The organism is Falsiroseomonas sp., assembly GCF_030695085.1.
In the GTDB taxonomy this organism is placed as follows: Bacteria; Pseudomonadota; Alphaproteobacteria; order Acetobacterales; family Acetobacteraceae; genus Falsiroseomonas.
In genome coordinates this window covers 1-50,060 of sequence record NZ_JAUYTS010000196.1, presented here as the reverse complement: position 1 = coordinate 50,060, position 50,060 = coordinate 1, and the positions used below count along the sequence as shown (strand labels likewise).

The 50,060-nt window shown below is 70.2% G+C and carries 57 protein-coding genes, 1 tRNA gene and 1 pseudogene; 32 read left to right on the top strand and 27 right to left on the bottom strand.

Features of this window, described 5'->3' with window-relative positions:
• On the top strand, positions 1-287 hold a 287-nt coding region (locus Q8S40_RS21150; protein WP_371136870.1), incomplete at its 5' end, for a transposase.
• Between the two features lie 34 nt (positions 288-321).
• Here Q8S40_RS21150 and Q8S40_RS21145 read toward each other — a convergent pair.
• Positions 322-483: pseudogene (locus tag Q8S40_RS21145) on the bottom strand (IS630 family transposase); the annotation flags it as partial.
• 580 nt (positions 484-1,063) lie between these two features.
• On the opposite strand from Q8S40_RS21145, the gene Q8S40_RS21140 reads away from it, so the two are divergent.
• Together Q8S40_RS21140 and Q8S40_RS21135 are read left to right on the top strand one after the other, a co-directional pair.
• Positions 1,064-1,954, top strand: coding sequence for a hypothetical protein (locus Q8S40_RS21140; RefSeq protein ID WP_305671985.1), 891 nt, complete (start codon positions 1,064-1,066; stop codon positions 1,952-1,954).
• Positions 1,955-1,967: 13 nt separating this feature from the next.
• Positions 1,968-2,426, top strand: a complete 459-nt coding sequence (locus tag Q8S40_RS21135; protein ID WP_305671984.1) for a hypothetical protein — start codon at positions 1,968-1,970, stop codon at positions 2,424-2,426.
• Between the two features lie 72 nt (positions 2,427-2,498).
• Here the strand turns inward: Q8S40_RS21135 and Q8S40_RS21130 are convergent, their stop codons facing one another.
• Entirely contained in the window at positions 2,499-4,160 is a 1,662-nt protein-coding gene (locus Q8S40_RS21130; protein WP_305671983.1) for a M10 family metallopeptidase, read from the bottom strand.
• Between the two features lie 331 nt (positions 4,161-4,491).
• Here Q8S40_RS21130 and Q8S40_RS21125 point away from each other — a divergent pair.
• Positions 4,492-4,566, top strand: a tRNA-Gln gene (locus tag Q8S40_RS21125).
• 35 nt (positions 4,567-4,601) lie between these two features.
• Here Q8S40_RS21125 and Q8S40_RS21120 read toward each other — a convergent pair.
• Positions 4,602-4,850, bottom strand: a complete 249-nt coding sequence (locus Q8S40_RS21120; RefSeq protein ID WP_305671982.1) for a hypothetical protein — start codon at positions 4,848-4,850, stop codon at positions 4,602-4,604.
• 75 nt (positions 4,851-4,925) lie between these two features.
• Between Q8S40_RS21120 and Q8S40_RS21115 the strand changes: the two genes are divergently transcribed.
• The gene (locus Q8S40_RS21115) at positions 4,926-6,554 is read left to right on the top strand and encodes an NAD(P)/FAD-dependent oxidoreductase (protein WP_305671981.1); all 1,629 of its coding nucleotides are present in this window, start codon (positions 4,926-4,928) and stop codon (positions 6,552-6,554) included.
• A gap of 43 nt (positions 6,555-6,597) precedes the next feature.
• Here the strand turns inward: Q8S40_RS21115 and Q8S40_RS21110 are convergent, their stop codons facing one another.
• Genes Q8S40_RS21110 through Q8S40_RS21085 form a run of 6 tightly spaced genes read right to left on the bottom strand, consistent with a single transcriptional unit; the run spans position 6,598 to position 11,975 of the window.
• A complete protein-coding gene (locus Q8S40_RS21110; RefSeq protein WP_305671980.1) occupies positions 6,598-7,302 on the bottom strand; it encodes an ABC transporter ATP-binding protein in 705 nt (234 codons plus the stop codon).
• Complete coding sequence (locus tag Q8S40_RS21105; RefSeq protein WP_304814270.1) at positions 7,302-8,069, bottom strand: ABC transporter ATP-binding protein; 768 nt, start codon at positions 8,067-8,069, stop codon at positions 7,302-7,304. Before Q8S40_RS21105 ends, Q8S40_RS21110 begins: the two co-directional genes overlap by 1 nt.
• A complete protein-coding gene (locus tag Q8S40_RS21100) occupies positions 8,066-8,854 on the bottom strand; it encodes an SDR family NAD(P)-dependent oxidoreductase (RefSeq protein WP_305671979.1) in 789 nt (262 codons plus the stop codon). Before Q8S40_RS21100 ends, Q8S40_RS21105 begins: the two co-directional genes overlap by 4 nt.
• The gene (locus tag Q8S40_RS21095; protein WP_305671978.1) at positions 8,851-9,813 is read right to left on the bottom strand and encodes a branched-chain amino acid ABC transporter permease; all 963 of its coding nucleotides are present in this window, start codon (positions 9,811-9,813) and stop codon (positions 8,851-8,853) included. Before Q8S40_RS21095 ends, Q8S40_RS21100 begins: the two co-directional genes overlap by 4 nt.
• Positions 9,810-10,712, bottom strand: coding sequence for a branched-chain amino acid ABC transporter permease (locus tag Q8S40_RS21090; protein ID WP_304814273.1), 903 nt, complete (start codon positions 10,710-10,712; stop codon positions 9,810-9,812). Before Q8S40_RS21090 ends, Q8S40_RS21095 begins: the two co-directional genes overlap by 4 nt.
• 9 nt (positions 10,713-10,721) lie before the next feature.
• Entirely contained in the window at positions 10,722-11,975 is a 1,254-nt protein-coding gene (locus Q8S40_RS21085) for an ABC transporter substrate-binding protein (RefSeq protein ID WP_305671977.1), read from the bottom strand.
• Positions 11,976-12,083: 108 nt separating this feature from the next.
• On the opposite strand from Q8S40_RS21085, the gene Q8S40_RS21080 reads away from it, so the two are divergent.
• The 3 genes from Q8S40_RS21080 to Q8S40_RS21070 all read left to right on the top strand — a co-directional run bounded on the left by Q8S40_RS21080 (position 12,084) and on the right by Q8S40_RS21070 (position 14,838).
• The gene (locus Q8S40_RS21080) at positions 12,084-13,022 is read left to right on the top strand and encodes an alpha/beta hydrolase (RefSeq protein WP_305671976.1); all 939 of its coding nucleotides are present in this window, start codon (positions 12,084-12,086) and stop codon (positions 13,020-13,022) included.
• 189 nt (positions 13,023-13,211) lie between these two features.
• Positions 13,212-13,718 (top strand): DUF302 domain-containing protein, encoded by a 507-nt coding sequence (locus tag Q8S40_RS21075; protein ID WP_305671975.1) that lies wholly within the window; start codon positions 13,212-13,214, stop codon positions 13,716-13,718.
• A gap of 1 nt (position 13,719) precedes the next feature.
• A complete protein-coding gene (locus tag Q8S40_RS21070; protein WP_305671974.1) occupies positions 13,720-14,838 on the top strand; it encodes a YeeE/YedE thiosulfate transporter family protein in 1,119 nt (372 codons plus the stop codon).
• Here the strand turns inward: Q8S40_RS21070 and Q8S40_RS21065 are convergent.
• Both Q8S40_RS21065 and Q8S40_RS21060 read right to left on the bottom strand, forming a co-directional pair.
• Positions 14,826-15,152: a DUF6525 family protein gene (locus Q8S40_RS21065; RefSeq protein WP_305671987.1), complete on the bottom strand. Its 327-nt coding sequence runs from the start codon at positions 15,150-15,152 to the stop codon at positions 14,826-14,828. The two genes, Q8S40_RS21070 and Q8S40_RS21065, sit on opposite strands and share 13 nt — an antisense overlap.
• Positions 15,153-15,170: 18 nt before the next feature.
• Positions 15,171-16,328, bottom strand: coding sequence for a hypothetical protein (locus tag Q8S40_RS21060; RefSeq protein WP_305671973.1), 1,158 nt, complete (start codon positions 16,326-16,328; stop codon positions 15,171-15,173).
• Positions 16,329-16,502: 174 nt separating this feature from the next.
• Between Q8S40_RS21060 and pqqA the strand changes: the two genes are divergently transcribed.
• The 6 genes from pqqA to Q8S40_RS21030 are packed head-to-tail and all read left to right on the top strand — an operon-like array spanning position 16,503 to position 20,827.
• Positions 16,503-16,631, top strand: coding sequence for a pyrroloquinoline quinone precursor peptide PqqA (pqqA, locus tag Q8S40_RS21055; protein WP_305671972.1), 129 nt, complete (start codon positions 16,503-16,505; stop codon positions 16,629-16,631).
• A gap of 30 nt (positions 16,632-16,661) precedes the next feature.
• Positions 16,662-17,564 carry a pyrroloquinoline quinone biosynthesis protein PqqB gene (pqqB, locus tag Q8S40_RS21050; RefSeq protein WP_305671971.1) on the top strand — a complete coding sequence of 301 codons (903 nt, stop codon included), beginning with the start codon at positions 16,662-16,664 and terminating at the stop codon, positions 17,562-17,564.
• Positions 17,561-18,295 carry a pyrroloquinoline-quinone synthase PqqC gene (gene pqqC, locus Q8S40_RS21045; protein WP_305671970.1) on the top strand — a complete coding sequence of 245 codons (735 nt, stop codon included), beginning with the start codon at positions 17,561-17,563 and terminating at the stop codon, positions 18,293-18,295. The genes pqqB and pqqC overlap by 4 nt, the downstream gene beginning before the upstream one ends.
• Positions 18,292-18,549 carry a pyrroloquinoline quinone biosynthesis peptide chaperone PqqD gene (pqqD, locus tag Q8S40_RS21040; RefSeq protein ID WP_305671969.1) on the top strand — a complete coding sequence of 86 codons (258 nt, stop codon included), beginning with the start codon at positions 18,292-18,294 and terminating at the stop codon, positions 18,547-18,549. Before pqqC ends, pqqD begins: the two co-directional genes overlap by 4 nt.
• A complete protein-coding gene (pqqE, locus tag Q8S40_RS21035; RefSeq protein WP_305671968.1) occupies positions 18,546-19,613 on the top strand; it encodes a pyrroloquinoline quinone biosynthesis protein PqqE in 1,068 nt (355 codons plus the stop codon). The genes pqqD and pqqE overlap by 4 nt, the downstream gene beginning before the upstream one ends.
• Positions 19,614-19,657: 44 nt before the next feature.
• A complete protein-coding gene (locus tag Q8S40_RS21030; RefSeq protein ID WP_305671967.1) occupies positions 19,658-20,827 on the top strand; it encodes an MFS transporter in 1,170 nt (389 codons plus the stop codon).
• Position 20,828: 1 nt separating this feature from the next.
• Here the strand turns inward: Q8S40_RS21030 and hisC are convergent, their stop codons facing one another.
• Together hisC and Q8S40_RS21020 are read right to left on the bottom strand one after the other, a co-directional pair.
• Positions 20,829-21,941 (bottom strand): histidinol-phosphate transaminase, encoded by a 1,113-nt coding sequence (hisC, locus tag Q8S40_RS21025; RefSeq protein WP_305671966.1) that lies wholly within the window; start codon positions 21,939-21,941, stop codon positions 20,829-20,831.
• Complete coding sequence (locus tag Q8S40_RS21020; protein WP_305671965.1) at positions 21,938-23,203, bottom strand: hypothetical protein; 1,266 nt, start codon at positions 23,201-23,203, stop codon at positions 21,938-21,940. The genes hisC and Q8S40_RS21020 overlap by 4 nt, the downstream gene beginning before the upstream one ends.
• Before the next feature lie 269 nt (positions 23,204-23,472).
• Here Q8S40_RS21020 and Q8S40_RS21015 point away from each other — a divergent pair, with 269 nt between their 5' ends.
• From Q8S40_RS21015 to Q8S40_RS21005, 3 genes are all read left to right on the top strand, one after another.
• A complete protein-coding gene (locus Q8S40_RS21015; protein WP_304810808.1) occupies positions 23,473-23,679 on the top strand; it encodes a cold-shock protein in 207 nt (68 codons plus the stop codon).
• A gap of 199 nt (positions 23,680-23,878) precedes the next feature.
• Positions 23,879-24,031 carry a hypothetical protein gene (locus tag Q8S40_RS21010; RefSeq protein WP_304810810.1) on the top strand — a complete coding sequence of 51 codons (153 nt, stop codon included), beginning with the start codon at positions 23,879-23,881 and terminating at the stop codon, positions 24,029-24,031.
• Between the two features lie 89 nt (positions 24,032-24,120).
• Entirely contained in the window at positions 24,121-24,327 is a 207-nt protein-coding gene (locus Q8S40_RS21005) for a hypothetical protein (RefSeq protein WP_304810812.1), read from the top strand.
• Between the two features lie 58 nt (positions 24,328-24,385).
• On the opposite strand, the gene ilvD is transcribed toward Q8S40_RS21005, so the two are convergent.
• Positions 24,386-26,242: a dihydroxy-acid dehydratase gene (gene ilvD / locus Q8S40_RS21000; protein WP_305671964.1), complete on the bottom strand. Its 1,857-nt coding sequence runs from the start codon at positions 26,240-26,242 to the stop codon at positions 24,386-24,388.
• An 81-nt stretch (positions 26,243-26,323) separates the two neighbouring features.
• Entirely contained in the window at positions 26,324-26,773 is a 450-nt protein-coding gene (locus tag Q8S40_RS20995) for a hypothetical protein (RefSeq protein WP_305671963.1), read from the bottom strand.
• 118 nt (positions 26,774-26,891) lie between these two features.
• Between Q8S40_RS20995 and Q8S40_RS20990 the strand changes: the two genes are divergently transcribed.
• Genes Q8S40_RS20990 through Q8S40_RS20975 form a run of 4 tightly spaced genes read left to right on the top strand, consistent with a single transcriptional unit; the run spans position 26,892 to position 29,724 of the window.
• Positions 26,892-27,362, top strand: a complete 471-nt coding sequence (locus Q8S40_RS20990) for a Tat pathway signal protein (protein ID WP_305671962.1) — start codon at positions 26,892-26,894, stop codon at positions 27,360-27,362.
• A gap of 11 nt (positions 27,363-27,373) precedes the next feature.
• The gene (locus Q8S40_RS20985) at positions 27,374-28,048 is read left to right on the top strand and encodes a MotA/TolQ/ExbB proton channel family protein (RefSeq protein WP_305671961.1); all 675 of its coding nucleotides are present in this window, start codon (positions 27,374-27,376) and stop codon (positions 28,046-28,048) included.
• Positions 28,048-28,470, top strand: coding sequence for an ExbD/TolR family protein (locus Q8S40_RS20980; RefSeq protein ID WP_305671960.1), 423 nt, complete (start codon positions 28,048-28,050; stop codon positions 28,468-28,470). The genes Q8S40_RS20985 and Q8S40_RS20980 overlap by 1 nt, the downstream gene beginning before the upstream one ends.
• Before the next feature lie 6 nt (positions 28,471-28,476).
• A complete protein-coding gene (locus tag Q8S40_RS20975; protein ID WP_305671959.1) occupies positions 28,477-29,724 on the top strand; it encodes an energy transducer TonB in 1,248 nt (415 codons plus the stop codon).
• Between the two features lie 15 nt (positions 29,725-29,739).
• Here Q8S40_RS20975 and Q8S40_RS20970 read toward each other — a convergent pair whose 3' ends face one another.
• Positions 29,740-30,549, bottom strand: coding sequence for an aldolase/citrate lyase family protein (locus Q8S40_RS20970; RefSeq protein ID WP_305671958.1), 810 nt, complete (start codon positions 30,547-30,549; stop codon positions 29,740-29,742).
• A gap of 92 nt (positions 30,550-30,641) precedes the next feature.
• On the opposite strand from Q8S40_RS20970, the gene Q8S40_RS20965 reads away from it, so the two are divergent.
• From Q8S40_RS20965 to Q8S40_RS20935, 7 genes are all read left to right on the top strand, one after another.
• A complete protein-coding gene (locus Q8S40_RS20965; protein ID WP_304813520.1) occupies positions 30,642-30,983 on the top strand; it encodes a helix-turn-helix transcriptional regulator in 342 nt (113 codons plus the stop codon).
• On the top strand, positions 30,980-31,432 hold the full coding sequence (locus Q8S40_RS20960; RefSeq protein ID WP_305671957.1) for an SRPBCC domain-containing protein: 453 nt from the start codon (positions 30,980-30,982) through the stop codon (positions 31,430-31,432). The genes Q8S40_RS20965 and Q8S40_RS20960 overlap by 4 nt, the downstream gene beginning before the upstream one ends.
• Positions 31,429-31,914 (top strand): DUF1579 domain-containing protein, encoded by a 486-nt coding sequence (locus Q8S40_RS20955; RefSeq protein WP_305671956.1) that lies wholly within the window; start codon positions 31,429-31,431, stop codon positions 31,912-31,914. The genes Q8S40_RS20960 and Q8S40_RS20955 overlap by 4 nt, the downstream gene beginning before the upstream one ends.
• A gap of 3 nt (positions 31,915-31,917) precedes the next feature.
• Positions 31,918-33,000 carry an exo-alpha-sialidase gene (locus Q8S40_RS20950; RefSeq protein WP_305671955.1) on the top strand — a complete coding sequence of 361 codons (1,083 nt, stop codon included), beginning with the start codon at positions 31,918-31,920 and terminating at the stop codon, positions 32,998-33,000.
• A 3-nt stretch (positions 33,001-33,003) separates the two neighbouring features.
• Positions 33,004-33,267, top strand: coding sequence for a MoaD/ThiS family protein (locus tag Q8S40_RS20945; protein ID WP_305671954.1), 264 nt, complete (start codon positions 33,004-33,006; stop codon positions 33,265-33,267).
• 87 nt (positions 33,268-33,354) lie between these two features.
• A complete protein-coding gene (locus tag Q8S40_RS20940; RefSeq protein ID WP_305671953.1) occupies positions 33,355-34,662 on the top strand; it encodes a DUF1800 family protein in 1,308 nt (435 codons plus the stop codon).
• A complete protein-coding gene (locus tag Q8S40_RS20935) occupies positions 34,659-35,879 on the top strand; it encodes a DUF1501 domain-containing protein (protein WP_305671952.1) in 1,221 nt (406 codons plus the stop codon). Before Q8S40_RS20940 ends, Q8S40_RS20935 begins: the two co-directional genes overlap by 4 nt.
• A gap of 142 nt (positions 35,880-36,021) precedes the next feature.
• Here the strand turns inward: Q8S40_RS20935 and Q8S40_RS20930 are convergent, their stop codons facing one another.
• The 5 genes from Q8S40_RS20930 to Q8S40_RS20910 all read right to left on the bottom strand — a co-directional run bounded on the left by Q8S40_RS20930 (position 36,022) and on the right by Q8S40_RS20910 (position 39,679).
• Positions 36,022-36,387, bottom strand: a complete 366-nt coding sequence (locus Q8S40_RS20930) for a hypothetical protein (RefSeq protein WP_305671951.1) — start codon at positions 36,385-36,387, stop codon at positions 36,022-36,024.
• Positions 36,388-36,462: 75 nt separating this feature from the next.
• The gene (locus Q8S40_RS20925; RefSeq protein WP_305671950.1) at positions 36,463-37,179 is read right to left on the bottom strand and encodes a PRC-barrel domain-containing protein; all 717 of its coding nucleotides are present in this window, start codon (positions 37,177-37,179) and stop codon (positions 36,463-36,465) included.
• Between the two features lie 337 nt (positions 37,180-37,516).
• A complete protein-coding gene (locus Q8S40_RS20920; protein WP_305671949.1) occupies positions 37,517-37,696 on the bottom strand; it encodes a CsbD family protein in 180 nt (59 codons plus the stop codon).
• 112 nt (positions 37,697-37,808) lie between these two features.
• Positions 37,809-38,369 carry a hypothetical protein gene (locus tag Q8S40_RS20915; protein ID WP_305671948.1) on the bottom strand — a complete coding sequence of 187 codons (561 nt, stop codon included), beginning with the start codon at positions 38,367-38,369 and terminating at the stop codon, positions 37,809-37,811.
• Between the two features lie 173 nt (positions 38,370-38,542).
• On the bottom strand, positions 38,543-39,679 hold the full coding sequence (locus Q8S40_RS20910) for an AI-2E family transporter (protein ID WP_305671947.1): 1,137 nt from the start codon (positions 39,677-39,679) through the stop codon (positions 38,543-38,545).
• Positions 39,680-39,806: 127 nt separating this feature from the next.
• On the opposite strand from Q8S40_RS20910, the gene phnD reads away from it, so the two are divergent.
• The 4 genes from phnD to phnE (Q8S40_RS20890) are packed head-to-tail and all read left to right on the top strand — an operon-like array spanning position 39,807 to position 43,249.
• Positions 39,807-40,802: a phosphate/phosphite/phosphonate ABC transporter substrate-binding protein gene (gene phnD / locus Q8S40_RS20905; RefSeq protein ID WP_305671946.1), complete on the top strand. Its 996-nt coding sequence runs from the start codon at positions 39,807-39,809 to the stop codon at positions 40,800-40,802.
• A gap of 13 nt (positions 40,803-40,815) precedes the next feature.
• Entirely contained in the window at positions 40,816-41,616 is an 801-nt protein-coding gene (gene phnC, locus Q8S40_RS20900) for a phosphonate ABC transporter ATP-binding protein (RefSeq protein WP_371136869.1), read from the top strand.
• A complete protein-coding gene (phnE, locus tag Q8S40_RS20895) occupies positions 41,613-42,431 on the top strand; it encodes a phosphonate ABC transporter, permease protein PhnE (protein ID WP_305671945.1) in 819 nt (272 codons plus the stop codon). Before phnC ends, phnE (Q8S40_RS20895) begins: the two co-directional genes overlap by 4 nt.
• Positions 42,431-43,249 carry a phosphonate ABC transporter, permease protein PhnE gene (gene phnE, locus Q8S40_RS20890; RefSeq protein ID WP_304813502.1) on the top strand — a complete coding sequence of 273 codons (819 nt, stop codon included), beginning with the start codon at positions 42,431-42,433 and terminating at the stop codon, positions 43,247-43,249. The genes phnE (Q8S40_RS20895) and phnE (Q8S40_RS20890) overlap by 1 nt, the downstream gene beginning before the upstream one ends.
• Here the strand turns inward: phnE (Q8S40_RS20890) and Q8S40_RS20885 are convergent.
• The 6 genes from Q8S40_RS20885 to Q8S40_RS20860 form a co-directional block, all read right to left on the bottom strand.
• On the bottom strand, positions 43,246-44,313 hold the full coding sequence (locus Q8S40_RS20885; protein WP_305671944.1) for a mandelate racemase/muconate lactonizing enzyme family protein: 1,068 nt from the start codon (positions 44,311-44,313) through the stop codon (positions 43,246-43,248). The genes phnE (Q8S40_RS20890) and Q8S40_RS20885 overlap by 4 nt on opposite strands.
• Positions 44,310-45,101 carry a tellurite resistance TerB family protein gene (locus tag Q8S40_RS20880; RefSeq protein ID WP_305671943.1) on the bottom strand — a complete coding sequence of 264 codons (792 nt, stop codon included), beginning with the start codon at positions 45,099-45,101 and terminating at the stop codon, positions 44,310-44,312. The genes Q8S40_RS20885 and Q8S40_RS20880 overlap by 4 nt, the downstream gene beginning before the upstream one ends.
• A 49-nt stretch (positions 45,102-45,150) precedes the next feature.
• Positions 45,151-45,864 (bottom strand): phytanoyl-CoA dioxygenase family protein, encoded by a 714-nt coding sequence (locus tag Q8S40_RS20875; protein ID WP_305671942.1) that lies wholly within the window; start codon positions 45,862-45,864, stop codon positions 45,151-45,153.
• Positions 45,864-46,586 carry a hypothetical protein gene (locus Q8S40_RS20870; protein WP_305671941.1) on the bottom strand — a complete coding sequence of 241 codons (723 nt, stop codon included), beginning with the start codon at positions 46,584-46,586 and terminating at the stop codon, positions 45,864-45,866. The genes Q8S40_RS20875 and Q8S40_RS20870 overlap by 1 nt, the downstream gene beginning before the upstream one ends.
• Positions 46,583-49,093, bottom strand: coding sequence for an ATP-binding cassette domain-containing protein (locus Q8S40_RS20865; protein ID WP_305671940.1), 2,511 nt, complete (start codon positions 49,091-49,093; stop codon positions 46,583-46,585). The genes Q8S40_RS20870 and Q8S40_RS20865 overlap by 4 nt, the downstream gene beginning before the upstream one ends.
• Positions 49,077-50,060: ABC transporter permease subunit (locus Q8S40_RS20860; protein WP_305671939.1), on the bottom strand; the 984-nt coding region annotated here is incomplete at its 5' end. The genes Q8S40_RS20860 and Q8S40_RS20865, both read right to left, overlap by 17 nt.

Below are 50,060 nucleotides of genomic sequence, written 5' to 3'. Positions count from 1 at the left end.
CTGGATGTGGCGGAGGTCCCGCCATGTCCGCACTGCCCTTCCTGCTGACGCTCACCCAGATGCGTCGCCTGTCGCCCCACTTCCCGCGCTCGCACGGCGTGCCGCGGGTGGATGACCGCCGGGTGATCAGCGGCATCATCTACGTCATCCGCCACCGGCTAGAGTGGAGCGATGCGCCCGTTGCATACGGGCAGCACGAGACGCGCTACAACACGCTTCGCGCGCTGGAGCCTTGGCGTGTTCGACCGCATCTTCGCGGCGCCGGCTTCCGAGGCTGGACCGCCTGATCGGCTGATGATCGACAGAACGCAAATGAAGGCCCACCCCACCGCAGCCAGCCTGCTTAAAAAGGGGCTTTTCCCCGCTATACAGGATGATCCGGGCGCGCTGGACGTGCTTCTGCGGGCGGTTCCGGTCGGAGGCGATGGCAGCCAATCGCGCACGATCACCAGCATCAACAATGACGCATACTTCCTGGGCCATTCGCCCAGCCGGGCATGCCTCAGCAGGGACGTGAATCATCCGTCTGTGTCAGTGCACTGGCAACTTGATCACGATTGCTGGACAACCCGGAGCCGTTCAGGAAAAAGTTAGTGGCTCAGCCGAAGCTCCACACTAAGAACTTTCTTTATTTTAACCGCAGTAAGTTTTATATATGAAAAATGATATATTTCAGCAGACTCGTAACGAAGTAGAAATTTCTTAGGTGTTGCCTCATTCGCGGCGTTCATGGCACTCTCGATAACGTAGCGACATGACCGGTGAGGGAGGAAGATATGAGAAAACTTAATCCGAAGCTACTCGCGGCAGCTGCTGTAATGGTCCTTACTACTGGCGGACCTATTCTCGCGCAGTCGGCAAGTGACCGGGGTAACTCACCTCCTGGTGGTGGCTATGGCCGTGGAGGCCGAGCCGCGCCGGGCCCGCTCCTCGGGGCAGGACTACCCATCCTCCTCGTCGCTGGCGCGGTAGGTGCTTACAAACTCCGTCAGCGGCAGAAGAACACAAGCGGGCAACAGCACAACGAGGCGGAACAGCTCTAGAGAGGGCAGTCGTGGTCGCAGTGGCTGCCGTCTCGAAGTCCCTGGCTTTAAAAAAGGATCTTGAGACCGAGATCGGAGGTCTCGCGGTCGGCGTCTCTCGTGCCGGGCTGTTTGCAGGCCTCTCCGTCCTAGGCTTTGCAAACGGGATTGTCGGTCGTGTGCAAGAAGGAGTCGTGAATGAGGGGATAGCAACGGCACTCTTTGCGACCTTTAACATTAGTGCTGTCGTTTGGGTGGCCTTCGTCGCTTGTCCGCTGATGTTTCTTCGTGAGCAGCGGCAACCGCTCCTCCGCACCGACATGGTTGTCGCGGCATTCGTCATGATGGCATTTATTCTGCCTTTTTGGCCATTGAGCTGGGTCGCCCTCACCGGACTCGCGTTCTACATCCTGCGCGGCTCATTCACGCTTCGCGGCAGACAGCCTTATTCCCCGATGCGTAGCGGGGCTTGGATCCTTCTGGCCACAACCGGTACGATGTTCTGGGGCCGCGTGCTGCTGCACTCAGCAAGTGGTCCTGTCCTGGGCGCCGACGCCGTCCTGGTCGGGTGGCTCGCTGGAACCGAGACGATAGGCAATACCGTGCGCTTCGCGGACGGTGATGGTTATGTCTGGATTGCGCCAGCCTGCTCCTCGCTCGCAAACATCTCGCTCGCCATTTTATGCTGGGTGCTGTTCGCGCAGTTCCGCGGCGTCGAATGGTCTTTCCAGAATATTGGCTGGTGCCTACTTGCCTGCCTCTCCGTCGTGGTCATCAACGTCACCCGCATTAGCCTAATGGTCTTGCACCAGGAGCATTTTGATCTCATCCACGGCACGATTGGCGCCACCGTAGCAAGTTGGCTGAGCATTGCGGTGGTGCTCGGAATCTGCATGTGGGGGACTCGCCGTGCACGCCTCAGCCCCACTTAAGTTCATTTTCGTGGTGCTGCTCGCCCTGAGCGTCGGCGGCAAGGTGATTGCCGGCAACCAGTCACTCCGGGGCGTGGAGCAGGCGATGCAGAATACTGAGAAAGGGCAGGTTATCGCCTTTCTTTACCGCCAAGGCTTCCAGATGGACGCGACCGGCATCGAAATGGAGGATGTGTTCTTACCGGTCGTTGCCGGCGACTGTCACCTCGTGGCGGTACTCGCCGCACCTCAAGGCTGGCATCGTGACATCACACACCGGGTCGCCTTGCCAGAGGATCAGATCTTCTTCGTTGTCGGTGCCAAGGTGTACCAGGACCAGCCCGCATGGGGCCCTTGGATATACCACTACTGGCGCGTGCTAAATCTCTATGTCGGTCGTAAACTGCTGGCTCGACCGGTCCTGGGGATTGTCGCCACTCCGGAGTGCGACCTGCGGGACATGCCGTGGCAGGAAATTGCCGAATTGTCTTGATGCCCGGCCTGCCGATGCTGGGGAAGGTCTTGCACCAGGCCGCATCGTTGCACCACGGCTCGACGGGCTAGCTCAGGTGATGATGTCGGCGGCGGTGAACTGCATCCGGGTCAGCCCGGCCAGCAACACCCCGTCGCCACCGCCGAGGTCGATGCGCAGCCCTTCGGCCTCCGGCACCGCCAGCGCCAGGATGGCGGTGGCGCTGCGGCCGAAGCCGAGCAGGGCCAGCTGGTCCGTGCCGCTGGTGAACTGCTCGATCCGGTCCATGCCATCGCCCGGGCGCAGCACTAAGATATCGGCCCCGGCGCCACCCACCAGCGTGTCGTTGCCGCCACGACCCTCCAGGATGTTGCCGCCGCCACGGCCCTCCAGCCGGTTGGCCGCCGCATTGCCGACGATCAGGTTGCCCAGCATGTTGCCGATTCCGGTCACGGCGCCGGCGCCGAGCACCAGCGCCTCCACCGCATCGGGCAGGGTGACGGTGGCGGTAGCGCCATGGATGGTGTCCGTGCCCTCGCCCGCGCGTTCCACAACCACGTCACCCGGATGGTCCACATGGTACAGGTCATGCCCGGTGCCGCCGATCATGGTATCGGCCCCCGCCCCGCCATCCAGTATGTCGTCGCCGCCGAGCCCCAGCAGCAGATCCGCCCCGGCGCCGCCCTGCAGATGGTTGGTCGCGCTGTTGCCGGAGAGCGTGTCATTCCCCGCCCCGCCAATCGCATTCTCGATCAGGGAAGCTGGATTGTCGTTGAACAGCAGGGCGTTGAAGACATTGCCGCGCGCCAGCACCTCCTGCCCCACCCTTGTATCCAGCCGGGCAAGCTGGTTGGTGGCGGTGACGGATGAGCCACCTGGGGTGAGGTCGACCGAGACGCCATTGGCGTAGTTCGAGAGATCATAGGTATCGATGCCACCACCATCCCAGATGGTCAGGAAGACGCGGTTGGCGCCGGGCGCGCCCTGGCCGACGCCGTTGATCAGCGTCTCCCCGGTCAGGGGGTTCCAGCTATAGCGGGTATTGCCGGCATGGGCGCCGTAATCGGCACCGTACAGATGCTGCAGCGCCGCGATATCCAGCATCATCCAGCTCTGCGCGTAGTCATCCGCGCCATTGGTGTAGCCGCTGGTGGTGGTCGATCCGGTATGGGACCGGTAGGACATCACGGTGAATTCCAGCGAATCCCACTCCCGCGGCATGGCGCCGAAGCCGTTCGAGGTCTCATGCGGGTGCTTCAGCCCCAGCGCATGGCCGAGTTCGTGCACCGCCACCATGAAGCCGTAGCTGCCCAGCGTCGGCGTCAGGAAGGCGGCGCGGGTGCCGAACCAGACATCGCCGCCTTCCCGCCCATTCGGGTAATAGGCCCAGGCGGTGGAGGGGACGGAGGACCGGGCGATGCGGATATCCGCGGTCCAGTCCTCCGCCGCCTCATACATCGCCAGGTTGGTGAAGCCGGTGACGGAGACACCGGGGCTGCCCGGCCCGCCCGCAGCCTCACCCACCAGGATCTTGCGGATCGCGTGCTGCATCATGCCGCTGACCTGGGCGAAGCCGCGGGTCGGCTCGCTGGTGCCGTACCAGGCCTCGTAATCGCTGCCGCTGTCGGGGAAGGAGAAGGTCAGCGGGTCGCGCATGTCCCAGGCATAGCCGCTCAGCAGCCCGTCCACCCCGGCATGGCCGGATTTGGTGAACTGGAAGCGCGCCGAGGCTTCCTGCGGTTGGTCGGCCCACAAGGGTGCGGTCGCGGCCCCGAAGACGGGCGCCGCATCAGCAGACCGGCAGAGCCAGCACATGGTCAGGAAATCCGGAACGTTCGGCGCCTGGGCCCGCGGCATCGCCCGGGGCCGCTTTTGCGGCCGAGGGGTTGCCCGGTGCCCGCCCTCCGCCTGTTGCGGGGCTGGTACAGGGGCCCGCGCCGGCAGACCCCGTGGCGGCATGGTGCCAGGGGCCGGTGAACCCGCGGTGAATCCCGTGATCGTTGTCGCGGTGATTGTTGCGGGAGGGGGCGGTTGCGGCCGGGCGCCGGCTGCGCTACCCGATGCGCCGCGGCGCGGCACGCAGCATTGGGGCGTAGCCAAGCGGTAAGGCAGCGGTTTTTGGTACCGCCATTCCCAGGTTCGAATCCTGGCGCCCCAACCAGCCGGCCCGCAAGCGGCCGTTTCAAAAGGGTTTTGTCAGTCGGATTCGCTCCGAAGGGACGAGGCCCAGATGGGACACATCAGCGGGACACACGCCAGCCGCTCCGGTCCCGCCGCCGCGGCCCAGCTATCAACGTCGTCCTTCGCGACGGGCGTGGTACTGGCGACGGCGCCGAAGAAGACGGGGATGCCGACACGGCCCAGGATCTCCGGCCGCGCGAAGCCACCGGTGAAGGCATTGCCGACGCGGATCAGCAGCATGGCGGCGAGCGAGGGCGCGCCCATCACCGCAGCCGGCCGGCTTGCGGCAGGTCCCGCTGGGGCGCAGAATTTCTCGCCGCATGAAGGGGCCCGCCAGACATGCCCGACCACCACGCCGCCAGCCTTCCGCCGCCGAGCGCGCTCGACGCGGTCATCATCGGCGCCGGCTTCTCTGGCCTGTACCAGTTGCACGCTCTGCGCGACCGGCTTGGGCTTGTGGTGCAGGTGCTGGAGGCCGGCGATGGCGTGGGCGGCACCTGGTACTGGAACCGCTATCCCGGTGCCCGCTGCGATTCGGAGAGCCATTCCTATTGCTACACGTTTTCCGACGAATTGATGGCGGAATGGGAGTGGTCGGAGCGCTACCCCGAGCAGCCGGAGATAATGCGCTACCTCAACCACGTCGCCGACCGTTTCGACCTGCGGCGCAGCATCCGGCTCGGCACCCGCGTGGTCTCGGCGCGTTACGATGTCGAAGCCAATCTATGGCGGCTGCGGACCGAGGCGGGGGAGGAGATTGCGGCGCGCTACCTGATTACCGCGGTTGGTTGCCTGTCCACCGCCAATGTCCCCCGCATCGAGGGCCTCGGCGAGTTCGGCGGGCGTTGGGTCCACACCGGTGAGTGGCCGCATGAGGGAGTGGAATTTACCGGCAAGCGCGTCGGTCTCGTCGGCACGGGCTCCACCGGCATCCAGGCCGCGCCGGTCATCGCGCAGACGGCGGGGCACCTGACGGTGTTCCAGCGCACTGCCAACTATAGCGTGCCAGCGCAGAATGCGCCGCTGACGCCGGAATTCCGGCAGTACCTCCGCGATAACCTCGACGAGATCAAGCGCACGATGCGCGAGACGACGAACGGGCATCCCTTCCGCATCTCGGAGCGTTCGGCGTTGGCCACCACGCCGGAGGAACGGTTAGCTCTGTACGAGGCGGCCTGGGCGAAGGGCGGGTTGCAGTTCCGCGCCACCTTCAAGGACCTGCTCAGCAACCTGGAGGCGAACGAGACGGCCGCCTCCTTCATCAAGGCGAAAATCCATCAGATCGTCCGCGATCCCGCCACCGCCGCGCTGCTGGCCGACATCGACCACCCCTATGCGGCGAAGCGCCCGCCGATCGACAGCGACTATTTCGAGACCTTCAATCGCGACAACGTAAAGCTGGTGGATGTGCGCCGCGCGCCGATCCAGCGCATCACCCGCACCGGAATCGAGACCAGCGAGGCGTACTACCCGCTCGACATCATCGTTTTCGCGACCGGCTTCGACGCCATGACCGGGCCTCTGCTGCGCATCGACATCAGGGGCCGCGACGGGCTTTCGCTGCGGGATGCCTGGTCGGAGGGGCCGCGCAGCCATCTCGGTCTTGGCGTGCCGGGCTTTCCGAACCTGTTCACCATCACCGGCCCCGGCAGCCCCTCCGTCCTGTGCAACATGCCCGTTGCCATTGAGCAGCATGTCGACTGGATCACCGACTGTATCGCGCGCCTGCGCGCCGATGGCCTTTCCCGCATCGAGGCGAAGCCGGAGGCAGCGGAGGATTGGGTGGCGCAGGTGAATGCGGCGGCGGAGGCGACGCTGCTGCCACAGGCCGCGTCGTCCTGGTATCTCGGCGCCAACGTCCCGGGCAAGCCCCGCGTCTTCATGCCTTATGCCGGCGGCATGGCGCATTACCGCCGCATTTGCGAGGAGGTGGCGGCGCGGGGATACGAGGGGTTCGCGCTGAGCTGAGGAACCCTCTCCCCTGCTTGGGGGAGAGGGCTTGCATGGAAGATCAGACCTGGAGGTAGCGCGCCTGCAGATCCGGCTGCGCGCGGAACTCGTCAGCGGTTCCCGACCAGACGATACTGCCTTTGTCGATTACCGCCACCTGCGTCGCAACGCCCAGGCAGAAGCGGCTGTTCTGTTCGGCCAGCACGATGGTGGTGCCCAGCTCGCGCAGGCTGCGGATCAGCCTTCCGATCTCCTGCACGATCAGCGGCGCCAGACCTTCCGAGGGTTCGTCGAGCAGCAGCACGGCCGGGTTGCCCATCAGGCAGCGCGCGATGGTCAGCATCTGCTGCTCGCCGCCCGAGAGGCGGCCGGCATAGCGGCGGCGCAGCGGCGCGAGCATGGGGAACATCTCGAAGGCCCGCGCGCGGTTCCAGTCGCGGCCGCCGGCGCCCTCGCGTTCCGCGATCTCCAGGTTTTCCTCCACCGTGTGTTCAGGAAACACTTGGCGGTCCTCCGGCACGAAGCCGATGCCGGCGCGGGCGATGCGGTAGGGCTTGCGGCCGGCCACATCCTGCCCGCGGACGACCACGCGGCCGGCGCGCGGCGGCAGCAGGCCGGCGATGGCCTTGAAGGTGGTGCTCTTGCCGGCGCCGTTGCGGCCCATCAGGGCCAGCGTTTCGCCACGCTCCACCGCGAAGCCCACGCCGAAAAGTACTTGGCTGTGGCCATAGGCGGCGTCCAGAGCTTCTACTTCGAGTTCGCTCATCACGCCGGGTCCAGCGCATGGTCGGCGCCGAGATAGGCCTCGACGACGGCGGGGTTGCGCCGCACCTCGTCCGGCGTGCCCTGGGCCAGCACGGCGCCGTAGCGCAGCACACGGACCGACTGCGCGATGCGGAAGACGATGTCCATGTCGTGCTCGATGAACACCAGCGTCAGGCCGCGCGCCTCCCACAGGCGATGCACGCGGTCGATCATTCGCCAGCGTTCATCCGGGCCCATGCCGGCGGTGGGTTCGTCCAGCAGCAGCACCTTGGGATCGAGCGCCAGGGCCAGCGCGATGTCGAGCAGCTTCTGGTCGCCATGCGACAGGTTGGCGGAAACGGTCCGCGCCAGAGGGGTCAGCCCGCACAGCTCCATCACCTCCCCGGCGCGCGCCGCGATGTCGGCGGGTGGGAAGGCGCCGAGCAGCCGCGCGGTGCGGCCCTCATGCGCCATCAGCGCCGCGGCCAGTGCCTGCTCCACCGTGAAGCTCGGGAACAGGTTCGCCACCTGGAAGGCGCGGCCGATGCCGCGGCGCACGATGTCGCGGCGGTCCAGCCCGGTGATGTCCGTGCCATCCAGCAGCACCTGGCCGGCGGTGGGCAATAGCTTGCCGGTGATCAGGTGGAACAGCGTGGTCTTGCCGGCGCCGTTCGGGCCGATGATGGCGGACAGCGTGCCCGGCTCGAAGACCAGGGAGACGTCGTCGGTCGCCACCACGCCGCCGAAGGCCTTGCTCAGGCCCCGCAGCTCCAGCCTTCCGCCGCTCACGGCGCGTTGCCGCGGGCAGGAGGCAGCCCACCATAGGCGCCCCAGGATGGGGCGACGAGCCAGCCGGCATCCACCGGCAGGTTCACCCCGGTGATGGAGCGGGCGGCGTCGGAGGCGAGGAAGGCCACGGCCTCCGCGATGTCCTCCGGCGTCACCATCCGGCCGAGCGCGCTGGAGTTTTCCAGCAGCGACGGGTCGCGCTCCCCGGCGGCGATGGCGGCGCCGAGCGCGGGGGTGAGCGTGTAGCCCGGCGAAACGGCGTTCACCCGCACGCCGGAGCGGCCCCATTCGGCGGCGAGGCAGCGCGTCATCTCGATGACCGCGGCCTTGGCTGGCGAATAGGCGTGCAGCGGCATGGACCGCATGCCGGCGATGGAGGCAATGGTGACGACGGCGCCATGGCCGCGCCGGGCCATGCGCGTGCCGAAGGCGACAGCGGAGTTCCAGGTGCCGATCTGGTCGACGTGGACCACCTGCTCGACCTCCGCCTCCGTCATCGCCTCCGCCCGCACCGGGCGCTGGATGATGCCGGCAGAGGTCACCAGCAAATCCACCGGGCCGAGATCGGCCTCGACCTGCGCCGCCGCCGCCTCGTTCGCGTCGCGGGAGGCGACGTCGAGCGTCAGCGCCATGCCGAGGAGTTCCGCCGCCAGCGCCTGCGCCCGCGCCGTGTCGAGATCCGCGACCACCACGCGCGCGCCACGCGCGGCCAGCAGCCGGCAGCAGGCGGCGCCGATGCCGCTGGCGCCGCCGGTGACCACTGCGATGCGGCCGGAGAAACTCATGGGCTCGCACCCCGGCGGGCGCGCCAGTGATCCACCACGAAATCGAGTAACCCCTTGCGCAGGCCAAGCACGATAACCAGCAGGATGATGCCGAGGAACAGGCCGTGATGCTCCGTCACGGCGGTGATGCGGTCGTTCAGGATCAGGAAGATCGCGACGCCGACCAGCGGGCCGAGGAACACGGTGACGCCGCCGAGCATGATCATGAAGATCGCCTCGCCCGAGGTGGTCCAGAATGCGAAGGTGGGGAAGGCGCCCGAAACATACAGGCTCATCAGCACCCCGCCGAGGCCCGCGAAGGTGCCGGCGATGACGAAGGCTGCCAGGCGATAGCGATAGACGGACAGACCGACGAAGGCGGCCCTATCCGGGTTGTCCCGCAGCATCCGCAGCGCGGCCCCGAAGGGCGAGCGCACCACCTGCCGCAGCGCTACGGTGGAGACCAGCAGGCAGGCCATGCCGAATCCCGCCAGGTGCAGCGGCCGCGACAGGTCGATGCCCAGGAAGGGTGGCTTTGGGATGCCGCCCATCAGCCCCTGGTCGCCGCCGGTCAGCGAGATCCAGGACAGGATCACGGAATGCAGCAGCATCTGGAAGGCGAGTGTCAGGAAGGCGAAGTAGATTTCCGACAGCCGCACGCAGAGCGCGCCCACCACCAGGGCCAGAAGCGCCGTGCAGCCCAGCGCCAGCAGGATGGCCAGGGGGATGGACAGGCCGGCGCGCTGCATCAGTAGCCCGAAGGCGTAGGCGCCCATGGCGAAATACGCGGCGTGGCCGAAGGAGACGAGGCCGGTGGTGCCGATCAGCAGATTCAGCGACAGCGCCAGCAGGCCGAAGGTGGCAAAGCGGATGGCGAAGTCCAGCAGCCCGGCGGAGCCGAAGCCGCCCAGCGTCACCGCCAGGAAGCCAGCCAGCACCAGCGTGGCAATCCCGGCATCGCGCAGCACGCCATCCCTCATGAGGGACGCTTCCCGCCGAGGCCGCTCGGGCGCAGCAGCAGCACCAGCGCCATCATGGCGAACATCGCGCCCTCGACGAACAGCGGGAAGCCGATGGAGCCGAAGGACCGCGTGAAGCCCAGGATCAGCGCCGCCGCGAGCGCGCCGCCGATCGAGCCCATGCCGCCGATGACGGTGACGATGAAGCTCTCGATCAGGATGGAGACGCCCGCGCCGGCGACGACGGAGCGGATCGGCGCGGACAGGGCCCCCGCCGCACCGGCCAGCCCGGCGCCGATGGCGAAGACGGCGGCGTAGATCACGGTGGTGTTGATGCCGAGCGCACCGACCATGCCGGGGTTGATGGCCGCCGCGCGCACGATGCGCCCGAAGCGCGTGCGCCCCATGCCCCAGGCAAGCAAGACCGCGATGGCGGCGGTAATGGCGAAGAGGATGGCGTAGAAGTACGGCACGATGCCGCCGCCGATGATGAAGGGTGGCCGGCGGAATTCCTCCGGCACGCCCATGCTGCGGAAATCCGCGCCCCAGATGATCTTCACCAGGTCATCGAGGATCAGGATGACCGCATAGCAGACCAGCAACTGCATCAGTACGTCGCGGCCATAGATGCGGCTGAGCAGGAAGCGCTCGAAGAACAGCCCGAACAGGGCCGTGCCCAGCGTGCCCGCCACCACCGCCAGAGCGAAGCTCTGCGTCGCGCCATGCACAGTCAGCGCCAGGTAGGCGCCGATCATGTAGAGCGAGCCATGCGCGAAGTTCACCAGCCCAAGCACACCGAAGATCAGCGTCAGGCCGGAGGCGACCAGGAACAGCAGCATCCCGATGGTCAGCCCCGCCGCGCTCTGCGTTACGATGCAGGAGACGGAGGAGAGGCATTCGCCGAGTTCGGCCAGTTCCATCCGGGTTGCTCAGGTCCAGCCCTTGCTGCGTTTCCACTCCGCCTCCAGCCGGTAGATCACGGCCCAGTCGGCGGGCGTCATGCGCTGGATGTAGGGGTCCTGCGCGATGGTGACCCCCCAGCCGATGGCATAGTCCACCAGAGTCTGGTCTTCCGCGCGCATCGTCAGCTTGCCGCCGACGCCAAAGGGACTGTCGATGGTCATGCCCTTCAGCTTGCCGGCGACCGCGCGCGGATCGGTGCCGCCAGCCTGGCGCAGCGCCGTGCCCAGCAGGCGCACCGATGTCGCGGCCTGCCAGGACCAGTTGGTTGGGAAGGTGTTGAAGCGGCGGTTGTATTCCGCGGCGAATTCCTGATTCTCCGGCACGTCCGGGAAGTTGCGCAGGTAGCGGTTGCCGGAGTGCACGCCCGCCGGCAGGTTACGCACCTGCTGCAGCGTCGTGTAGTCTGCCATGTTGACCGCGAAGAACTGCGACTGCTGGAACAGCCCAAAGATCGAGGCCTGTTCGACGAAGGTCACCAAATCGCCGGCCCAGAGGCAGGAATACACCGCCTGCGGCCGGCCCTGCGACAGCCGCGTGATGTTCTCGGTGTAGTCGGCCTGGAACAGCCGCGGCCAGGTCTCGCCGGTGATCTGGATCTCGGAGTGGAAGTTCTTCACGTATTCCACGAATTCCGCCGTGGTGTCGCGGCCATAGGCGTAGTCGGGCGAGACCGTCATCCAGCGCCGCAGGTTGCGCGCCTTGGCGATCTCCGCGGCATAGGCGCCGCCGGCAATGGAATCATGGATGCCCTGGCGCGCCACGCGGAAGGCGTTCCAGAAGCGCTGGCGCGGATCGGCGGTCAGCGACGAGGTCTCGGAGTTGACGTGCAGCGTCACCGTTCCCGTCTCGCGCACCACTTCATGAATGGCGAAGCCGCCGGAGGATGGCTCGGCATCCAGCAGGAATTCGCAGCCCTCGCCGCTGATCATCTCCCGCGCCAGACGGGCTGCTTCCGCCGGCACGCCACGGCTGTCGCGCACCACCAGCTCGATCGGCCGCCCGTCGAGCCCGCCGGAGGCGTTGAAGCGGTCGACCTCGATCTGCATGGCGTTGCGCGAGGACAGGCCGAGCTGCGCGACGCGGCCGGACAGGATGGTAGGCACGCCGACCTTGATGGGCTGGCGCGGCTGCGTGAAGCCGATGTTGGGGAATCCCGCGAGGGCGGCGGTGCCGCCGAGCAGCGCACGGCGCCCGACCGTGGTCGCATTGGTTTTGGACATCGGCGCTCCCCTTTCCCGGGCAGCCTTGATGGCTTCTTGCCCTTGGAAGAAAGGTGCGGCACCACCCATGCGGTGTCAATCAAGTCGTGCCCCGAGGGATGACCCGTCATGGCCGCGCCGCTGCATCCGGATTGCCTGACCCTGCTCGAGATGATCCGTGCCTCCGGGCGTCAGCCGCTGGAAGCGATGGAGACCGGGCCGGCGCGCGCGCAATACGCCGCCGGTCGGCTTGTGCTGCAGCCGCCCCCGCCGGATGTGGCGGAGACGCGCGACCTGCGCCTGCCCTCCGGCATCGCCATGCGGCTTTACCGGCCGCAGGGCTCGCGTGCGGAGGAGGTTCTACCCTGCCTGGTCTTCGCGCATGGCGGGGGCTGGGTGTTCGGCGACTTGGCGACGCATGACCATCTCGCCCGCAGCCTGTGCAACGCCTCCGGCTGCGCCGTGCTGGCCGTGGACTACCGGCTGGCGCCGGAGCATCCGTTTCCAGCGGCCATTGACGACTATGCGGAGGCGATCGCCCATGCCGCGGCGCATGCATCGGGCTTAGGCATCGATCCGACGCGGCTGGCGGTGGGGGGCGATAGCGCCGGCGGCAACCTGGCGGCCGTGGCGGCGCTGATGGCTCGGGATGGCAGGCTGCCGGCGCTGCGCCTTCAGCTGCTGCTGTATCCTGTCACGGACATGGCGCAGGGCCATGACAGTCATGCCCGCTTCACCTCCGGCCTACCGCTGACGGCCGCGGGCATGCGCTGGTTTCGTGACCGCTACGCGCCGGAGCCCGCAAGCTGGGCGGATTGGCGCGCCTCGCCGCTGCGCGCCGCCGAGCTGTCCGGCACTGCGCCAGCTTTCGTGCTGACGGTCGGCCACGACCCGCTGTGCGACGAGGGCTGCGACTATGCGCGACGCCTGGAGCGAGAGGGCGTGCCCGTCAGCCACCTCCACGTCGCGGGCCTGCTGCACGGCGCGCTGACCATGTGCGCCGTCATCCGGCCGGCGCTCGATCTCATCGCCATGGCCGGCCTCGCCCTCCGCCGCGGCCTGGCCTGACAGGAGCAGACCGGTCGTCGCGGCCGACTGGCTAGGGAAACACAGTGTCTACGGAGTTCGGCTTGGGGATCCTGGCGCCCCAACCAGCGCAACATGCCACGACGGCCCCGCCACGCGGCACAGCCAAATACCACCGTAACCGCAAGGCTGGCCCCGGCGAAGCTCCGTGCACAACACGGAGGCAATCCCATGACCGCAGCAGCCCACCCCGCCGGCCTCCGCCGCCGTCTTGCCCTGGCGGCACTGGCCACGCCGCTTGCGCTTCCGGCCCTGGCCCAACCCGCCGGCGCCGGCGACAACGGCCTGGTCACCCTGCCGAGCGCCCACGCGCTGCGCCCCACGCTGGACCGCTTCGGTGCGGCGGTCCGTGCCGCCGGCTGGAAGGTCTTCGCCGAGATCGACCATGCCGCCGCGGCGCGCGACGCCGGCCTGCCGTTGCGCGGCCGCACCGTGGTGCTGTTCGGCAACCCCGCCGCCGGCACGCCCGGCATGGCCGCCAACCCGACGCTCGCGCTCGACCTGCCGATGCGCGTGCTGGTGTGGGAGGACGACCAGGGCGGCGTGCACATCACCCGCAGCACCGGCGCGGACCTCGCCAGCCGCGTCTTCGCCCGTCACGGCGCCACCATCCCGCCGGAAGGACAGCGCGGGACGGAGGCGCTGCTCGACCGCCTGGCCCGCCAGGCCGCGCAATAGCATGTCACTGGCCGGCATCGCCCCGCCGGCCACCACGCGCCCGCATCTGCTGGCCTTTCTGGGTGGGCTGGCGGCCTGCCTGCTGGTGCTGCTGGCGATCCTGCCGCTTGCGGATGGCGCGCTGCCCGGCGTGTTCGCGGCCGCCCTGGTCCTCGGCATCGCCTTCGTACTGATGGATTTCGGCTTCGCCGGCAGCTTCCGCGCCCTGCTGGAGCGCGGCGACGGGCGCATGGCGGGTGCGAGCTTCGCCGCGCCCGCCGTGGCCGCCCTGGTGATCCTGCCGATGGCAGGGCTGGCAGAGGGCTACGGCCGCTTCGTCGCGCCGGTCGGGCTTTCCCTTGTGCTCGGCGCGGCGCTGTTCGGCATCGGGATGCAGATCGCCAGTGGCTGCGGTTCCGGCGTGCTGGTTGCCGCGGGTCAGGGCTCGCGGCGCATGGCGGTGGCGCTGCCGTTCTTCTGCGTGGGCGGTGTCGTCGGCAGCCTGCTGCTGCCCGCGGCGCTGCGGCTGCCGAGCCTCGGCGCGTTGGACCTGGTGCCCTGGTTCGGTCCCTGGGGCGGTCTGCTGGTGACCGAGGCGCTGCTCGCCCTGGCCGCGGCGGCCGTGCTGCGGGGCGCCTGGCCGGGCTGGTCCGCGCTGCGACGGGCGGCCATTATCGGCGCCCTGGCGGCGCTGCTGTTCCTCGCCTCGGGCATGCCCTGGGGCATCACCACCGAATTGACGCTTTGGGCCGCGCAGCCGGCACAGTGGCTCGGCGCTGACCTGATGGCGCATGAATTCTGGCAGGTGCCCTGGGCGCAGGCGGCACTGGCTGGGCCGCTGCTTGCCTCGCCTTCCTCGCTGGCCAATCTTGGACTGATGCTGGGCGCCTTCCTGGCCGCGGCGGCCAGGGGGCAGCTGCGCCATGGCGTCGCGCTGGGCTGGCGGGGTGCTGCCGGCGCGGCGCTGGGTGGGCTGCTGATGGGAATCGGGGCGCGGCTGTCCTTCGGCTGCAATATCGGCGCCTTCCTCGGCGGCGCCTCCTCCGCCAGCCTGCATGGGCTGGCGTGGTTCCTGGCGGTGCTGCCGGGCTGCTGGCTCGGCATCCGGCTGCGCCCGGCCTTCGGGCTTCAGCGCGTGTAGCGCTGTACCGTCGCCCGCGCGGCCCGATGCGGCGCATCCCGGCCCGTGCGCTGCCGATGCGCTTCCGCAAAAGCGGAAAATTCCTGCGCCTCGCACTGGTCGAACCAGCGCAGCAGGCGCCGTTCCGCGCGCGCGCTGCTGCCGGTCTGGCGGCGGAAGGCGCGGAACAGGATCAGCGCATTCACCGCCCAGGCATCATAGGCGTGTTCGTGGATGCGGCGGCGGATGGCGGGCGGCAGCGCCTCGAAAGCCGCCCAGTCATCGCCCGGCCAGCGCCGCCAGATCCGCGGCCGCTCCGTCACGTCATTGAGCATGGCGCTCAATGGGGGCGCTCAATGGCGTTCGCCGGTCAGCGAGACCAGGCGGATGTCGAAGGGCGCGCCGCCCGTCTCGATCACCCGCGTCTGGGCCAGGGTTTCCGCGTCATGCGGCACCACGCGCCCGGCGGCCGGGTCGCTCACCGCCACCAGCCCGCCGGCGGCGGCAAGCCGGGGCCGTGCCACCGCCGCGCCACCTTCCAGGCTGTAGCGCCCGGTGGCCTGGACCTGCCCGCGCGGCGTGCCATCCAGGGTGGAGAAGCCATGCAGCACGCCGTCTTCCGTGATGGCGAAGCCGGTCTCGGCGCGCGCCGGGTCCAGGGTGAAATGCAGGCGGCGCGCCGGCAGCGCCACCACCCGCATCTCCCCCGCCTCCGGGTCCACCACCACCATCGCCTGCGGCCCGAAATCGCCGAGCAGCAGGCGCCAATCCTCGCCGCCCGCCAGGTTCCGCACCATCCGGTTCCCCGCATCGGCCGGATTGGCGATCTTGCGGAAGGCGCCGCCCGAGGCATCCAGCAGCAGCACGCCATCGGCGCAGCCGAAGGCGATCAGCGGCCCGGTGCGGCCTTCACCATGCAGGCGCGGGCAATCCTCCCGCGCCAGCTCGGCGCCTTGCGCATCGCGCAGGCTGACGGCGGAGGGCCGCTCCCCGGCCGCCAGCGCCTCACTGATCGCCACGCGCGGCCCGGCGGCGGCGGCGAAGGGGTAGGCGACGCCGTGATGCGGATGGGCGGCGGCCAGCCGGGTGGGGGATTGCTCGCGACCTGCGGCGATCAGGCTGGCCGAACCGTCGCCGTCGAAGAACACCGCGAGCCGGCCATCGGAGCCGACGACATGCGAAGGCCGCGGCCCGCGCAGTTCCAGTGGCAGATGGGATGGCGCGGACACATGCAGGTCGCCATGGTCGCCATGCCCTTCCAGCCGCAACCCGGTCTCGAGCAGCGTCACGCGGCCAATCCGGGCCTCGCGCAGCGCCACCTGGCCGTGATGCAACCCATGATGCAGCCGCGCGGGTTCGGAAAGGTCGAGCCGCAGCAGCGGCGCCCCGGAGCCGTCGGCCACCAGCACCTGCGGGGCGGCATGGTCGGCAATGACCAGCCGCGTGGCGGTCACCGTCTCGGCGGCGGCCGGAAGGGCGGCAAGGAGCAAAAGGGAGAGGGTGCGGATCATGCGGATTCCTGGCGGCCGGGCGCTGTTATGTTATAAGATAACATACTGCCACTACACCGGGCGCTTCAAGACCCGGAAGCCGTTGCCGGGCTTCTCGCGCGAAGTTCAGCCCCCACGCGCCCTGTCCCCCCGCCCGGCCGCAGCCTCGCCTTGAAGTCACATGGCCGGAGCGTCATGTCCTCAGGGCCGGTATCTCGCCGGCCGCAGCCGGAGGATAGAGTGATGGCCTGGAAGACCCCGAAGATCGTCGAAATCTCCCTCGCGATGGAAATCAACAGCTACGCTTCCGCCGAGATCGACTGATCCGGCTGCCCGGGGTCGGCTTCCCAAGGCATGCTCCGGGTCATCCTACTGGGCGCCGGTGCCGGCGGAGGGTTTCCGCAATGGAACTCCGCCGGTCCTGGCTGCCTGCGTGCGCGCGCCGGCGACCCGGCCGCGCTGCCGCGCAGCCAGGCCAGCATCGCCGCCTCCGCCGATGGCGAGCACTGGCTGCTCGTGAATGCGAGCCCCGACCTTCGCCAGCAGATCGCCGCGACACCGGCCCTGCATCCGCGCAGGCATCCGCTGCGGAACTCGCCCATTGGCGCGGTGCTGCTGACGGGGGCGGAGGTGGATGCCGTGGCCGGCCTGCTGCATCTGCGTGAACGCCAGGCCTTCGAATTGCTGGCCGCGGCGCCGACGCTGGAGGTGCTGGCCGCCAACCCGATCTTCGGCGCGCTCAACCCCGAATTCGTGCAACGCCGCGGCATCACGCTGGAGCAGGCCTTCAGCGTGCTGGGGATCAACGTCACCGCCTATGCGGTGCCGGGCAAGGTGCCGCTTTTCGCCGAATGCGAAGGCGATCCCGGTGTCGCGGAGGGTGGCGAGGCGGTGGGGATCGCGCTGTCAGCCGGTGGCGGCACGCTGCACTATATCCCCGGCTGCGCCATGATGACGGATGCGCTGCGGGCCCGGCTGCGCGGTGCGGATTGCGTGCTGTTCGACGGCACGCTGTTCACCGATGACGAGATGATCCGCCAGGGCGCCGGGCCAAAGACCGCACGGCGCATGGGCCATATGCCGATGATGGGGCCAGGCTCCACGCTCGACGCCTTCGCGGATCTCGCGGTGGCCCGCCGCATCTTCGTGCACATCAACAACACGAATCCCGCCCTGCTGTCCGACAGCCCCGAACGCGCCCGCCTCCTCGCGGCGGGCTGGGAAGTGGGCGAGGATGGGATGGAGATCCGCCTGTGAGCCTGCTTTCGCCTGAAGCCCTGGAAGATGCCCTGCGCGCCATCGGGGCGGAGCGCTACCACGTGCTGCACCCGTTCCATCACCTGCTGCATGGCGGCAAGCTGGATCGCGGGCAGATCCAGGCCTGGGCGTTGAACCGCTACTACTACCAGGCCAGCATCCCGGCCAAGGATGCCTCCCTGCTGGCACGCCTGCCGACACCCGATCTCCGCCGTGAATGGCGCCGGCGCCTGGTGGACCATGATGGCGATGGCACGCATCCCGGCGGCGTGGAGCGCTGGCTGGCGCTGACTGATGGTCTCGGACTGGACCGCGCCTATGTCGTTTCCCTCCAGGGGCTGTTGCCGGCGACGCGTTTCGCGGTGGATGCCTATGTGCGCTTCGTCCGCGAGAAGTCGCTGCTGGAGGCCATTGCATCCTCCCTGACCGAGATGTTCTCGCCCGACATCATCTCCCAGCGCGTTTCCGGCATGTTGCGGAACTACGATTTCGTCACGGCGGAGACGCTCGCCTATTTCACGCCGCGGTTGACCCAGGCGCCGCAGGATGTCGCTTTCGCGATGGATTATGTGAAGCGGCACGCGGATACAGCGGAAAAGCAGGATCAGGTGCTGGCCGCGCTGTGCTTCAAATGCGACCTGCTGTGGGCGCAACTCGATGCGCTGCACTTCGCCTATGTCGCGCCCGGCCTGCCGCCGCCGGGCGCCTTCCGCCCATCGGGCCGCCCATGATCCCCCGCTTTCCGCGCGGCGTGCGGCTGCACCACGACCAGGCGCGCGAGCGCTGGGTGGTGATGGCGCCGGAGCGCATGTTCGTGCCGGATGAGACGGCACTGGAAGTGCTGCGCCTGGTCGATGGCGCGCGCGACCTCGAGGACATCATCGATGCACTGGCCGCGAAATTCGATGCGCCGCGCGAGGTCATCGCCACCGATGTGCGCGCCATGGTCGATGACCTGGTGGCGCGCGGCGCGATCACGCCGTGAATGCGCCCCTCGCCCTGCTGGCGGAGCTGACGCATCGTTGCCCGCTGCGCTGCCCCTATTGCTCCAACCCGGTCGAGCTGACGCGCGCGAGCGGTGAGCTGACGACGCAGGAATGGGCCCGTGTGTTCCGCGAGGCCGCCGCCCTCGGCTGCCTGCAGGTGCATCTCTCGGGCGGCGAGCCCACGGTGCGGCGCGACATCGTGGAGATCACGCAGGCGGCGCATCACGCCGGCCTCTACACCAACCTGATCACCGCCGGCGTGCTGCTGGATGCGGCGCTGATGGCGCGCCTGGTCGATGCCGGGCTGGATCACGTGCAGCTTTCCGTGCAGGACGCGGACCCTGCGGGGGCGGAGCGCATCGGCGGCATGAAGGGCGCACCGGCCCGCAAGGAAATGGCTGCGCGGCTGGTGACGGAAGCCGGGTTGCCGCTGACGCTGAACGCCGTGGTGCACCGGCAGAACCTGCACAACCTGCCGCTGCTGATCGAGACGGCGTTGCACTGGGGCGCCGGGCGGCTGGAAGTGGCGCATGTGCAGTATTACGGCTGGGCGCTGATGAACCGCGACGCGCTGCTGCCGACGCGCGAACAGCTCGATGCCGCGACCCGCATCGTGGATGCGGCGCGGGAAGCGCATCAGGACCGGCTGCTGATCGATTATGTGGTGCCGGACTACCACGCGGCGCGGCCGAAATCCTGCATGGGCGGCTGGGGCAACCGCTTCCTCGGCGTCTCCCCCGCCGGGCGCGTGCTGCCCTGCCATGCGGCGGAATCCATCACCGGCCTCGACTTCCCCAATGTGCGCGACACATCCCTGCGCGCGGCGTGGGAGGATAGCGACGCCTTCAACCGCTTCCGCGGCACGGCCTGGATGCCGGAGCCCTGCCGTGGCTGCGACCGGAAGGAAAAGGACTGGGGCGGCTGCCGCTGCCAGGCTTTTGCCCTGACGGGCGATGCCGCCGCGACCGACCCGGCCTGCGCGCTGTCCCCCCAGCACGGCCTGCTGGCGGCCGCGGTGGCGCAGGCTGTCTCGCCCGATTTCCGGTATCGCGGCTTCGACTGAAGCGGCCGGTCCCATTGCGCGGCCGTTCATGATACGGCGTCGCAATGGGAAACGAACGGAGCCTGGCGGGCGGCGCGGTGCCGCCGCTTTGGAGCGCGGGCTTCGCCGGCATGCTGGTGCTGACCCTGCTGGGCTTCGCCAACCTGGCCGCCTTCTACGGCCTGGAGCCCTGGCTGCGCGGCCGTGGCCTCGGCCCGGCCCAGGCGGGGCTGGCGATCGCCGGTTTCACGCTGGTGGCGCTGCTGCTGATTCCGCCGCTTTCCGCCCGCATCACCCCGGCCACCGCCGGGCGCTGCATCGTGGCCGGCTTCGGCGTCACCCTGCTGGCGCTGCCGCTGTACCCGTTGGCCGAGGGCTTTCCGCAATTGCTGGCGCTGCGGTGCCTGCATGGGCTGGGCTTCGTGCTGACGCTGGTGGGCATCGTCGCGGGTTTCGTCGCCATGGTGCCCGCGGCGCAGGCGGGGCGCGCCTATGCGCTGTTCGGCGTGGCGGATCTGCTGCCCTTCGCGCTGTTGCCGCCGCTGATGGAAGCCACGCTGCCGGCCTTCGGCGGCGATGCGGGACGGCAATATGCGGCACTCGCGCTGTTGCAGGCGCCCGCGTTGCTGCTGGCGCTGTGGATCGCGCGCCGCCCGCTGGCCCACGCCCCGCCACCGGCCGCGGCGGCGGGCGGGCGCGCCAGCCGGCCGGTGCTGCTGCTGCTGGCGGTGAACAGCCTGGCCTTCCTGGCCCATGCCCTGCTGTTCAACCTGTTGAAGCCGCGCGCGCTGGAGTGGGAGGGCGGCGCGCTGATCGGCCTGTTCTTCGGCGTCCAGACCGCCACCATCATGGCGCTGCGCCTGCTGGCCGGCAGTGCCTTCGATCGGCTGGACCAGCGGCGCCTGGCGGCCATCGGGCTTGGCGCGGTGGGGCTGGCGCTCGGGCTACTGGCATTGCCCCTGCCCGCCTGGGCACTGATGCTGGTGGCGTTGCTGACCGGCCTCGGCTTCGGCGCGGCGCTGCCGCTGCTGAATGCGCTGATGCACCGACATTCCCCGCCCGAGCGGCGCGGCGCCAACCTCAACCTGATGATGCTGACCTTGCAACTGGGCTACCTGCTCGGCCCGCTGCTGGGTGGGCTGGTGGTGGGCGTTGCGGGCTATGCCGGCGCCTTCCTGCTGGCGGCCCTGTGCCTGGCGCCAGCCGCGCCAGCGCTGCTGCGCCTGCCGAAATAGGTTACCGCTCCGCCAGCACCGCCTCCAGCGCCTGGCCGAAGGCGGCCATGGCAGGGGCGCTGCCGAAGGACACGCGCAGCCAGCCGGGATAGCGAAAACTGGTCATCGCGCGCGCCATCACGCCGCGTGCCATCAGCCGCCGATGCACCACCGTATCCGGCATGGGCAGCCGCAGCATGGCGAAATTGCCGATGCCGCCCAGCATGGTCAGCCCCAGCCTTTCGGCCAGCGCCCCGAGCCCGGCGCGCGCCGCCCGCACCTGTGCGCGGCTGGCCGCGATATGCGCCTCGTCCCACACCGCCTCGCGTGCCGCCTCCAGCGCCAGCCGGTTCACGCTGTAGCTGATGGTGGTCTTCCGCACCGTGGCCGCCACCGCCGGCGCCGCCGCCATCCAGCCGATCCGCAGCCCGGCCAGCCCCCACATCTTGGAGAAGGTGCGGAACACGATGAGGTTCGGATGCCGCGCCATCAGCGCGAAACTGTCGGGGAAGTCCGGCGCCTCGGCGAATTCGGCATAGGCCTCGTCCACCACCACAATGGCGCGGCCCGCCACCGCGTCCAGGAAGCGCGCCAGCTTCGCGTGGTCCCACCAGCTTCCGGTCGGGTTGTTCGGGTTGCACAGGAACACCACGCGGCTGCGCGCATCGATCGCACGCAGCAGCGCCGCATCGTCGAAGCCGTGGTCGCGCAGCGGCACGAGCCGCGGTTCGATGCCGGAGAAACTGGCCAGCCATTCATAGACGGCGAAGGTGCGGTCGGCGGTGACGATGTTGTCCCCGGCCTCGCAGAATGCCTTGATGACGAAAGCGATCACCTCATTCGCGCCATTGCCGAGGATCACCTGCTCCGCATCCAGCCCGAAGCGACCGGCGATGGCGCGGCGCAGGTGCCAGCCATCGCCCTGCGGATACAGCGCCGCCTCCCGCTCGTCCCAGCGCGCCAGCACGGCGCGGGAGGCCGCGGGCGGGCCCAGCGGATTCTCGTTGTTGTTCAGCCGGTGCAGATGCGCCACGCCGAAGCGCCGCCGCAGCACATCATCGGGGGGCGAGGGCACATAGGCCTCGAAGGCCTGGACATGCGCCGGGACCAGCCGCTCCAGCGCGAAGCCGCTCATCCCGGGGTGGCCAGCAGCAGCAAGTCCCCGGCCGCATCCGGAATCAGCGCCGCAGGCGCCAGCCCGGCCTGCACCAGACCCTCGGCGAAGGCGGCGTGGCTGGGCTGGCCGAGATCCAGCACCGCGCGGAACTGGCCGAATCCCTGGGCGCGGAACAGCGCCACATTGCCCAGCGCCACCGCCGCCGCATCTGCCGCCGCCAGCAGCGGCCGCAGCGTGACGCGGCTGGCGGCGCGGTCCGTCTCCGCCGCCATGGCGGCGCCGGTGGCGCGGGCGGGTGGCGGCGGCGCCTCGATATCCCGGCCGAGGCCGAGGCGGCGCACCGTTCCCGCCACCCAGCCGCGCAGCATATCCGGCACCCAGGCGATGCCGCCCGGGTCTTCCTCCAGCGCGCGGAACAGCACGGGGTGGCGGCCGCCGGCGGCATCCGGCAGGTGGCCCACCACCTCGAAGGCCTCCGCCGGCATGTCCGGTGCCGCCTCCAGCACCACCAGCCCCTGGATGCTGCCGCGCGCCAGCCGGGCCAGTGCGGCGTGCAGCAGGGCGGTGGCGAGTGCGGCGCGGCCCGCGCCACCCGGCAGCAACAGGGCGGGGCCGGACAGCGCCATCAGGCGGCGGCCGAAGGATTGCCAGAACAGCCCGCCCAGCGGCCGGCGCCGCGCATCCAGCGCCACCAGCGCCGCAAGCTCCCCGGCCGCGCGCTGGTCCAGCACGCGCGCGGGGGTGCGGAAGGCGGTGCCGCCGGCGCCGCTGGCCTCCGCCCATTCCACCAGCAGCGCCAGCGTCGCATCATCCGGCTCCACCGGCACGCCCTGCACTGGGCCGAGGCCCGGGGGTGGCGGCTGCGCCCGTCGCGGCGGATAGCTGCGCGCGACATCGAAATCCAACCGCAGCCCGCCCGCCCCGGCCGGATGCGTGGTGAGCTGGTCTGCCAGCCGGGCCGCCAGGTACAGCCCGACCTCCGCCAGATCCTCCACATCCCGACGCCGCGCCTGGTCCAGCCCGGCGAGGTCCAGATCCGCGGTGGTGAAGCCAAGTTCCAGCCGCATGGCGTGGCGCCGGTCGCGCAGCGCCAGGCTGACCGGGCCGGAGCCGGGCGGGCTGGCCGCCAGCACCTCCTCCGCAATCAGCGCCAGGCGGTCGCCGCGATGCGGCTCCGCGCCGAGGATCGCGGCGGCCCCGCGCACGAATTCCGCCCCCACCGCCGCGAAGCGCGGCCCGGGCGGCAGATTGAGGCACGGTGCGGCGTCATCCCCGGTCATGCAACCTGGCGCTCCCCCTTGGCCGCGCCTCGCGACCGGGCGGACCTTACCACCTACCGAATGTTTCGAAAGCATGAAGGGCGGCCGCAAGTCCCGATTTAGGTTGCAGCTTGCTCATGCAGGGCGCATATGGGTTGGGTCAGCCTTGCGCGGTTCGGCCTGCTCTCCCTGCTCGATCGAGCGCCGAGCCTAGTGTCCGTTTCGCCCCCAAGTCTGATCCGCCCTGCAATGTCGTGGGTCGGTCTTTTGTTACGAAGCGGATACCTTCCATGCCGATCGGCACCGTCAAGTGGTTCAACGCAACCAAGGGCTATGGCTTCATCCAGCCGGAAGACGGCTCCAAGGACGTGTTCCTGCACATCTCCGATGTGCAGCGTTCCGGCCTGCAGGAGCCGCGCGAGGGCGACAAGCTGGAGTATGAGCTGCAGCATGGCCAGCAGGGCAAGACCTCTGCCGGCAACCTGAAGCAGGCCTGAACCGAACGGGGTGGCCCAGGGCCGCCCCGACGGATTACCGGATGGATGAACGGGGGCTTCGGCGCCCGTTCTTCCGTCATCCCACCGCCGCCACAACCTGTGCGGCATACCGCCCTGTCGCGTCCCTGGCGCGCCCGGCAATAGACCAAAGCATCCGCAGCACGGTGGCACCGCCGCCGGGGACTGCCCAAAGGACCACGTGCACACCTACGACGAACGCTACCCGACCCAGTTCTACGCGAACGGGTCCATCCTTCCGGCCCAGCCGAAACTCCAGGCCGGCAGCGAGCCCGCCATTTCCAGCCTCACGCGCGACGAAATCCGCCGCATCGTGATGGACCTGATCGGCTGAACCAAGGACTTCACGGCGCGCGGGCGGCCTGGTCGTCCTGCCCCTCCGGCGCAATGCCAGGGGCTGCCCCGACCCGTGAGGATCGCCACATGCCTCCGCATCACCGCTACACCGTGGGCCAGCGCATCGAATTCATGCCGGGCCGCTATGACGGCTCCGCGCCGTCGGGCGCCTATACCATCGTGCGGCAATTGCCGAATGATGCGCAGGACCGCGAATACCGCGTGAAGAACAGCCGCGACGGGCATGAGCGCATCATCCGCGAAAGCCAGATGCGCCAGGGCGTGCTCGGCTGACACCCGCTTTCCGGCGACGGCACCGCCGCCGCCGGACCCGCTTCCCTTGCGGCTTCTCCTATCGCCGCTTCAGCGACGCCAGATCCCGCACCGCGCCCCGCGCGGCACTCGTCGCCATCGCCGCATAGGCCTGCAGCGCCGTCGAGACCTGGCGCTTTCGCGGGCTGGCAGGCTGCCATGCGGCATCACCCTTGGCTTCCATCGCGGCCCGGCGGCGCGCCATCTCCGCCTCCTCCACCTTCAGTTCGATGCGGCGGTTCGGGATGTCGATCTCGATGATGTCGCCATCCTCGACCAGCCCGATCGGCCCGCCCTCCGCGGCTTCCGGTGACAGATGGCCGATGGACAGGCCGGAGGATCCGCCGGAGAAGCGGCCATCCGTCACCAGGGCGCAGACCTTCCCGAGGCCCTTCGATTTCAGGTAGCTGGTCGGGTACAGCATTTCCTGCATGCCAGGGCCCCCGCGCGGCCCCTCATACCGCACCACCACCACATCGCCCGCCACGACCTTGCCGCCGAGGATTTCGTCCACAGCGGCGTCCTGACTCTCGAACACCTTGGCCGGGCCGGTGAAGGTCAGGATCGAGGCATCGACGCCGGCGGTCTTCACGATGCAGCCATCCACCGCGATATTGCCCGCCAGCACGGCGAGGCCACCATCGGCGGAGAACGCCGAATCCTTCGACCGGATCACGCCCGTGGCGCGATCCGTGTCCAGGCTGTCCCAGCGCTCCGCCTGGCTGAACGCCACCTGCGTCGGCACGCCACCCGGCGCGGCCTTGAAGAAATCCAGCACACCGGCATCAGCGGTCTGCGTCACATCCCATTGCTGCAACGCCTCGGCCAGCGTCGGTGCATCCACGCGGCTGACGGAGGTATCGATCAGCCCGGCACGATCGAGCTCGCCCAGAATGCCGAAGATGCCGCCGGCGCGGTGCACGTCTTCCACATGCACATTGGCGACGGAGGGGGCGACCTTGCACAGCACCGGCACGCGGCGGGACAGGCGGTCGATGTCCGTCATGGTGAAGTCCACGCCACCCTCATGCGCCGCGGCCAGCAGATGCAGCACCGTGTTGGTGGAACCGCCCATGGCGATGTCCAGCGTCATCGCATTCTCGAAGGCGGTACGCGTCGCGATGTTGCGCGGCAGGACGGAGAAATCATCGGTCTCGTAGTGCCGGCGCGTGATCTCGACGATGCGGCGCCCGGCTTCCAGGAACAGCCGCTTGCGGTCGGCGTGGGTGGCGACGACGGTGCCGTTGCCGGGCAGCGCCAGGCCCAGCGCTTCCGTCAGGCAGTTCATCGAATTGGCGGTGAACATGCCGGAACAGGACCCGCAGGTCGGGCAGGCGGAACGCTCGATGACGGCGACTTCCTCATCCGTCACGGTGGGGTCGGCGGCGGCGATCATGGCATCGATCAGGTCGACGCTGCGCTTCTGGCCGCGATGCACCACCTTGCCGGCCTCCATCGGCCCACCGGAGACGAAGATGGTCGGCACGTTCAGGCGCATCGACGCCATCAGCATGCCGGGCGTGATCTTGTCGCAGTTCGAGATGCAGACCATCGCATCGGCGCAATGCGCGTTGACCATGTACTCCACGCTGTCGGCGATCAGGTCGCGCGACGGCAGGCTGTAGAGCATGCCGTCATGCCCCATCGCGATGCCGTCATCCACCGCGATGGTGTTGAATTCCTTGGCGACGCCACCCGCCGCCTCAATCTCCCGCGCCACCATCTGGCCGAGGTCCTTGAGATGGACGTGGCCGGGGACGAACTGGGTGAAGCTGTTGACCACGGCGATGATCGGCTTGCCGAAATCGCCATCCTTCATGCCGGTGGCGCGCCACAGCCCCCTCGCGCCGGCCATGTTGCGGCCATGGGTGGTGGTGCGGCTGCGATACTGCGGCATGGCTTCAACGTCCTGGCTTGCGTTCCTCGGCCCTGCGGCGCTTTGCCACAGACCCGGCCGGTTGTTACCCGGCCGGCGGTTCTAGCGGGATCGGCGGGGCGCGGCCAGACGGGTGGACGATGGGCCGGCTGAGTCGCGCACGGCCAGCCCTGCCGCCGCCATCTGCCGGGCGAGGATCTGCGCGCCGCGCAGCGCCGCGGCCAGATTGTCCGGCTCCAGCCATTCGGACAGGCCCCCGATGGCGGATAGCGCATCGCCCCGCTGCAGCGCCGCCACCAGTTCCAGCAGCATCGCCTCATCGCCACTCAGCGCGGCGCCCGCACCAGGCGCCACCTCCAGCTTCCGCCGCGCGCCGCGCGCCAGGACGGAAAGCAGCAGCCCGAAGCCCAGCACGCCGGCCGGGCGGATGCCGGCCTGCGCCAGAATCCCCAGGCAATCGCGTTGGCTACCCCCTGGCGCCATCCCGGCGCGCAGCGCCGCTACCAGAAGCCGCTCGGGCGTCGCCCGGCCGTCGTCAAATCCATCCGGCATGCGCCCGGCCTCCCTCACCCTGTCGCGCCGAGCATGGCGCCGGGACGGCGTGCAGGGAAGTGTGATTGCGAGTCATTCTCAGATGTGCGATGCACCGGGCGGATGAAGGATACGAAGCATGGCCCCCGCGCCGCCCATCGCGTCGCCGTTCCCGCTGCTGTGGAAATGCCTGATCCTGGCAAGCCTGGCGCTGGCTCCCTTGCTGGCCGCCCCGGCCCAGGCGCAGCCCGCCTTGCCGCTGGAGCTGAACCGGCTGGAGCCGGTGACGGCGCCCGCCGAGGGCTGCCGGATCTGGATGATGCTGGCCAATGACGCCCCGGATTCCGCCGCCATCAACGCGCTGCGGTTGGACCTGGTGGTGTTCGGCGCCGACGGGCAGATCGCCCGCCGCGCCGCGGTGGAACTCGCCCCGATCGGCGCAGGCCGCACCGCGGTTCGCCTGTTCGACCTGGCCGGCCTGCCCTGCGACCGCATCAGCCGGCTGCTGGTGAATGACGTGCTGGCCTGCCGCATCGGCGGGACGGAGGTGGCGGATTGCGCCGATCGGCTGCGCCCCACCAGCCGCGCCGGCATCCGCTTCGGGCTGTAGGAGAGCTGGACATGGAGACCGCCGCAATCGGTGCCGCGCACGACCTGTCGCCGCTCGGCCTTTTCCTCGCCGCCGATTGGGTGGTGCGGACGGTGATGGTGATGCTGGTGCTGGCCTCGATCTGGGTCTGGGCCCTGGCGCTGGACCGCGCGCTGCGCTTCCGCCGCCTGGCCCGCGATGCCCGCGCGCTGCGCCGCTTCGCCGAGGATGGATCCCCGCCCGCGCACGACAATGCCTGGGCCGAGGTACTGGTCGCCGCCGAACATGCCGCGCGGGAGGTGGTGGGCGAGCCCGCCGCGGAACGCCGCCACCACATCGCCAGCGCTGCCCGGCTGGCCGTGGTGGAACGCACGGCACGCGCCCGGCACGGCCTGCCGGTGCTGGCCAGCATCGCCTCCACCGCGCCCTTCATCGGGCTGTTCGGCACGGTCTGGGGGATCATGAACGCCTTCACCGCCATCGCCCGCAGCGGCAATACCAGCCTGTCCGCTGTGGCGCCGGGCATTGCCGAGGCGCTGTTCGCCACCGCGCTCGGCCTGGTCGCGGCAATTCCCGCGGCGCTGGCCTACAACCGGCTGTCCGCCATGCTGGGCGAGGCGCGCGGCGCCGCCAGCGGGGCGGCGGAACGCCTGGCGCGGCGGCTCGGCCTCGCCGGGTCCAGCCGCGCCCGCATGGCGGCCGAGTGATGGCCTTCCACAACCTGGATGACAGCGGCAGGGATGAGGAGGGCATGCTCTCCGAGATCAACGTCACGCCCTTCGTCGATGTGATGCTGGTGCTGCTGATCGTCTTCATGGTGGCGGCGCCGATGATGATGGCCGGCGTGCCGGTGGACCTGCCGCGCGCCACCAACGCCCCGGTGCCGCAGGTGACGGAGCCGCTGGTGCTGACGCTGGACCGCCAGGGCCGCGTCTTCATCGAGGACGCGGAGACGGAACCGTCCACCCTGGTCGCCACCCTCGCCCCGATGGCCGCCGCGGCACCGGACCGCCCGGTGTTCCTGCGCGCCGATCGCAACCAGCCTTATGGCGAGGTGATGCGCGTGCTGGCCGCGCTGGCCGCCTCGGGCTTCGGCCGTGCCTCCCTGATCGGCGAGGCGGCGCCCTGAACCGCCATGGATCTGTCGCAGCGCTTCCGTCCGCCACTGCCTGGTTCCGGCCTGATGTCCTTCGCCTCGGCTGATTCGCCGCGGGATGGGCGCGGCCTGCATCCCGCCGCCTGGGGCGTGGCGTTGGCGCTGCATCTGGGCCTGGCCGCCGTGCTGCTGCGGCCCGCCCATCAGCCGCTGCTGGCCGGCGGTGGCGGCGGACTGCAGGTTGGCCTGTCGAGCGCGCTGGGTGGAGGTGCGGCCGGCGGCATCGCGGCGGCGCAGCCGGAGGATCTGCTGAACGCCGCGCCGGCGGAGAGCCTGGATGCGGCCGTAGCCTCGCCTGCGGAGTTGCCACGCCCACCCGTGCCGCAGACAGCGGAGCCATCCCCGCCCCTGCTGGCACAGCCGCCACCCCCGGAGGCCGCGCCACCACCACCGCCGCAAATCGCGCAGGCCCTGCCACCGCCGACCATCCAGCCTGCCCCACCGCAGACCGCGCAGACCCTGCCGGAGCCGCTCACCGCCGAGCCACCGCCGCCGGAGGCGCTGGTCGCCACGGCCCCGGACCTGGCACCACCGCCACCGCCCGCACCGGCCCAGGTCCGCGAGCCGCTTGCGGCCACGCCCCCACCGCCGCTGCCCCTCGAGGCCGCAGAACCGCCGGAGACACTTGTGGCCGAGGCACAGGAACCCCTGCCGCCCCCGCCCCCCCAGGCACCGCCGGAGCCCGTGCGCCAGCAGGCGCAACCCGAACCCGTGCGCCAGCAGGCGGAACCCGCACCACGTCGCGCCGCGCCCACGCCGCGCCCCACCGCGCGCGCGGAGGCGCCCCGCAGCGCGCTCGCCGGCAATCCCGGCCCCGCCAGCGCGATGGATTCAGGCCCGGCAGGCCCCACAACCTCCTCTGGCCCGGCGGGCGGTGGCCAGGGCGCGGTGGCGGCGAGCCCCGGTCAGGGCGCCGGTGAGGGTGCCGGCGCACGGCAATTGCCCGCGGCCTACACCGCCGCCCTGGTCCGCATCCTGCAACGCAACCTGCGCTACCCGCCCGCTGCCCGCGCCCAGGGCTTCGAGGGCACGGCGACGGTGCGCTTCGTCATCGCCCGGGACGGCACGGTGCAGGCGAGCCAGCTGGTGCGCGGCACCGGCTCCGTCCTGCTGGACCATGAGGCGATGGCGCTGATCCGCCGCGTCTCCCCCCTGCCCCGCCTGCCTGACGATTTTCCGGATGCACAGGCGGTGGTGCTAGCGCCGATCGGCTTCTCGATCCGCTGAGGGGTCTGGCCGGCGTCAGGGCAGCCCGCCGACTCCCGGGCTTTCCTCCCCCGGGGCAGCCGCGCGGGCGGTGGCGAAGGCGGCGGAGAGCGCGTTGCGCAGCACCACCACCTCATGGCCGATGCACAGGCAACGGAAGCCGGCGCGCAGTGCCGCCGCAGCCTCCGCGCCATCGCCCGCCACCCAGCCCAGCGGCTTGCCCGCGGCCTGCGCCGCGGCACGCAGATCCGCCGCGGCACGCCGGTAGCGCGGATCGGCAAAGCCGCCCGGGATGCCCAGGCTGTCGGACAGGTCGAAATGGCCAAGCCACAGCATGTCCAGCCCCGGTACCGCCGCGATCTCCTCTGCCGCCGCCACGCCGGCCTCGCTTTCGACCAGCGCGATGGTCAGCACCGCCGCATTGGCCGCCGCCATCTTCGCCGCCGGATCACCGCCGGCATAGGCATCATGCGCCACGGAGAAGGCGAGGCCGCGATGCCCCTCCGGCCGGTAGCGGCAGGCGGCGACCAGCGCCCGTGCCTGCGCCGCGCTTTCGACCAGCGGCATCATGATGCCGAGCGCGCCGGCATCCAGCACCGGCGGCACCAGCGAGGCCTGCGCGGCCGGGATGCGGACCATCGGCACGATGCCGGCGGCGCGGGCGAAGGCGCATTGCGCCTTCACACCTTCGATCCCCAGCCCCGAATGCTCCATGTCCAGCAGAATGAATTCGGCGCCGGCGGCGGCCAGGGTGGGCGCCAGGCCGGGGGTGAAGAATTCGAAGGCCATGACGCCGAAACTGGCCTCGCCGCGCCGCAGCTTCTCGCGCACCGGGTTCGCGATCATCCCGCATCCTCCACCTGTGCGCCCATGGTGATCCCGCTGCCGTGATGCCGGCAAGCTTGCAACGCGCCCACGACCTGAATATGGTTAACTTCATGGTTAACCAAACAGCGCCCTCAGGCCCCGACCTCGACCGCATCTTCTCGGCCCTCGCCGACCCCACCCGCCGCGCATTGCTGCAAAGGCTGGATGCGGAGGATGGAATCTCGGTCAGTGAATTGGCGCGGCCGCTGTCGATGTCGCTGCCCGCGGTGATGAAGCACCTGGATGTGCTGGAAGGCGCCGGACTGATCGCGCGGCAGAAGACGGGCCGCACCGTCGCCTGCCGGCTGACGGCGGCGCCGATGGAGGACGCGATGGGATGGCTCGCCCGCTACCAGCGCTTCTGGACCGAGAGCCTCGATCGCCTGGCCGCCGCCCTGGAGAAATCGCCATGACGACGACGATCCCGAGCCTGACCCTTGTGCGCCGCATCGCCGCCCCGCCAGCCCGGGTCTTCGCCGCCTGGACCCAGCCGGAGATGATGGCCCGGTGGTTCGGCCCGCACCACACGCGGGTGGACCAGGCCGAGGTCGATGCGCGCATCGACGGCGCCTTCCGCATCCACATGACCGAGGACAATGGCGACCGCCACGAGGTCGGCGGCCGCTATCTGGAGATCGAGCCGGAACGCCTGCTGGTCTTCACCTGGGCCTGGGCCAGCATGCCGGAACGCGAAAGCCGCGTCACCGTGCGCTTCCGACCGCTGGAGGATGGCACCGAGATCACCCTGACGCATGACCGCTTCGCCGATGCGGCCACCGCGACGCGCCATCGCCGCGGCTGGACCGAATCCTTCGAACGCCTGATCGCCCTGCACCTGAGCAATCTGGAGGAAGCACGATGATGGATCTGACCGTCACCGCGGAACACCGCTGGCTGCACCGCCTGGTCGGCGAATGGACCAGCGAGGCCGAATGCGTCATGGGCCCCGGCCAGCCCGCCGCCACCATGCGGGGGCGAGAGTCGGTTGCGGCGCTCGGCGATGTCTGGGTCATCGGCCGGGGCGAGGGCGAGATGCCGGGCGGCGGAACCGGCCACACCGTCATCACGCTTGGCTACGATCCCGCCAAGGGGCGCTTCGTCGGCAATTTCGTCGGTTCCATGATGAACATGATGTGGCTGTACGAAGGCGCGCTGGATGCCGAAGGCCGGGTGCTGACGCTGGACAGCCACGGGCCGGATTTCGGCAAGCCGGGGCGCATGGCGCTGTACCAGGACATCATCGAGCTGCAATCAGCGGATGCGCGCAGCATGACATCCCGCATGCAGGATGCGGATGGCGCCTGGCACCATGTGATGACCGCGCGCTACCGGCGGGTGGGCTGAGCCATGGCCGCGCGGATCCTGCTGCTGGTCGGCACCAAGAAGGGCGCCTTCATCCTGGAATCAGATGCGGCGCGCGCCGAATGGTCCCTGCGCGGGCCGTTCTGCGAGACCTGGCCGGTCAACCACATCATCGCCGACCCGGCCACCGGCCGCCTCCATGCCGGCGGCGGCAATGAGTGGTTCGGCCCGGCGGTCTGGACCTCGCCCGATCTCGGCGCAAGCTGGACGCATTCCAGCCAGGGCCTCGCCTATGAAGCGGGCGAGACGCCGATCAAGACGGTGTGGAGCCTGTCCGTCGCGCATGGCGTGCTGCATGCGGGGGTGGAACCCGCCGGGCTGTTCCGCAGCACGGATGGCGGGCAGCGCTTCACCCATGTGAACGGGCTGCGCGACCATCCCTCGCGCCCCGAATGGCAGCCGGGCGGCGGCGGGCTGATCCTGCATGGGCTGCTGCCGCATCCCAGCGACCCGGCGCAGTTCTGGGTGGCGATCTCGACCGGCGGCGTGTTCCACACGGCCGATGGCGGGCAAAGCTGGGCGCCGCGCAACCGCGGCACGCGGCAGGATTACGCGCCGGAGGATCAGCGCTACCCGGAACACGGCCAATGCGTGCATTGCCTGGTGATGGCGCCGGGCGAGCCGGAGCTGCTGTACCAGCAGAACCATTGCGGCATGTACCGCAGCGCGGATGGCGGGCGCAGCTGGACCAGTATCGAGCAGGGGCTGCCTTCCTCCTTCGGCTTTCCCGCCGCGACGCATCCGCGCGACCCGGGCACGCTGTTCCTGCTGCCGCTGAATGGCGACCAGGCCGGGCGCTACATGCCCGATGCCAAGGCCGCCGTCTGGCGCACCCGCGATGGCGGCACCACCTGGCAGGCGCTGCGCGATGGGCTGCCGCAGCAGGACGCCTTCTTCGGCGTGCTGCGCCAGGCCATGGCGACCGATAGGCTGGAGCGCGCCGGGGTCTATTTCGGCACCAGCGGCGGCGAGCTTTATGCCAGCGCCGATGAAGGCGAGAGCTGGCGCTGCATCGCCCGGCATTTGCCCACCATCTCCTCCGTCGAGACCTTGGTGCTGGAGGACTGAGCCGTGGAGCGGGTGCTGCTGCCGGCCGCCCTGGCGCGCCTGTTTCCCGGCGCGCCACGGCAGGTCGATCTGGAGGCCACCAGCGTGGCGCAGGCGATTGCCGGGCTGGAGGCGCGCTGGCCCGGCATGGCGGACCGCATCTGTGATTCGACCCCCGCCATCCGCCGCCACCTCCGCATCTTTGTCGATGGGGAGCCTGCGACGCTGCACGCCCCGCTGCGGCCGGGGGCGGAGATGCTGGTGATGACGGCGATGAGCGGCGGCTAGCGCGGCTCATCCGCGGCCACGGCGCTCTCACGCACACGTCAAATCGCCGGCACGAATTGGGCCACAATTGGCCTGTGTGATCCCGCCATGGACACACGCCCCCAGATCGCGGCGGTCCGCTTCGGCACGGCACCGCGCCCCGAAGCGCCGCTGCCGGAGGACCCGGTTGCCTGGCTCGACCAGCAGACCCGCGCCGCGCCCCCGCCCTTGCCGCCGCCCCCCGGGCGGGATGCGCCGGCCTCGCTGGAGGAAGGCTACTCCGCCTGGATCGCGCATGACGCAACGCCACCGCCCGCCGGCCAGGCCAGCGTGCCGACGCAGATGTTCCGCGCCGAGCAGCAGGCCTGGGTGCGCCACCTGCTGACCAGCGATGCGCCCTTCCACGACCGGCTGACGAACTTCTGGCTGAACCACTTCACCGTCGCCGAACGCGGCGGCTTCGGCATGACCACGGGTTTTCCGCATTTCCTGCGCCAGGCGATCCGCCCGCACGTCACAGGCCGCTTCGTGGACATGCTGGTCGCCGCCTCCAGGGCGCCCGCCATGCTGTTCTACCTCGACCAGGTCGCCTCGGTCGGGCCGAACAGCAACTTCGGCAAGCGCAGCGGCCGTGGGCTGAACGAAAACCTGGCACGCGAAATCCTGGAACTGCACAGCGTCTCCCCCGCCGCCGGATACAGCCAGGCGGATGTGACGGAATTCGCGCGGATCATGACCGGCTGGGGGGTGGAGCGCCTGCGCCCGCCCTTCGACCTGGTCTTCCGCCCCGGCAACCACGAACCCGGTGCCAAGACCCTGCTCGGCAAACACTATGCGGAGGGGCCGGAGGCCTATGAGGCGGCTTTGCGCGACCTCGCCGCCCATCCCGCCACGCATCGCTTCCTCGCCGGGCGGCTGGTGCGCCATTTCGTCGCCGATACGCCGCCGCCGGATGCCGTGGCGCGGATCGAGGGCGTGCTGCGGGACACGCAGGGCGATCTGGGCGAGGCCGCCCGCGCCCTGGTCCGCCTGCCCGGGGCCTGGGGCCCGCCGCTGACCAAGCTGCGCGCGCCGCTGGATTATGTGGTGGCGATGCACCGCGCCGCCGGCGCCACCGATCCCGGCCCGGTGCTCGGCGCGCTGTCCGCGCTCGGCCAGCCGCTGTGGAACGCGCCGCAGCCGAATGGCTGGCCGGACATCGCTGCCGGATGGGCGGCGCCGGAGCCGATGATGCAGCGCCTGGACATCGCCTATGAGACCGCCGGCCGCCATGCGCGGCTGGACCCGCGACAGGTGCTGGAGACGGCGCTGGGCCCGCTGGCGCGGGAGGAAACGCGCATTGCGGTCGGCCGCGCCGGCAGCACGCGGGATGCCATCACGCTGGTCTTCGCCAGCCCGGAGATGCAACGCCGATGAGCCAGACCCATTTGCCGCGCATCGGCCGCCGCGGCGTCCTGCTCGGGCTGACCGCCCTTGCCGCCGCCGGCCCCGCCCGCCTGGCGGTGGCGGATGTGGCCGCGCCCGCCGCGCAGATCATGGACCGGCGCCTGGTGGTGATCCTGCTGCGCGGCGCCATGGATGGGCTGCATGCCGTGGTGCCCTATGGCGACCCGGATTACGCCACGCTGCGCGGCGCGCTGGCGCTGGCGGAGCCGGGCGCGGAAGGCGGCGTGCTGGACCTTGGCGGCAGCTTCGGCCTGCATCCGAAGCTCACCGAGTTGCACGCCCTGTATGCGCGCGGCGAGTTGCTGCCGGTGCATGCCGTGGCCGGCCCCTACCGCACCCGCAGCCATTTCGACGGGCAGGATCTGATGGAGGGCGGCGGCGAGCAGCGGCTGGAATCCGGCTGGCTGAACCGCGCGCTGACCCACATTCCGGAATCCGCCGGCCAGCCCGCTCGCACCGGCCTGGCGCTCGGCCTCGACCTGCCGCTGCTGATGCGCGGCGAGGCGCCGGTCGGCATGTGGGCGCCACCGCGCGCGACACGGCCGGAACCCGACCTCTATGCCCGGATGGCGGATCTGCTGCATGCGGACCCGGTGATCGGCCCCAGCGTGACGGAGGGCATGCGCGGCCGCGGCTACGCGACCGGCGCGCTGTCCGCCGGCGCGCCGATCCCGGGCAACCAGGGCGGCTTCACCCGGCTGGCGCATGCGGCCGGGCGGATGCTGGCGCGCGTGGATGGGCCGCGCGTGGCGGCGCTGGAACTCGGCGGCTGGGACACGCATGCGGGCCAGGCCCAGCGCATCGACCCGGTGCTGGTGCAACTCGATCGCGGCATCGCCGCGCTGCGTGTGCAGCTGGGGGAGGCCTGGTCGCGCACCGCGGTGCTGGCAATCACGGAATTCGGCCGGACCGCGCGCGCCAATGGCAATCTCGGGACGGACCATGGGACGGGCGGGGCCGCCTTCCTGGCCGGCGGCGCCGTGCAGGGCGGCCGGGTCCTGGCAAACTGGCCCGGCCTGAAGCGCGACGCGCTGTTCGAGAACCGGGATCTACAGCCGACGCGTGACCTGCGCGGATTGGCCAAGGCCCTGCTGCGCGACCATCTGCGCCTGCCGGAGAACGCGGTCGACGCCGCCTTCCCGGGCAGCGCTGCGGTGGCACCGGAGGGGGGGCTGCTGCGGGCCTGAAGCGCACCGCCATTGCCCCCCCGCTGCCCGGCCGACATCCTGTGTCGTCGAGGAGACCCGGCGGATCGCCTAGCGGGTCGAATCCGGGCCACCCGCCAAGCCCGGCCATCAATCCGTGACCGGGCTCCGTGACTCGGAGCGATCAGCGCGGCGGGCCGCCGCCGCTGTCGCCGCCCATGCCCGCCCCGGGGCTGCCGGTCGCGGTGCCACCCGGCGCGGCCGGATCCAGGCCCGGCGTGGTTGTCACGCCGGTCGCCGTGCCGGTGCCGGGCGGCAGTGGCGTCGCGGCGCCGATCGGCGCGGTTCCGCTGGCGCCGGGCGCGCTCATCGTCGCGCTATCCGTCGTCCCGGTGCCCGCGGCGGTGGGGGCGGCGGTGCCGCCGGACTGGCCGGTGCGTGTGTCCGTCGCCCCGGCCGGGGTCTCCGAGGTGGTGGTGGTGTCGTCGCAGGCAACGAGACCCAGTGCCAGGAAGCCAGTCAGGGCCGGGACAATGAGGGATCGGGTCATGCGGGGCATCCTTCTGTGCATGCCCCTATCAGCGCCTGAGGCTTGCGCTGGTTGCCCGCCCGCCGCGGATTACGCTCAGCGATAGGTGCGCAACGCGCCCCAGCCCTCGGCACGGCCAAACTCCTCGAGGTTGCCGGCGTCGTAGCGCGGCAGTTGCTCGAGCTGGTCCCGCGTCAGATCCATCTGCGCGCGCTCATTTGTCGCGCCGAAGGTGATCTGGTCGATCGGCACCACGGCACGGCGTGCGCCGATGCCCAGGAACCCGCCCCACTGCACGACGGCGGCACGGACCTGCCCGCCGCTGTCGATCAGCAGGTTCTCGATCTCACCCGCGTCGCGGCCGGTGCTGGAGACGACGTTGGTGCCCACCAGATGCGTCGCGCGCGACAGCTCCACACCACCTGGTGCGCGCGCTGCCGCCTGCTGGCCCATGCCACCCGACTGGCCCGGCGCCATGGTGGCGTTGGCGCCTGTCGCCGGCGCGCCTTCCTGCACCGCGGCCAGGACAGGCGGCAGTGCGGCCAGCACCTCGTCGATGGCGAGGCGCGCCTGCAACGCGTTGGGCGATTCAGCGGCGAGAAGCTGCCGCGCCTGATCCACCCTTTGCTGCAGCGCCTGGGTCGCGCCCTGCGTCATGCGTTCCGGCGCTGCCAGATCGACGCTGCGGCTGATGCCCTCCAGCGCCAGGCGTGCGCGTTCAAGCGCCTGCGGCGAAATATCCTGTTGCGCCGTGCCCATCTGCTGATGCGCGACACGCAGTTCCTGCTCCGCCTCGGCCAGTGAGCCAGGCATGGCGCGGGGCTGCTCCGCGGACTGGGGCGCCGGAACCTGTCCAGCGGGGGCTTGTCCAGCAGGGGCTTGTGCGGCGGGGGCTTGTCCAGCGGGGGCTTGTGCGGCGGGGGCCTGTGAGGCGGGGGACGGTGATGCCGGGACCGGCACGCCCTGCCCCTGGGCGCCGCCGGCGAATGCGAAGGCGAGAACCGCAGCGGCCGCCGTCGTCGTGAGCAGGCTCGGCCGGGCTGAAACCAAATCCTGGGCCATCCTATCCTCCTTTTGTTCAACGCAGCACGCCGCGCCGCGAGCGAATGCTCGCCGGCGCGGCGCGGCAATGGTCCGGTGGCTGTCTGGTTCAGTCGCTGGCTTCGCGGGCCTTGTCCTTGGCGCCGCCGACCGCGTTCTGGACCTTGCCCTCCGCCTTGTCGGCCTTGCCCTCAACCTGCATGGAGGTGTCGCCGGTCATCTTGCCGACGCCTTCCTTCACGGAGCCCTTGGCCTGCTTGCCGGCGCCTGCGATGCGATCCTTGTCCATCCTGTCGGTTCCTTCCGATATGGTGGCGCCCTTCGATGGATTTCGAAGGGCGCCTGTCTGATTAACGGCTCCCGCCCGCTTCAGTTGCGCAGCGGGTTGCGCGTGCCGCGGCTCAGTTGCTGGCCATCTGCTGCGTCACCACGCCGGTCTCGGCATCGATGCGCAGGCGAACCTCGCGGTCGTTCTGCTTCGCCTTGGCCGTGATCGTGTCGTCATCGCGGCTCACGTCGCTGATCTCGGAATAGCCGCGACTCTCGAGCAGCTTCCTGGCCTGGTCCTCGGTCAGCCGCGCCTCGTCCTGCACGCGACCGGTGCGGGCATCGACGCGGAGATCCTCGACCTCCTTGCCGTAGCGCTCGGCGGAGGCGATGCGGAAGGTGTCGCCGTCACGCTCCATGTTCTCGAAATCGGAATAGCCGCGGGCGCCGAGCAGGGTGCGGATCTGCTCCTCGTTCATGCGCGTTGCCTGGGTGGCGCCGGCGCTCCCCTGGGTCTGCGCGCCCGGCTGGGTCATGCCGCTGCCCTGCTGGCCCATACCGGTGGCATGCGGTGCCGTGCCGCTGCCCTGGGCGAATGCGACGCCGTAGCCGCCGAGAACCAGGGTGGCGGCAAGGGCGGTGGTGTTCAGGATGTTCTTCATGAGGCTGGCCTCCAGTTGGAAGATGTGCTGCATGTCGACCTACCCCGTACCGCCTCCGGACAGTATTTAATCAGCGGGGGTATGATGTACTGCAGCACTTTCAAGGATTGCTGTCCGGCTGTGAGAAAGAACACATGAACCGGCCGGGCGTTCGATCCCTTTCCGCCTCCCCAAGGACCTATTTTTGCCGTAATTACCGCGGTTTGTCATTTTCCTTCTGCATCTTCCTGCTCGCCCGGCACCTCCGTCGGTTGGCCCAGCGTCTCGCGGACATACAGCTTCTTCACCAGCACGAAGGCCACGACGGTAATCGGCGCCGCCAGGATGATGCCCGGCACACCGAACAGCAGCCCGACGCCGACCACGGAAAACAGCAGCAGCGCCGGCGGCATGCTGACCATGTGCTTTTCGACGAGCGGCAGGATCATGTTGGATTCAAGCTGCTGGATCGCGATGAACAGCAGCCCGGTCCACAGCACCGCATTGCCGCCCTCGGCCAGCGCCAGGAACAGCGCCGGCACCGCACCGGCGAAGGCGCCGATCAGAGGGACGAAGTTCATCAGCCCCGCGAACAACCCGAGCGCCAGCGGCGAAGGCAGCCCGAGGAACCAGGTCCCAAGCCAGGCCAGCCCGCCGACCAGGACCATCGAGATGAACTGCGCGCCGAGCCAGAGCCGCAGCGCATTGCCGCTTGCCACCAGGGCCTCATCCGCCACGATGTGCTGCGACCGTGGCAGCAGCTTCAGGATGCCGCGCCGGTACATTCCGGGATCGACCGCCAGGAAGAATCCGCCCACCACCGCCACCACCAGCGCCGTGCCCGCGCCGATCACCAGGCTGCCCAGCGTCGCCGCGTGACCCGCCAGGGTGCCGAGCATCGAGGTATCGACGGCGCCGCCGGCCACCGCCTCCTCCACCCCCGGCAAGGCGATCCGGAAGCGGTCCTCGAAGGCCGCCACCGCCTCCGGCAGGCGGTTCCAGAGCTGGGCGAACTGCGCCACCACCTCGTTGCCGACCAGCATGCCCGCCAGGCCGATGCCGAGCGCGAGCAGCACCCCCACCAGCAGCAGGGACCAGCTTCGCGACAGGCCCAGATAGCGCTCCGCCGGTTGCGCCGCGGCCAGCAGCAACACCGCCACCACCACCCCGGCGAAGGCAATCAGCAGCGCCATCCGCACCTGCCAAAGCAGCAGCGCCAGGACCACCACCGCCGCGACGATCAGCACCCGGCGCAGGAAGGCCACCTCGCCCGCCCCGCCAGCCCGCCCTGAAATACCCCGCTCCATGCCGCCATCCTCCACCAACGTGGCCGGAAAAGCGGTCTGGCTGCGGAAGGGTTGCATCACGAAGCACCCGAAACAAAGCTTGCTGGCCGTGTCACCCGCCGGCAATCTTCATAAATCTGACGTCGATACGCCCAGGAGTGTCCCATAGAAGGCACCCGGTTCTGGACCACAGGGAGTTCTCGCCATGCTGCGCCGCCTTCTCGCAACCAGTGTACTGGCCACCTCGGCCCTGGCCTTCGGCCTGTTGGCCGGGCAGCCGCGCCAGGCCGCCGCCCAGGATTGCCCGCGCGGCACGCTCGATGCCCGCTACTGCGACCGTGACGGGGACCTGGTGGCCGATACGCCGACCAATCCGCGCGAGCTGGTCGACCCCGCGACGCTGATCTTCGCCTACACCCCGGTCGAGGACCCGGCCGTCTATCGCACCGTCTGGCAGCCCTTCATGGACCATCTGGCGCGTGAGACCGGCAAGCGCGTGCAGTTCTTCACGGTGCAGTCCAATGCCGCGCAGATCGAGGCGATGCGCGCCGGCCGCCTGCACATCGCGGGCTTCAACACCGGATCCAACCCGCTTGCCGTGAACTGCGCCGGCTTCGTGCCCTTCGCCATGATGGCCAGCAACAACGGTGCCTTCGGCTACGAAATGGAGATCATCGTCCCCGCCTCCTCCACCGCGCAGCGGATCGAGGATCTGCGCGGCCGGACCATCGCCTTCACCGCGGAGACCTCCAATTCCGGCTTCAAGGCGCCGTCCGCCCTGCTCGCCAGCCAGTTCAACATGCGCGCCGGCCGCGACTTCACCGCAGCCTTCTCCGGCCGCCACGACAATTCGATCCTGGGCGTCGCCAACCGCGACTACGACGCGGCGGCGATCGCCAATTCGGTGCTGACCCGCATGGTGGCGCGCAACGTCGTCCGGCAGGACCAGATCCGCAACATCTACCGCAGCGAATCCTTCCCGACGACCGGCTACGGCCACGCCCACAACCTGACGCCGGCCTTGGCGGAGAAGATCCGCGGCGCCTTCTTCAACTTCAACTGGGAAGGCACCGCGCTGCAGGCAGAATTCGCGAAGAGCGAGCCGCCGGCAGAGAAGTTCATCCCGATCACCTACCGCGAGCATTGGGGCGTGGTGCGGCAGATCGACGCTGCGATGGATGTCTCCTACGCCTGCCGCTGAGGACAGAAATACAGTGCTGCTGAAAATCGAGGGGCTGACCAAGCGCTACCCGACCGGGGATCTCGCGCTCGACAATGTCGATCTGCTGATCCCGGCGGGGCAGGTGATGGCGCTGATCGGCCCCTCGGGTGCCGGCAAATCCACGCTGATCCGCTGCGTCAACCGCTTGGTGGAGCCCACCACCGGGCGAGTGATGCTGGATGGCGAAGACCTCACCGCGCTCGGCTCCGGCGCGCTGCGCCGGGCGCGGCGGCGGATGGGCATGATCTTCCAGGAATACGCCCTGGTCGAGCGCCTGACCGTCATGGAGAACGTGCTGTCGGGCCGGCTCGGCTATGTCGGCTTCTGGTCCTCATGGTTCCGCCGCTTTCCGCGCAAGGACATCGAGGAAGCTTTTCGATTGTTGGACCGCGTCGGTTTGGCGCACATGGCGGATAAGCGCGCGGATGCGCTTTCGGGCGGCCAGCGCCAGCGGGTCGGCATCGTGCGTGCGCTGATGCAGGACCCGAAACTTCTGCTGGTGGACGAGCCCACCGCCAGCCTGGATCCGAAGACCAGCCGCCAGATCATGCGCCTGATCGTCGAGCTCTGCACCGAGCGCGGGCTTGCGGCGATCATCAACATCCATGACGTGGCACTCGCCCAGCAATTCGCCAAGCGCATCGTGGGACTCCGCGCCGGCCGCATCGTCTTCGACGGCCCGGCGGAGGAATTGCAGACCCAGGCGCTGACCGACATCTACGGCGAGGAGGATTGGTCACAGACCATCCGTAAGGCCGAGGATGAGGAAGATGTGGCCGAGGAAGTGGCATGAGTGCCACCACCTTCGACGCCGCCGCCGCCGCGCGTGCCTGGCGCCCGCCGCCGCTGATCGAAACACCCTGGCTGCGCTATGCCGTCTATCTCGGCGCGCTGGCCTATGCGCTGCTGGCCATTGGCACCATCGAGGTGAACTGGACCCGCGCGGCGGAAGGTATCGAACGCGCCGGGCGGTTCCTCAGCGGCTTCTTCCCGCCGGATTTCACCTCCAAGGGCGATGACATCCTGGAGGGTCTGCTGGAGAGCCTGACCATGACGGTGGTCTCCACCGCCGTCGGCATCGCGCTGTCCATCCCGGTGGCCCTCGGCGCCTCCCGCAACCTGGCGCCGCTGCCGATCTACCTGTTCTGCCGCGGCATCATCGCCGTCAGCCGGACCTTCCAGGAAATCATCATCGCCATCGTCTTCGTGGCCATGGTGGGTTTTGGGCCGCTGGCCGGCACGCTGACGCTGGCCTTTGCCACCATCGGCTTCATGGCCAAGCTCATCGCGGAGGATATCGAGGATATCCAGGCCAGCCAGGCCGAGGCGGTGCGCGCCACCGGTGGGTCCTGGTTCCAGCTTCTGGCCTGGGGCATTCTGCCGCAGGTCCGGCCGCGCATCATCGGGCTTTCCGCCTACCGGCTCGACATCAATTTCCGGGAGAGTGCGGTGCTCGGCCTGGTCGGCGCGGGTGGCATCGGCGACACGCTGAACACCTCCTTCGACCGTTATGAATTCGATACCGCGGCGGCGGTGCTGCTGGTGATCATCGCGATCGTGCTGTTCTGCGAATACAGCAGCGGCTGGATCCGCCGGAAGGTGCAGTAATGGCCATTCTCGCTCGTCCCGACGGCACGCCGGACTGGCGCCGCCGCACGCCGCGCGCCGACCTGCTGGTCTGGGGCGGCTGGTTCGCCGGCGTGGCGCTGTGCGTGTACTGCTTCAGCTTCATCTCGGACCGCACCATCTGGCCCTTCGTCTGGGATGCGCCGCGGCAGGGTGGCGACCTGATCGCGCGCATGTTCCCGCCGCGCTGGTCCTATGCCAGCCAGCTCTGGAAGCCGCTGTGGGACACCATCAACATCGCCACCATCGGCACCGCGCTGGCGGTACTGATCGGCGTGCCGCTGGCCTTCCTCGCCGCGCACAACACAACGCCGAGCCGGCTGTTCGTGCGGCCCGTCGTGCTGTTCATCATCGTTGCCAGCCGCTCCATCAATTCGCTGATCTGGGCGCTGATCCTGGTGATCATCCTGGGCCCGGGCATGCTGGCGGGCATCATGGCCATTGCGCTGCGCAGCGTCGGCTTCATTGCCAAGCTGCTGTATGAGGCGATCGAGGAAATCGACACGACGCAGGTGGAGGCGGTGACCGCGACGGGCGCCTCCCGCCCCCAGGTGCTGGGCTGGGCCATCGTGCCGCAGATCATGCCCGCCTTCGCCGGCCTCACGGTGTTCCGCTGGGACATCAACATCCGGGAGGCGACGGTGCTGGGCCTGGTGGGCGCGGGCGGCATCGGCATGCAGATGCAGGCCAGCATCAATGTGCTGGCCTGGCCGCAGGTGACGACGATCTTCGTGCTGATCCTCGGCACCGTGGTGGTCAGCGAATGGCTCTCCGCGCGGGTGCGGCACGCGGTGATCTAGACCGCGGGCTCCATCCCCAGCCCCGGCCCATGCGGCACCGCCACCATGCCATCCTTCGCCACCAGCGCCGGGTACACCGGCGTGGCGAGATCGGCGAAGTAGATCTCGATCGGCGCCGCCTGTTCCGCCGCCGCCAGAACATGCAGCGTGGCCAGCAGCCCCGGGCCGAAATAGGGGGAATGCGGCACCATCCGCACCCCCGCCTGCTGCGCCAGCGCGGCGATCTGCAACAGGCCGGAGACGCCGCCATGCTTGGTGGCACTCGGCTGCGCCACATCCACCGCGCCGGATGCGAAGAGCCGCGCGAAATCCTCGGCGCCGCCGAGGTTCTCGCCCGCCGAAATTGGTACCCCGGCCTCGCGCCGCACCTTCGCCATCCCGTCGAAATCCTCCGGCGGCCAGAGCGGTTCCTCGACCCAGCCGATATGCATCCCGCGCACCGCCGCGCAGAAATCCAGCGCCGGCGCCACGCCGTCCCAGGCGCAGTTGATGTCCAGCATCAGCGGCAGATCGCCCGCCGCGTCGCGCGCCGCGCGGATGCAGTCCAGGTCCACCTCATGCAGCTTGATCTCGCGGTAGCCGCGCCGCCGCGCCTCGGCCGCGTTGCGCGCCACATCCTCGGCCACGCCGTAGCGCAGCAGGCTGGCATAGGCCGGCACCTCCGCACGGCGGCCATTGCCGAGCAGCACATGCAGCGGCACCCCGGCCGCCTTGCCGGCAATGTCCCACAGCGCGATGTCGATGGCGGAGATGCCGAAGCCGACCGGCCCGTTGCGCCCGAAATTGTGGAAGCGCCGCGCCAGCATGCGTCCGATGCCGGCAATGTCGCGGGCATCCTGGCCGAGGCAGGCCGGGCCGATCAGCCGGTCCACCGCATCCTGCGTGGTCTGCGCCAGGGTGAAGCCGAAGCCCTCCCCCCATCCATGCAGACCGTTTTCCGTCTCCACCCGCACCAGCAGCGTGTCGATCCGCGCCAGGCGGAGGTTGCCGCCCCCGCCGGAGGCGCCGGCGCCATAGGTGAAGTCGCTGCGGTGCAGATGTGTCTCGACGCGGGTGATCTTCATGCCGCGGGGGCGGCGTCGATCTGGCGATCCAGATGCGCGACCAGCCCTTCCGGCAGCTTCAGCCGGTGCGCCAGCGCCTGGAGATAGGCACGCTCCGCCGGATGGTCCGGGTCCACGGCGAGGCGGGAGACCAGATAGAGCTCGCTGGCCTGTTCCTGGGTCTGCGCCGCGGCCGCCACCTCGCTGACGCCGATCGGGGAATCCAGCGCGTCGAAGACGAAGGCCTTGGCCTCGGCATCCATGCCGGCCTTTTCGACCTGGGCGAAAATGCGGGCGCGTTCCTCGGCGTCGATATGGCCATCGGCGCGGGCGGCGCCGATCATGGCGCGGATCAGCGCAAGCTCGAACGGCTCGCCACCCGCGGCGGGGGTGGCGCCGGGCAGGAAGCGCGGATCGACTGCGGCGGCATCCTGCGGGGTGGCGACGGGGGCGGTGGCGGCGGCCTGGCCGGCCTGCCAGTTCTGCCAGGCCCGATGCGCCAGCGCGCCGAGCACCGCGGCACCGCCATGGCTGATCAACCCACCGCCGCGCCGCATCCCCTTGCCGCCCAGCAGCAGGCCCAGGATGCCGCCCGCGGCCGCGCCACCGGCGAAGCCGCCCATGCCGGAGCCGCCCAGGCCACCGCCACCGGCGCGTTGCAGCGCCTGCCGCGCCATATCGGCCAGCCCGCCCGCCCCCTGCTGGGAAACGGCCGGCGGCTGGGTCTGGTTGGGATTGCCCCAGGGCGAGGGCGTGGCACCCTGGCTGGAGCCGAGGAAGCGGTCGAGGAGGGATTTGGCGTCGATCATGCCGGGGATGTTGCGATGCGCGATCGCCGCTGCAAGCGCCCGCCGGTCATCATCCCGTCAGCCAGCGCGACGGGCGGTGCAGCAGGCGCGGCGGCCGACCGGTCTGGGATTCGCGGGTGCTGGTCGCCAACCTGTCATCCCACCGCCCCCATTGCACCACCAGGTTGCGCCGCGCGGCGCCGGAGCGGTTGGGGGCACCGCCATGCAGCACGCGCGGATGGATCAGCACCATCGCCCCCTTGGGCACCCACGGCACCACCGCCGGCCGCCCCACGCCGCGATGCGAGCCAGGGCAAAAGCTGGTGCCGCCATTGCCGGGGGTCATGCCATCCAGGCAGATCATGGCGCGCAGGAAGCGGCTGGTGCGGGTCGGCATGTAGCGGTTCGCGGCGTCGCGGTGCCAGGCGATGCCGCTGCCGAAGCGCGCGGATTTCATGGTGACATTGGCGAAATGCAGCGCCAGCCGCCGCGTGCCCAGCGCCCGCGCCACCGCCGCCAGCACGCGCGGATGCGCGGCCACGGCAGCGAAGGCGGGGTGCAGGCGGGTGGGCTCGCCCAGGATGAACACCCCATCCTGCCCCGGCAGCAGCGGCCCGCCGCGTTGGCTTTCGCGCAGGGCCGATTCCAGGACGCAGCGCGACGCTTCCGCCGGGCTCAACCGCCGCCGCGCCAGCCGCCCGAGCACCGCACGCAGCCGGTCCTGCAAGGCCGCCGGTGGTCCGGGCCACACCGCAAAACCATCCCGCGCCAGCGACCGGCGCATCAACCGAAGCGGGCCAGGGCCGCCTCCGCCGCCGCATCCAGCGGCCGCAGCACCAGGCCGGTGGCCGCCCCCGCCGCATCCAGCGCCACCAACCCCGCAGCTTCCCGCCGGAAACCGGCGACGGAGCCGCCGCGCAGATGCAGATGGAAGTCAGGGCGTATGATGTTGGCGTAGCCCATCACGCCCTTCACCTCCTCGATCAGGCCGCGCCAGGCCTGGCTGGCGCCGGCTTCCCCGAAGCGGATCTCCACCTGGCCGCCGCTGTCGCGCAGCGCCTCCAGCGCCGCATTGCCGGCATCTGCCTCGGGCGGCTGTTCGGTGGGCGGCAGGTCGGGGCGGGGCAGCGCTTCCAGCTCGGCGCCGATATGCGCGCGCACGGCTTCGTCATACAGCTCCGGCCCATCCATCGCGATCACGGACAGCAGCGTGGTATCCGCCGCATCCTTGAACTCGAAGCGCGGATAGGATTTGCCGCGCATGGTGCTGCTGCGGTCGCCGATCACGCGCACAACGCGGGACAGCGCCAGTTCGGCATCATGCAGCGCCCCCTCTATACGCAGCGTCGCCACCGTGCAGGGCGCGGCCTCGATCACGCCGATGCGCTCATGCGTGGTGCCGCCGCCGCTGATGCCGACCATGGCGCGGCCGATGGCAGGCAGCAGCGCGGCGACCTCGGCCGGGGTGGCCTCCAGCAGGAAGCGTTGCGGCAGGGTCTCGGTCATGCGGGGATTTCCTTCAGAAGCGCGGGGCGGGGCAGCGCGCGGAAGCCGGCGATACGGCCGGCCTCCAGGCGCAATTCTTCATCGGCCAGGGCAGCGACCACGCGCGGGTCGTGCGTGACCAGGAGGCAGGCGAAGCCGCGCGCGGCCTGAAGCCGGGCGATCAGCGCCAGCACCTCCGCCTCCACGCTGCGGTCGAGCGCGGAGGTGGGTTCATCCAGGATCAGCACATCGGGCCCGGCGATCAGCGCCCGGGCGATGGCGACGCGCTGGCGCTGGCCGCCGGAGAGCGCGGCGGGGCGGCGGGTGACCAGCGCCGGGTCCAGCCCGACCTCCGCCAGCGCCGCCTTGACGCGCGCCGCGCGCAGACGCGGCGAGAGGTTGGGCAGGTGCAGGATCAACGGCTCGGCCAGGATGGCGCCGAGGGTCAGGCGCGGAGACAGGCTGCTTGCGGGGTTCTGGAACACCACCTGCACGCGGCGACGCCAGGCGCGGCCGGGCGGCAGAGGCCGGCCATCCAGCAGCACCTCGCCCTCCGCCGGCACCAGCCGCAGCAGCGCCAGCGCGAGGGAGGTCTTGCCGCAGCCGGAGGGGCCGACCACCGCCAGCGTGCGACCGGCATGCAGCGTCAGGTCCACCCCCTCCAGCACCTGCACCGCGCCGTGCCGCAGGCCCATGCCGCGCGCCGCCAGCACGGGCCGGTCGGGTGGCGGCGGGTTGCGTGGCGGGGCGCATTGCGGGCGCAGCAGGCGGCGCAGCGCCGGCTGCCGCGCCCGGTCCAGCTCCGCCACCGGCAGATCCGCCAGGATGCGGCCCTGGTCCATCACCGCGATGCGGTCCGCCACCGCGCGCGCCGCATCCACATCATGCGTGATCAGCAGCAGCGCCATGCCGAAGCGCCGGCGCAGCCCATCCAGCAATTCCAGCAGCGACCCGCGCAGCGCGGCATCAAGCGAGGCGGTGGGCTCATCCGCGATCAGCAGCACCGGGTCGCGCGCGATCGCCATGGCAATGACGGCGCGCTGCAACTGGCCGCCGGAGAATTGGTGCGGCAGCGCGCGTGGCCGCAACACGGGCTGTGGCAGGCCAACCAGCCGCAGCAGCTCCGCCGCACGCGCCTGCGCCGCGGTGGCGCCGAGGCCGGCGGTGGCGGCGGCCTCAACCACCTGGCGCAGCACCGGATGCAGCGGGTTGAAGGCGGCGCCGGGTTCCTGAAAGACCAGCCCGATGCGGTCGCGCAGCACGGCGCGACGCACAGCCTCCGGCACGCCCAGCATCTGTTGGCCGGCGAGGCGGATGCTGCCCGACAGGCGGCTGGCCTGCGGCGGCAACAGCCCGGCGATGGCCAGCCCGGTCACGGTCTTGCCGGAGCCGGATTCGCCCAGCAGCGCCACCGCCTGCCCGGCCTGGAGGGTGAGGTCCACGCCGCGCAGCGCGCGGGTCCCGCCGAAATCCAGTTCCAGCCCGCGCAGCTCCAGCAGCGCGCCGCCGCTCGGCACGTCCTGCGGCTGCAGGATGCGCCGGGCGGGGGCGAGGCGCGGGTCCATCACGTCGCGCAGCCTCTGCCCAACCAGCGTGACCAGCAGCAGCACGCCGCCCAGTGTGCCGACCGCCGCCGCGGCCAGCCAGGGCGCGTGCAGATTGTTGCGCGCCTGCGCCAGCAACTCCCCCAGCGAGGGCGTGCCCGGCGGCATGCCGAGGCCGAGCAGGTCGAGCCCCGCCAGCAGCGTCATGGCGCCAGCCGCCAGGAAGGGCGCGATGGACAAGGTCGGCGCCAGGGAATTGGGCAGGATGTGGTGCAGGATGATACGCGGCGGCGGCGCGCCCATGGCGACCGCGGCGCGCACGAAATCCTGCCCGCGCAGCCGCAAAAATTCCGCGCGCGTCAGGCCGGCGATGCCCATCCACATGAACAGCGACAGCACGCCGGCCAGCACCCAGAGATTGGGCGCGATGGCGCTGGCGACCATCATCAGCAGGAACAGCAGCGGCACGCCGCCCCAGATCTCGGTCAGGCGTTGCAGCACCAGATCGGTGACGCCGGCGAAATAGCCCTGGATGGCGCCGAGCGTGAGGCCGACGGCCAGGCTCAGCAGCGTGACGATGGCGGCGAAGCCGAGCGACAGGCGCAGCCCCCAGACCAGCCGCGCCAGCACGTCCCGGGACTGGTCATCGGTGCCCAGCCAATGCTGCGCGGAGGGCGGCGCGGGGGCGGCCTGCGGCACGCCGGGCGCCACCGTATACGGCGCGAAGCGGATCGGCGGCCAAAGCTGCCAGGCGCCGCGCGCTTCCAGAAGCCCCTGCACGGCGGGGTCGTGGAAATCCGCCGGGATCGGCAGCGCGCCGCCCAGCGCCCGCTCCGTCGGGCGTGACAGCGCGGGCGAGGAAACGGCGCCGTCCAGCACCAGCAGCACCGGCCGGTCATTGGCGACGAATTCCGCCGGCAGCACCAGCAGCACCACCAGCGCCAGCAGGCGGACGGGCCAGGCGCTTCTAGTTGCGGCGGCCATCGAAGCCGATCCGCGGGTCGATCGCGACATAAAGCAGGTCCGACACCAGATGCATCAGCAGGCCGAGCAGCGTGAACAGCCACAGCGTGCCGAAGATCACCGGGAAGTCGCGCGACAGCGCCGCGTCGATGCCGAGCAGGCCGAGGCCCTGCAGGCCGAACAGCGCCTCGATCATCACCGCGCCGCTCGACAATTCCATCAGCAGCGCGGCGGGCAGGCCGGCGGCGATGACCAGCATGGCGTTCCGGAAGAGATGGCCGAACAGCACGCGCCGCGGCGCCAGCCCCTTGGCCTGGGCCAGCAGCACATAGGTCTTGCCCAGCTCCTCCAGGAACAGGTTGCGCGTCATCAGCGCGAGGGAGGAGAAGCCGGCGATCACCATGGCGGCCACCGGCAGCACCAGATGCCACAGCCAGTCCAGCACCAAACGCGGCCAGGAAAAGCTGGCGGCATCGGCGGAAAGCAGGCCGCCGGCCGGAAACCACTGCCAGAAGCGCCCGCCGGCAAAGACCACCAGCAGCACCACGGCGATGACCATGCCGGGCAGCGCATGGGCGGCCACCGTCAGCGCCGTCGCCATGCGGTCGAAGCGGCTGCCGCGCCGCACCGCCAGCGCGATGCCGAGGGGCACGGCGATGAGGTAGGTGAGCAACATCGACCAGGCGCCAAGCGAGGCGGTGACCGGCAGCCTCTCGCACAGCAATTGCGCCACGGGCCGGTCGAGGAACAGCGAACGGCCGAGGTCGAAAGTCACCAGCCGTTGCAGCAGCAGCCAGAAGCGTTCCAGCGGCGGCTTGTCGAAGCCGAATTGCCGCTCGATCTCCGCCACCAGCCGCGGGTCCATGCCCTCGCTGCCGCGGTAGCGGAGCGCGGGTTCCATCGGCTCGTCGATCGCCTGGCCGCCGAGCACGCGCTCCGCCGCATCCTGCACATCGCCGGACAGGGTCGCGATCATGTGCTCCACCGG

Excerpts from the sequence above, each read along its gene's own strand:
- pqqD (WP_305671969.1), top strand. The coding sequence starts at position 18,292 with ATGATCCCCCGCTTTCCGCGCGGCGTGCGGCTGCACCACGACCAGGCG.
- Q8S40_RS21060 (WP_305671973.1), bottom strand. The coding sequence starts at position 16,328 with ATGATCCGCACCCTCTCCCTTTTGCTCCTTGCCGCCCTTCCGGCCGCC.
- Q8S40_RS20980 (WP_305671960.1), top strand. The coding sequence starts at position 28,048 with ATGGCCTTCCACAACCTGGATGACAGCGGCAGGGATGAGGAGGGCATG.
- Q8S40_RS20950 (WP_305671955.1), top strand. The coding sequence starts at position 31,918 with ATGGCCGCGCGGATCCTGCTGCTGGTCGGCACCAAGAAGGGCGCCTTC.
- Q8S40_RS20920 (WP_305671949.1), bottom strand. The coding sequence starts at position 37,696 with ATGGACAAGGATCGCATCGCAGGCGCCGGCAAGCAGGCCAAGGGCTCC.
- Q8S40_RS21095 (WP_305671978.1), bottom strand. The coding sequence starts at position 9,813 with ATGAGGGATGGCGTGCTGCGCGATGCCGGGATTGCCACGCTGGTGCTG.
- hisC (WP_305671966.1), bottom strand. The coding sequence starts at position 21,941 with ATGAGCGGCTTCGCGCTGGAGCGGCTGGTCCCGGCGCATGTCCAGGCC.
- Q8S40_RS21065 (WP_305671987.1), bottom strand. The coding sequence starts at position 15,152 with ATGCTCAATGACGTGACGGAGCGGCCGCGGATCTGGCGGCGCTGGCCG.
- Q8S40_RS20870 (WP_305671941.1), bottom strand. The coding sequence starts at position 46,586 with ATGACCGAGACCCTGCCGCAACGCTTCCTGCTGGAGGCCACCCCGGCC.
- phnE (WP_305671945.1), top strand. The coding sequence starts at position 41,613 with ATGAGTGCCACCACCTTCGACGCCGCCGCCGCCGCGCGTGCCTGGCGC.
- phnD (WP_305671946.1), top strand. The coding sequence starts at position 39,807 with ATGCTGCGCCGCCTTCTCGCAACCAGTGTACTGGCCACCTCGGCCCTG.
- Q8S40_RS20970 (WP_305671958.1), bottom strand. The coding sequence starts at position 30,549 with ATGATCGCGAACCCGGTGCGCGAGAAGCTGCGGCGCGGCGAGGCCAGT.
- Q8S40_RS20930 (WP_305671951.1), bottom strand. The coding sequence starts at position 36,387 with ATGACCCGATCCCTCATTGTCCCGGCCCTGACTGGCTTCCTGGCACTG.
- Q8S40_RS21075 (WP_305671975.1), top strand. The coding sequence starts at position 13,212 with ATGACCGCAGCAGCCCACCCCGCCGGCCTCCGCCGCCGTCTTGCCCTG.
- ilvD (WP_305671964.1), bottom strand. The coding sequence starts at position 26,242 with ATGCCGCAGTATCGCAGCCGCACCACCACCCATGGCCGCAACATGGCC.
- Q8S40_RS20875 (WP_305671942.1), bottom strand. The coding sequence starts at position 45,864 with ATGCGCCGGTCGCTGGCGCGGGATGGTTTTGCGGTGTGGCCCGGACCA.
- Q8S40_RS21005 (WP_304810812.1), top strand. The coding sequence starts at position 24,121 with ATGCCTCCGCATCACCGCTACACCGTGGGCCAGCGCATCGAATTCATG.
- Q8S40_RS20880 (WP_305671943.1), bottom strand. The coding sequence starts at position 45,101 with ATGATCGACGCCAAATCCCTCCTCGACCGCTTCCTCGGCTCCAGCCAG.
- Q8S40_RS21110 (WP_305671980.1), bottom strand. The coding sequence starts at position 7,302 with ATGAGCGAACTCGAAGTAGAAGCTCTGGACGCCGCCTATGGCCACAGC.
- pqqB (WP_305671971.1), top strand. The coding sequence starts at position 16,662 with ATGCTCCGGGTCATCCTACTGGGCGCCGGTGCCGGCGGAGGGTTTCCG.
- Q8S40_RS20910 (WP_305671947.1), bottom strand. The coding sequence starts at position 39,679 with ATGCAACCCTTCCGCAGCCAGACCGCTTTTCCGGCCACGTTGGTGGAG.
- Q8S40_RS20885 (WP_305671944.1), bottom strand. The coding sequence starts at position 44,313 with ATGAAGATCACCCGCGTCGAGACACATCTGCACCGCAGCGACTTCACC.
- Q8S40_RS20985 (WP_305671961.1), top strand. The coding sequence starts at position 27,374 with ATGGAGACCGCCGCAATCGGTGCCGCGCACGACCTGTCGCCGCTCGGC.
- Q8S40_RS20990 (WP_305671962.1), top strand. The coding sequence starts at position 26,892 with ATGGCCCCCGCGCCGCCCATCGCGTCGCCGTTCCCGCTGCTGTGGAAA.
- Q8S40_RS20940 (WP_305671953.1), top strand. The coding sequence starts at position 33,355 with ATGGACACACGCCCCCAGATCGCGGCGGTCCGCTTCGGCACGGCACCG.
- phnE (WP_304813502.1), top strand. The coding sequence starts at position 42,431 with ATGGCCATTCTCGCTCGTCCCGACGGCACGCCGGACTGGCGCCGCCGC.
- Q8S40_RS21020 (WP_305671965.1), bottom strand. The coding sequence starts at position 23,203 with ATGACCGGGGATGACGCCGCACCGTGCCTCAATCTGCCGCCCGGGCCG.
- Q8S40_RS21015 (WP_304810808.1), top strand. The coding sequence starts at position 23,473 with ATGCCGATCGGCACCGTCAAGTGGTTCAACGCAACCAAGGGCTATGGC.
- pqqA (WP_305671972.1), top strand. The coding sequence starts at position 16,503 with ATGTCCTCAGGGCCGGTATCTCGCCGGCCGCAGCCGGAGGATAGAGTG.
- Q8S40_RS20975 (WP_305671959.1), top strand. The coding sequence starts at position 28,477 with ATGGATCTGTCGCAGCGCTTCCGTCCGCCACTGCCTGGTTCCGGCCTG.
- Q8S40_RS21120 (WP_305671982.1), bottom strand. The coding sequence starts at position 4,850 with ATGGGCGCGCCCTCGCTCGCCGCCATGCTGCTGATCCGCGTCGGCAAT.
- Q8S40_RS20995 (WP_305671963.1), bottom strand. The coding sequence starts at position 26,773 with ATGCCGGATGGATTTGACGACGGCCGGGCGACGCCCGAGCGGCTTCTG.
- Q8S40_RS20925 (WP_305671950.1), bottom strand. The coding sequence starts at position 37,179 with ATGCCTGGCTCACTGGCCGAGGCGGAGCAGGAACTGCGTGTCGCGCAT.
- Q8S40_RS21115 (WP_305671981.1), top strand. The coding sequence starts at position 4,926 with ATGCCCGACCACCACGCCGCCAGCCTTCCGCCGCCGAGCGCGCTCGAC.
- Q8S40_RS21080 (WP_305671976.1), top strand. The coding sequence starts at position 12,084 with ATGGCCGCGCCGCTGCATCCGGATTGCCTGACCCTGCTCGAGATGATC.
- Q8S40_RS21070 (WP_305671974.1), top strand. The coding sequence starts at position 13,720 with ATGTCACTGGCCGGCATCGCCCCGCCGGCCACCACGCGCCCGCATCTG.
- Q8S40_RS20960 (WP_305671957.1), top strand. The coding sequence starts at position 30,980 with ATGACGACGACGATCCCGAGCCTGACCCTTGTGCGCCGCATCGCCGCC.
- Q8S40_RS20935 (WP_305671952.1), top strand. The coding sequence starts at position 34,659 with ATGAGCCAGACCCATTTGCCGCGCATCGGCCGCCGCGGCGTCCTGCTC.
- Q8S40_RS21030 (WP_305671967.1), top strand. The coding sequence starts at position 19,658 with ATGGGAAACGAACGGAGCCTGGCGGGCGGCGCGGTGCCGCCGCTTTGG.
- Q8S40_RS20965 (WP_304813520.1), top strand. The coding sequence starts at position 30,642 with ATGGTTAACCAAACAGCGCCCTCAGGCCCCGACCTCGACCGCATCTTC.
- Q8S40_RS21100 (WP_305671979.1), bottom strand. The coding sequence starts at position 8,854 with ATGAGTTTCTCCGGCCGCATCGCAGTGGTCACCGGCGGCGCCAGCGGC.
- Q8S40_RS20915 (WP_305671948.1), bottom strand. The coding sequence starts at position 38,369 with ATGCAGCACATCTTCCAACTGGAGGCCAGCCTCATGAAGAACATCCTG.
- Q8S40_RS20955 (WP_305671956.1), top strand. The coding sequence starts at position 31,429 with ATGATGGATCTGACCGTCACCGCGGAACACCGCTGGCTGCACCGCCTG.
- Q8S40_RS21085 (WP_305671977.1), bottom strand. The coding sequence starts at position 11,975 with ATGTCCAAAACCAATGCGACCACGGTCGGGCGCCGTGCGCTGCTCGGC.
- Q8S40_RS20865 (WP_305671940.1), bottom strand. The coding sequence starts at position 49,093 with ATGGCCGCCGCAACTAGAAGCGCCTGGCCCGTCCGCCTGCTGGCGCTG.
- Q8S40_RS21090 (WP_304814273.1), bottom strand. The coding sequence starts at position 10,712 with ATGGAACTGGCCGAACTCGGCGAATGCCTCTCCTCCGTCTCCTGCATC.